54 protein-coding genes, 1 pseudogene and 1 riboswitch (2 of these 56 only partly in view) are annotated in these 56835 nt (G+C 66.9%); of the genes and pseudogenes, 17 read left to right on the top strand and 38 right to left on the bottom strand.

All coding sequences use genetic code 11. The annotated features are described in order from the left end of the window. On the top strand, positions 1-716 hold the 3' portion of the coding sequence (locus tag ACX80N_RS04310; protein WP_459338414.1) for a Gfo/Idh/MocA family protein. The gene continues 343 nt to the left of window position 1, outside the view; the window shows 716 of its 1059 coding nt (coding positions 344-1059); the start codon falls outside the window, past its left edge; its stop codon occupies positions 714-716. On the opposite strand, the gene ald is transcribed toward ACX80N_RS04310, so the two are convergent. Further along, the gene (ald, locus tag ACX80N_RS04305; RefSeq protein ID WP_105031999.1) at positions 713-1825 is read right to left on the bottom strand and encodes an alanine dehydrogenase; all 1113 of its coding nucleotides are present in this window, start codon (positions 1823-1825) and stop codon (positions 713-715) included. The genes ACX80N_RS04310 and ald overlap by 4 nt on opposite strands. Before the next feature lie 266 nt (positions 1826-2091). Here ald and ACX80N_RS04300 point away from each other — a divergent pair, with 266 nt between their 5' ends. Continuing rightward, positions 2092-3318, top strand: coding sequence for a PucR family transcriptional regulator (locus ACX80N_RS04300; protein ID WP_105031998.1), 1227 nt, complete (start codon positions 2092-2094; stop codon positions 3316-3318). On the opposite strand, the gene ACX80N_RS04295 is transcribed toward ACX80N_RS04300, so the two are convergent. Then, on the bottom strand, positions 3315-3752 hold the full coding sequence (locus ACX80N_RS04295) for a helix-turn-helix domain-containing protein (protein WP_459338413.1): 438 nt from the start codon (positions 3750-3752) through the stop codon (positions 3315-3317). The genes ACX80N_RS04300 and ACX80N_RS04295 overlap by 4 nt on opposite strands. 157 nt (positions 3753-3909) lie before the next feature. Between ACX80N_RS04295 and ACX80N_RS04290 the strand changes: the two genes are divergently transcribed. Further along, a complete protein-coding gene (locus ACX80N_RS04290; RefSeq protein ID WP_459338412.1) occupies positions 3910-4173 on the top strand; it encodes a hypothetical protein in 264 nt (87 codons plus the stop codon). 135 nt (positions 4174-4308) lie between these two features. Continuing rightward, complete coding sequence (locus ACX80N_RS04285; protein ID WP_459338411.1) at positions 4309-5073, top strand: MerR family transcriptional regulator; 765 nt, start codon at positions 4309-4311, stop codon at positions 5071-5073. A 76-nt stretch (positions 5074-5149) separates the two neighbouring features. Here ACX80N_RS04285 and ACX80N_RS04280 read toward each other — a convergent pair whose 3' ends face one another. After that, a complete protein-coding gene (locus ACX80N_RS04280; RefSeq protein WP_459338410.1) occupies positions 5150-6709 on the bottom strand; it encodes a GGDEF domain-containing protein in 1560 nt (519 codons plus the stop codon). A 284-nt stretch (positions 6710-6993) separates the two neighbouring features. On the opposite strand from ACX80N_RS04280, the gene ACX80N_RS04275 reads away from it, so the two are divergent. Beyond that, positions 6994-7836: a DUF1206 domain-containing protein gene (locus ACX80N_RS04275; protein ID WP_459338409.1), complete on the top strand. Its 843-nt coding sequence runs from the start codon at positions 6994-6996 to the stop codon at positions 7834-7836. After that, entirely contained in the window at positions 7833-8228 is a 396-nt protein-coding gene (locus ACX80N_RS04270; RefSeq protein WP_459338408.1) for a DUF2256 domain-containing protein, read from the top strand. Before ACX80N_RS04275 ends, ACX80N_RS04270 begins: the two co-directional genes overlap by 4 nt. A gap of 104 nt (positions 8229-8332) precedes the next feature. On the opposite strand, the gene ACX80N_RS04265 is transcribed toward ACX80N_RS04270, so the two are convergent. From ACX80N_RS04265 to ACX80N_RS04210, 12 genes are all read right to left on the bottom strand, one after another. After that, positions 8333-9187 carry a sugar phosphate isomerase/epimerase family protein gene (locus ACX80N_RS04265; RefSeq protein ID WP_459338407.1) on the bottom strand — a complete coding sequence of 285 codons (855 nt, stop codon included), beginning with the start codon at positions 9185-9187 and terminating at the stop codon, positions 8333-8335. Then, a complete protein-coding gene (locus ACX80N_RS04260) occupies positions 9184-10020 on the bottom strand; it encodes a carbohydrate ABC transporter permease (RefSeq protein ID WP_105031991.1) in 837 nt (278 codons plus the stop codon). Before ACX80N_RS04260 ends, ACX80N_RS04265 begins: the two co-directional genes overlap by 4 nt. Next, entirely contained in the window at positions 10014-10988 is a 975-nt protein-coding gene (locus ACX80N_RS04255) for a carbohydrate ABC transporter permease (RefSeq protein ID WP_459338406.1), read from the bottom strand. The genes ACX80N_RS04260 and ACX80N_RS04255 overlap by 7 nt, the downstream gene beginning before the upstream one ends. A gap of 6 nt (positions 10989-10994) precedes the next feature. Beyond that, positions 10995-12311, bottom strand: coding sequence for an ABC transporter substrate-binding protein (locus ACX80N_RS04250; RefSeq protein ID WP_459338405.1), 1317 nt, complete (start codon positions 12309-12311; stop codon positions 10995-10997). Between the two features lie 143 nt (positions 12312-12454). Next, a complete protein-coding gene (locus ACX80N_RS04245; RefSeq protein WP_459338404.1) occupies positions 12455-13564 on the bottom strand; it encodes a LacI family DNA-binding transcriptional regulator in 1110 nt (369 codons plus the stop codon). A 6-nt stretch (positions 13565-13570) separates the two neighbouring features. Beyond that, a complete protein-coding gene (locus ACX80N_RS04240; protein WP_459338403.1) occupies positions 13571-14485 on the bottom strand; it encodes a PfkB family carbohydrate kinase in 915 nt (304 codons plus the stop codon). A gap of 73 nt (positions 14486-14558) precedes the next feature. Next, complete coding sequence (locus ACX80N_RS04235) at positions 14559-15479, bottom strand: SIS domain-containing protein (protein WP_459338402.1); 921 nt, start codon at positions 15477-15479, stop codon at positions 14559-14561. Between the two features lie 350 nt (positions 15480-15829). Further along, a complete protein-coding gene (locus ACX80N_RS04230) occupies positions 15830-16945 on the bottom strand; it encodes an NAD(P)/FAD-dependent oxidoreductase (RefSeq protein ID WP_459338401.1) in 1116 nt (371 codons plus the stop codon). A 33-nt stretch (positions 16946-16978) separates the two neighbouring features. Continuing rightward, positions 16979-18025, bottom strand: coding sequence for a Gfo/Idh/MocA family protein (locus ACX80N_RS04225; protein WP_459338400.1), 1047 nt, complete (start codon positions 18023-18025; stop codon positions 16979-16981). After that, positions 18025-18792: an amino acid ABC transporter ATP-binding protein gene (locus tag ACX80N_RS04220; protein ID WP_459338399.1), complete on the bottom strand. Its 768-nt coding sequence runs from the start codon at positions 18790-18792 to the stop codon at positions 18025-18027. The genes ACX80N_RS04225 and ACX80N_RS04220 overlap by 1 nt, the downstream gene beginning before the upstream one ends. Next, positions 18789-19577 carry an amino acid ABC transporter permease gene (locus ACX80N_RS04215; RefSeq protein WP_105031983.1) on the bottom strand — a complete coding sequence of 263 codons (789 nt, stop codon included), beginning with the start codon at positions 19575-19577 and terminating at the stop codon, positions 18789-18791. Before ACX80N_RS04215 ends, ACX80N_RS04220 begins: the two co-directional genes overlap by 4 nt. A 95-nt stretch (positions 19578-19672) precedes the next feature. After that, positions 19673-20518, bottom strand: a complete 846-nt coding sequence (locus tag ACX80N_RS04210; RefSeq protein ID WP_459338475.1) for an ABC transporter substrate-binding protein — start codon at positions 20516-20518, stop codon at positions 19673-19675. 209 nt (positions 20519-20727) lie between these two features. On the opposite strand from ACX80N_RS04210, the gene ACX80N_RS04205 reads away from it, so the two are divergent. Further along, positions 20728-21816 carry a LacI family DNA-binding transcriptional regulator gene (locus tag ACX80N_RS04205; protein WP_105031982.1) on the top strand — a complete coding sequence of 363 codons (1089 nt, stop codon included), beginning with the start codon at positions 20728-20730 and terminating at the stop codon, positions 21814-21816. A gap of 216 nt (positions 21817-22032) precedes the next feature. Then, positions 22033-23289: a multidrug effflux MFS transporter gene (locus tag ACX80N_RS04200; protein ID WP_459338398.1), complete on the top strand. Its 1257-nt coding sequence runs from the start codon at positions 22033-22035 to the stop codon at positions 23287-23289. 63 nt (positions 23290-23352) lie between these two features. Here ACX80N_RS04200 and ACX80N_RS04195 read toward each other — a convergent pair whose 3' ends face one another. The 4 genes from ACX80N_RS04195 to ACX80N_RS04180 all read right to left on the bottom strand — a co-directional run bounded on the left by ACX80N_RS04195 (position 23353) and on the right by ACX80N_RS04180 (position 25454). Then, positions 23353-23742 (bottom strand): VOC family protein, encoded by a 390-nt coding sequence (locus ACX80N_RS04195; protein ID WP_459338397.1) that lies wholly within the window; start codon positions 23740-23742, stop codon positions 23353-23355. Further along, entirely contained in the window at positions 23732-24019 is a 288-nt protein-coding gene (locus tag ACX80N_RS04190) for an ArsR/SmtB family transcription factor (RefSeq protein WP_105031979.1), read from the bottom strand. The genes ACX80N_RS04195 and ACX80N_RS04190 overlap by 11 nt, the downstream gene beginning before the upstream one ends. A 109-nt stretch (positions 24020-24128) precedes the next feature. Next, positions 24129-24815, bottom strand: a complete 687-nt coding sequence (locus ACX80N_RS04185) for a class I SAM-dependent methyltransferase (RefSeq protein WP_459338396.1) — start codon at positions 24813-24815, stop codon at positions 24129-24131. Between the two features lie 207 nt (positions 24816-25022). Continuing rightward, on the bottom strand, positions 25023-25454 hold the full coding sequence (locus tag ACX80N_RS04180) for a universal stress protein (protein ID WP_105031977.1): 432 nt from the start codon (positions 25452-25454) through the stop codon (positions 25023-25025). A gap of 201 nt (positions 25455-25655) precedes the next feature. Here ACX80N_RS04180 and otsB point away from each other — a divergent pair, with 201 nt between their 5' ends. Continuing rightward, a complete protein-coding gene (otsB, locus tag ACX80N_RS04175) occupies positions 25656-26432 on the top strand; it encodes a trehalose-phosphatase (protein WP_459338395.1) in 777 nt (258 codons plus the stop codon). A gap of 182 nt (positions 26433-26614) precedes the next feature. Here otsB and ACX80N_RS04170 read toward each other — a convergent pair whose 3' ends face one another. The 7 genes and pseudogenes from ACX80N_RS04170 to ACX80N_RS04140 form a co-directional block, all read right to left on the bottom strand. After that, the gene (locus tag ACX80N_RS04170; protein ID WP_105031975.1) at positions 26615-26947 is read right to left on the bottom strand and encodes a DUF6968 family protein; all 333 of its coding nucleotides are present in this window, start codon (positions 26945-26947) and stop codon (positions 26615-26617) included. Positions 26948-27116: 169 nt separating this feature from the next. After that, complete coding sequence (locus ACX80N_RS04165; RefSeq protein WP_459338394.1) at positions 27117-27812, bottom strand: response regulator transcription factor; 696 nt, start codon at positions 27810-27812, stop codon at positions 27117-27119. Further along, complete coding sequence (locus ACX80N_RS04160; RefSeq protein ID WP_459338393.1) at positions 27809-29050, bottom strand: sensor histidine kinase; 1242 nt, start codon at positions 29048-29050, stop codon at positions 27809-27811. Before ACX80N_RS04160 ends, ACX80N_RS04165 begins: the two co-directional genes overlap by 4 nt. Positions 29051-29115: 65 nt before the next feature. Next, positions 29116-30372 carry a serine hydrolase domain-containing protein gene (locus ACX80N_RS04155; RefSeq protein ID WP_459338392.1) on the bottom strand — a complete coding sequence of 419 codons (1257 nt, stop codon included), beginning with the start codon at positions 30370-30372 and terminating at the stop codon, positions 29116-29118. A 51-nt stretch (positions 30373-30423) separates the two neighbouring features. Next, entirely contained in the window at positions 30424-31236 is an 813-nt protein-coding gene (locus ACX80N_RS04150; protein WP_459338391.1) for a hypothetical protein, read from the bottom strand. After that, complete coding sequence (locus ACX80N_RS04145; protein ID WP_459338390.1) at positions 31223-31969, bottom strand: ABC transporter ATP-binding protein; 747 nt, start codon at positions 31967-31969, stop codon at positions 31223-31225. Before ACX80N_RS04145 ends, ACX80N_RS04150 begins: the two co-directional genes overlap by 14 nt. Before the next feature lie 3 nt (positions 31970-31972). Then, positions 31973-32227: pseudogene (locus tag ACX80N_RS04140) on the bottom strand (MmyB family transcriptional regulator); the annotation flags it as partial. 26 nt (positions 32228-32253) lie between these two features. Between ACX80N_RS04140 and ACX80N_RS04135 the strand changes: the two are divergent. Beyond that, positions 32254-32457 (top strand): hypothetical protein, encoded by a 204-nt coding sequence (locus tag ACX80N_RS04135; RefSeq protein ID WP_459338389.1) that lies wholly within the window; start codon positions 32254-32256, stop codon positions 32455-32457. A gap of 202 nt (positions 32458-32659) precedes the next feature. Here ACX80N_RS04135 and ACX80N_RS04130 read toward each other — a convergent pair whose 3' ends face one another. The 9 genes from ACX80N_RS04130 to ACX80N_RS04090 all read right to left on the bottom strand — a co-directional run bounded on the left by ACX80N_RS04130 (position 32660) and on the right by ACX80N_RS04090 (position 44722). Continuing rightward, positions 32660-34048, bottom strand: coding sequence for an NtaA/DmoA family FMN-dependent monooxygenase (locus ACX80N_RS04130; RefSeq protein ID WP_105031968.1), 1389 nt, complete (start codon positions 34046-34048; stop codon positions 32660-32662). Then, entirely contained in the window at positions 34048-35343 is a 1296-nt protein-coding gene (locus ACX80N_RS04125; RefSeq protein ID WP_240615129.1) for an acyl-CoA dehydrogenase family protein, read from the bottom strand. Before ACX80N_RS04125 ends, ACX80N_RS04130 begins: the two co-directional genes overlap by 1 nt. A gap of 11 nt (positions 35344-35354) precedes the next feature. Beyond that, positions 35355-37103: a dipeptide ABC transporter ATP-binding protein gene (locus ACX80N_RS04120; RefSeq protein WP_459338388.1), complete on the bottom strand. Its 1749-nt coding sequence runs from the start codon at positions 37101-37103 to the stop codon at positions 35355-35357. A gap of 12 nt (positions 37104-37115) precedes the next feature. Then, positions 37116-38045: an ABC transporter permease gene (locus tag ACX80N_RS04115; RefSeq protein WP_459338387.1), complete on the bottom strand. Its 930-nt coding sequence runs from the start codon at positions 38043-38045 to the stop codon at positions 37116-37118. 27 nt (positions 38046-38072) lie between these two features. Continuing rightward, positions 38073-39032, bottom strand: coding sequence for an ABC transporter permease (locus ACX80N_RS04110; RefSeq protein ID WP_105031965.1), 960 nt, complete (start codon positions 39030-39032; stop codon positions 38073-38075). A 6-nt stretch (positions 39033-39038) separates the two neighbouring features. After that, on the bottom strand, positions 39039-40658 hold the full coding sequence (locus tag ACX80N_RS04105; RefSeq protein WP_459338386.1) for an ABC transporter substrate-binding protein: 1620 nt from the start codon (positions 40656-40658) through the stop codon (positions 39039-39041). 143 nt (positions 40659-40801) lie between these two features. Next, positions 40802-40891, bottom strand: a riboswitch (SAM riboswitch). A gap of 459 nt (positions 40892-41350) precedes the next feature. After that, entirely contained in the window at positions 41351-41824 is a 474-nt protein-coding gene (locus ACX80N_RS04100; RefSeq protein ID WP_459338385.1) for a cupin domain-containing protein, read from the bottom strand. A 181-nt stretch (positions 41825-42005) separates the two neighbouring features. Further along, positions 42006-43421, bottom strand: a complete 1416-nt coding sequence (locus tag ACX80N_RS04095) for a ferredoxin reductase (RefSeq protein ID WP_105031962.1) — start codon at positions 43419-43421, stop codon at positions 42006-42008. Further along, a complete protein-coding gene (locus ACX80N_RS04090; protein WP_459338384.1) occupies positions 43418-44722 on the bottom strand; it encodes an aromatic ring-hydroxylating oxygenase subunit alpha in 1305 nt (434 codons plus the stop codon). Before ACX80N_RS04090 ends, ACX80N_RS04095 begins: the two co-directional genes overlap by 4 nt. 158 nt (positions 44723-44880) lie before the next feature. Here ACX80N_RS04090 and ACX80N_RS04085 point away from each other — a divergent pair, with 158 nt between their 5' ends. Next, positions 44881-45813: a LysR family transcriptional regulator gene (locus ACX80N_RS04085; protein ID WP_459338383.1), complete on the top strand. Its 933-nt coding sequence runs from the start codon at positions 44881-44883 to the stop codon at positions 45811-45813. Positions 45814-45883: 70 nt separating this feature from the next. On the opposite strand, the gene ACX80N_RS04080 is transcribed toward ACX80N_RS04085, so the two are convergent. After that, positions 45884-47902, bottom strand: coding sequence for a BCCT family transporter (locus ACX80N_RS04080; RefSeq protein ID WP_459338382.1), 2019 nt, complete (start codon positions 47900-47902; stop codon positions 45884-45886). 477 nt (positions 47903-48379) lie between these two features. On the opposite strand from ACX80N_RS04080, the gene ACX80N_RS04075 reads away from it, so the two are divergent. Beyond that, entirely contained in the window at positions 48380-49075 is a 696-nt protein-coding gene (locus tag ACX80N_RS04075; RefSeq protein WP_459338474.1) for a GntR family transcriptional regulator, read from the top strand. A gap of 37 nt (positions 49076-49112) precedes the next feature. Here ACX80N_RS04075 and ACX80N_RS04070 read toward each other — a convergent pair whose 3' ends face one another. Together ACX80N_RS04070 and purU are read right to left on the bottom strand one after the other, a co-directional pair. Beyond that, entirely contained in the window at positions 49113-51605 is a 2493-nt protein-coding gene (locus ACX80N_RS04070; RefSeq protein WP_459338381.1) for a GcvT family protein, read from the bottom strand. Between the two features lie 51 nt (positions 51606-51656). After that, positions 51657-52571, bottom strand: a complete 915-nt coding sequence (gene purU, locus ACX80N_RS04065) for a formyltetrahydrofolate deformylase (RefSeq protein ID WP_459338380.1) — start codon at positions 52569-52571, stop codon at positions 51657-51659. 120 nt (positions 52572-52691) lie between these two features. Between purU and ACX80N_RS04060 the strand changes: the two genes are divergently transcribed. The 5 genes from ACX80N_RS04060 to ACX80N_RS04040 all read left to right on the top strand — a co-directional run. After that, positions 52692-53369, top strand: a complete 678-nt coding sequence (locus ACX80N_RS04060) for a GntR family transcriptional regulator (RefSeq protein ID WP_459338379.1) — start codon at positions 52692-52694, stop codon at positions 53367-53369. A gap of 186 nt (positions 53370-53555) precedes the next feature. Next, positions 53556-54854, top strand: coding sequence for a serine hydroxymethyltransferase (gene glyA / locus ACX80N_RS04055; RefSeq protein ID WP_459338378.1), 1299 nt, complete (start codon positions 53556-53558; stop codon positions 54852-54854). Beyond that, a complete protein-coding gene (locus tag ACX80N_RS04050; RefSeq protein WP_105031955.1) occupies positions 54851-56071 on the top strand; it encodes a sarcosine oxidase subunit beta family protein in 1221 nt (406 codons plus the stop codon). Before glyA ends, ACX80N_RS04050 begins: the two co-directional genes overlap by 4 nt. Positions 56072-56085: 14 nt before the next feature. Then, positions 56086-56493 carry a sarcosine oxidase subunit delta gene (locus ACX80N_RS04045; protein WP_459338377.1) on the top strand — a complete coding sequence of 136 codons (408 nt, stop codon included), beginning with the start codon at positions 56086-56088 and terminating at the stop codon, positions 56491-56493. Beyond that, positions 56490-56835: the beginning of a sarcosine oxidase subunit alpha family protein gene (locus ACX80N_RS04040; RefSeq protein ID WP_459338376.1), read on the top strand. It continues 2597 nt past the right edge of the window; only the first 346 of its 2943 coding nucleotides appear in the window; it begins with the start codon at positions 56490-56492; the stop codon falls past the right edge of the window. Before ACX80N_RS04045 ends, ACX80N_RS04040 begins: the two co-directional genes overlap by 4 nt.

Below are 56835 nucleotides of genomic sequence, written 5' to 3'. Positions count from 1 at the left end.
GGCGGCTGCTCGTCCCGTTCCACAACCGGCGCTGGGACGGTGACTTCCTGACCGTGCAGGCACTGGTGGTCTCGGGTGCGCTCGGGAGGGTGCGCATCGTCGAGTCTGCGATGGAGTCCTGGAAGCCGTCCATCACCAAGCCCTGGAAGCGTGACGCCGGGACGGACGACGGTGGAGGTGTCCTCTACGACCTCGGCTCCCACCTGATCGACCAGGCGCTCGTCCTGTCCGGGCCGGCCGTGCCGGTCGCCGCGGAGCTGCGGCTGGACCGGGACGACGCCGCCGCGGAGGACTCGCTGTTCCTCGTCCTCGAGCACGACGGCGGCGTCACGAGTCACCTCCGCGCGGGCACGCTCGTCCCTTTGGCCCGTCCCCGCTTCCACGTCACGGGAACGATCGGCGGGCTCACCATCACCGGCACGGACCCGCAGGAGGAGCTGCTGGCGGCCGGTGTCCTCCCGGAGGATACGGCCGCCGCGCATGAGGTCGGGAGCGGGGAGGGCGAGCGCGGGCTGCTCGGCCGCGCCGGGACCACGGAGCCCGTGAGGGTCGGTCCGGGCACGTATCCGTCCTTCTACGCCGGCGTCGTCGCGGCAATCCGGGGGATCGGGCCCCCACCGGTCGCGGCGGAGGACGCCGTCGCCGTGGTGCGCATCATCGAGCAGGTCCACGCGTCCTTCCCGGTCCGGCGAGCGACAGGACACCTGCCCGACTAGACGAGCGCTGCCCAGTCCTCCGCGAGGTCGAGGCCGTGCGCCTCCGAGACCGAGTGGTGCGCCACCTGGCCCGCTGCGACGTTCAGTCCGCGCGCGAGCGCCGCGTCCGCTTCGAAGGCGCCGCGGACGCCCTTGTCCGCCAGCGCGACGGCGTAGCGGAGCGTCACGTTGGTCAGGGCGTACGTCGAGGTGTTGGGGACCGCGCCGGGCATGTTGCCCACGCAGTAGAAGAGCGATCCGTGGACGGTGAAGGTGGGGTCCTCGTGGGTGGTGACGCGGGAGTCCTCGAAGCACCCGCCCTGGTCCACGGCGATGTCCACGAGGACGCTGCCGGGCTTCATGCGGGCCACGAGGGCGTTGGTCACGAGCTTCGGTGCGCGTGCACCCGGGATCAGGACGGACCCGATCACCAGGTCGGCCTCCAGTACGGACTTCTCGATCTCCAGGGAGTTCGACGCGACGGTCTTCACGCGGCCCGCATACAGGGCGTCGATCTCGCGGAGGCGCGCGATGTTGATGTCGAGGATGGTCACCTCAGCGCCGGTGCCGACGGCCATGGCCGTCGCGTTGGTGCCCGCGACACCCGCACCGAGGACGGCGACCTTGGCGGGACGGACACCGGCAACACCGCCGAGCAGCAGGCCGGGGCCTCCGGCGGGAGCGGTCATGACCTGTGCGCCCACCTGGACGGAGAGGCGGCCGGCAACCTCGGACATTGGGGCGAGCAGGGGCAGGGCGCGCCCGTCCTGAACCGTCTCGTACGCGATCGCGGTGACGCCGGCGTCGAGGAGTGCGCGGGTCAGCTCGGGTTCCGCAGCGAGGTGGAGGTAGGTGAAGAGGACGAGCCCCTTGCGGAAGCGGTGGTACTCCGCGGCAACGGGTTCCTTGACCTTCAGCACCATGTCGGCGCGCGCCCACACGTCGTCTGCGGCGTCGACGAGCTCGGCGCCCGCGGCCTCGTACTCGACGTCCGAGATGCTCGAGCCCACGCCCGCGCCGCGCTCCACGAGCACGGTGTGGCCGTGCGCGCGGAACTCGTGCACACCGGAGGCGGTGATGGCCACGCGGAACTCGTTGTTCTTCACTTCTTTGGGGACGCCGATGATCATTGGGTTCTCCAGGGTGCGATCGGGCTGATGGGGGTTCTCTCCAGAATAGGAGCGTCCGGGCACGGCACGCCCGGCCCTCAGCCGGAGCGCCGATGTCGGCAGCAGGCGTGCCTCCTGCGCTGCGCTGCAGAAGCCCGTCGCCACGCGCTCCACAGGAGATGTGACGTGGAGCACTAGCAGGCCGCGTCCTCAACCGCCATCGACAGATGTCGAGTTCCGCAGCGGCAATTGTCGCCCATAGCGGTCCACGCACCTATCGTGGAAGGGTGCAGAACCAGGCCATCGATGACGTCGTCGAGTCGATCGCGCAGAAGCTGGGCCGCGGACTGTCCCTCGAGGACCCGGACGGCGTCCTCCTCGCGTACAGCAGTCACCAGAGCACTGCGGACCGCGTCCGGGTCAATTTCCTGCTGAGCAAGCAGGTCCCGGCGGACGTCGACGAGTGGCAGCTCCGGCACGGCATCGCGCAGGCGGTCCGCGCCGTCGCCGTCCCCGCCAACGAGGACCTCGGGATGCTGGCCCGCGTCTGCGTCCCCCTGCTCGTGCGGGGGTTCCGGGTGGGCTATCTGTGGGTGCAGCAGCAGTCGAGCGCGGATCCCGCAGCTGACATCCTGGCCGCCCTGCCGGTCGTCCGACCGCTGACCGATCGCCTCGCCGAGCTCCTCCTCGAGACGGACGCGGCCTCCTCGGAACGCCGGACCCGGAGGGAGGCCACCTTCCTCGCCGCGTGCCGCGGGGTGGCAGCGGCGAGCGAGGAGCTGCGCGGGTGGCACGAGCTCGGCGGGAACGGCCCGTGGCGTCTTGCGGTGGTGCACGAGCTCGCGGCGGCGGCGCCCCCCGACATCGACGACCCGCATGAGGCCGCACTCCTCCAGCGCACGCTCGCGCTCCAGGCGACGGTCGGCGTCGCACCCGTGCTGTTCAGTGCCGGGGCCTCAGGGTTCTCGGTGCTCCTGTGTGCCGCCGGCGTCGGCGCCACCGCGCTGCAGCAGGTCCTCGACAGGTACCGGGCCGGGGTCGCCAAGCGCGCGGGCCGTCCGGCGGGCCGCATCCTCCTGGGGCTGAGCGAGCCCGTGGCCGATCCCCGAGACCTGGCCGAGGCCTTCGAACATGCCCAACATACCGTCCAGGCGGCAGCGGTGGACCCGCACCTCGGTGACGTGGCGTCCTATGCTGACATCGGCGTGTACCAGTTCCTCGGGACCGTCGGGTGGCAGGCGCCCGCGCACGGCAGCATCCGTTTCGGCGAGCTGAGCGAGGCCGACCGGGTGGAGGAACTGCTGCCGGTCCTGGAACTGCTGTACGACAAGAACGGCTCCGTGCAGGACGTCGCGGCCCAGCTCCACCTGCACCGCAGCAGCGTCTACAACCGCCTGGCGCGGATCCGCTCGGTCATCGGCGTCGATCCCCTCGCCGGGACGGTGCGGCTGGAACTGCATCTCGCCCTCAAGGCCCGCCGGTGGAGGTCCCGTCCCCGGTTCGGTCTCTCCTAGGGGCAGCGTGGGGCGGGAGCGCCGTCAGGGCGCCGTCTCACCCGCGACGGCGCCGGCAGGTGATCCCCGCGGTGTAGCTGGCTGCGGAGCCAGTCCTCGACGTCCGACCGCCGGAGGCGCCGGTGCGATCCGCGGTACTCGACCGGGAGGGTGCCGGCGTCCGTGAGCTTGCGGAGGTAGCTGTGCGAGATGCCTGCGAGTTCGGCCGCCTGCGAGGTGGTCAGCAGTTCGGCCACCGAGGTGACCTGGACGGCGTCACCGTCGGACAGGCGGGCGAGGAGGTCGACGACGGCGGCCTGCGCCTCGTCGGGGAGTCGGTGGGCCGTTCCGTCCACGAAGACGGTCACATCGGTGCTGTCGGTCAGTGCACGTCGCAGGGGTGCGGCCTGCTCGGGCGGGAGTGCTGCTGCGGATCGTGGTGCCCTGGCGGTCATGGGGTCATTGTGCCAGCAGCAGTAGCGCTCGAGTGGTGGCGGAGCGAAGTCGCGGGCCCTGCCCTTCCGCTATGAGTACTGCGGGTCTAGTGTGTGCGTATAAATACCCTCACTACTTGCAACCAGCGTCGGTTGCAAGAAGGAAACGGTGAATCCCATGACAATATTTGATCAAGGGCATAGCCTGCGCCTCAGCGGGTCCCCCTCCACACTCGGCGAGAAGGGCGAAGCCCCTTTCTGCCCCACCTGCCAGACCGACGACTACCTGATCTTCGAGGAGTTCGTGCCTGCACGCCAGGCCGAGCACTCCACGGACCTCCTTCCTGCCAGCGCCACCTACACGTGCTCCGAATGCGGCACCTTCAACGCGCATGCGGTTCCGCCGTCCTGGCGTCCGCCGCAGTGGTTCTGGTACAGCTGACGACGGATCCGGCACTCCTCCACGCCCGGCCGTGGTGACGCTCTGACGGGCCTGATCGAGCCTGTTGACCTTGACGCGACGTCAACTCCTACTGTGGGATCTCCCGGCGCAGACTGCCGGGGGGAGGAGAACAAGGTGGACTACCCGATCAGCACGGTCGCGCGCCTCGCCGGCACCACCACCCGGACGCTTCGCCATTACGGCGACGTCGGACTGCTCGCGCCGTCGCGCGTGGGTGCCAACGGGTACCGGTACTACGACGCCGAAGCACTCGTGCGGCTCCAGCGCATCCTGCTGCTGAGGTCCCTGGGACTGCCCCTGCCCGCCATCGGCGAGGTCATCGACGCCGGGCGGACGGACGCGCCCGCATCGACCCTGCGTGTCCACCTCCAGTACCTCCGCGGCGAGCAGGAACGGCTCGGCCGGCAGATTACGGCGGTCCTCACCACGGTGGAGGCCCTCGAACGAGGAGAAGAACCCATGCCAGAAGACATGTTCGACGGATTCGACCACACGCAGTACCGGGAGGAGGTCGAGGAGCGGTGGGGTCGGGACGCCTATGCCGAGGGCGACTCCTGGTGGCGCGGCAAGACCGACGCCGAGAAGGACGCCTTCACGCGGGAGGTGGCGGAGCTCAACGCAGGGTGGACGGACGCAGCGACCAGGGGGATCGCCCCGACGGGCGAGGAGGCGCAGGCGCTCGCAGCACGCCACGTCGCATGGCTCTCCGGGGTCCCCGGTGTGCCGCGCGACGACGACGGGTCCCTGTCTGCCGAGTACATCGGAGGACTGGGGGAGATGTACGTCGGCGATCCACGCTTCGCGGCGAACTACGGCGGGCAGGACGGAGCCGAACTCGTCCGGGCTGCGCTCGACGAGTGGCTGCTGCGCCGGACCTGAGCGGCAGCCGGCCCGGCCTCGCACTGCGGTCCTGGCCGCGCAGCGGCGTCCGGCGGCGGGCCCGGCGCAGCGGGTGCTACCAGGGGCCCGCCGCGCGGTCCCGGCCTGCCCGCTTCGCCCGGTAGAGGTTCCGGTCGGCTTCCCGAAGGAGGGCGGCCGACGTCGTGTCGGACTCGCACCCGGCGAATCCGATGCTCGCCGTGACCCGCAGGGCGTCGTGGATGTGCGGCCACTCGAGCCGGCGGACGGCGGACAGGACATGCTCCGCCACCTGCTCCTGGTCGGCGTCCTGTCGGAGGACGAGCAGGAACTCCTCGCCGCCGATGCGGGCCACGTACCGTACTCCCCGGCATCCCTGGAGGCAGGAGGCTACGGCCACGAGGACGTCGTCGCCCGCCGGGTGCCCGAAGCGGTCGTTGATCTGCTTGAAGTGGTCCAGGTCGAGGATGGCCAGGGAGGCGGTCCACTCGCCACCGGCCTGCCAGGCGTGCACGACGTCGGGCAGGGAGTCCTCCACCCAGCGCCGGTTGCGTACCTTCGTCAGCGGATCGACGGCGACGGCGGCCTCCGCCTGCTCGGCCCTCTCGAGCGCCTCGGTGACGTTCTGCTCGGCGAAGAGGTGGTCCACCTGCGACCGGCGCGCCTCGATCCACCGCGCCCTGACCGCCCGGTGGAACTGCCGGTGGAGTTCGTAGGCCAGGTGGTAGTCGGCGCCGGATGCGGCGACGGCGGCGCGCTCCTCGAGGATCATCGATGCGACCTCTTCCAGGGCATGCCGCGCGGTGATGTGCTCGGCCCTGTCGAGCGCGTTCCGAGCGGCGCCGAGGTCGCCGAGCCCGTGGTGCGCCTGCGCCCGCAGCAGCATCTCGTACGCCCTCGTCTCGGGCTGGGCCGATGCGTCGTCGTTCGCGGACCGGTCCAGTACCTCGAGTGCCTCCTGCAGGCGCCGGGCCACGAGGTGGTCGCGGGCGAGGACATCGCTCAGTTCCGACTCGAGTGCGGGCGACGCCTCGATCACGGTCCTGAGCCGTCGCATCCAGAAACGTGCCTCGTCCGGCATCCCTTCGTCGAGGGCTGCGTGGAAGGCGTTCGAACCCAGCCGGGCCACGAGGTCGTGGTCGCCCAGCTGACTCGCCATGGCGAGCGCCCGCCGGGAGACGTCGAACCCGTGCTGCAGCAGCCCTGCGCCCAGGAGCCCCAGGGCCTGTCGCGTCAGCAGCTGCGCCCGCAGGGCGGGCAGTTCGGTGCCGTCCAGGAGCGTGACGGCGATGGTCGCCTGCTCGGCTCCGGAGCCGGAGTGGCCGGCGATCAGGTCCATCATCGCGATCAGGGCGTGGCAACGGCTGGCCAGCCGGGCATCGCCCTGGTTCCGCGCCCATTCGAGGATCTCCTGTCCGCGCGTCCTCGCTCCGGGCGCACCTTCCGTGCGGGCGAGCGCATCGAGCCCGGTGACCTCCGCCCAGAACGCGACGTCGAGTCGGCCGAGGGCCTCGGCGGCGGCGCGGATCTCGGCTGCCTCGATCACTGCGCGGGGAAGATCGGGGCTGGTCTCCACCGCCTCCAGCAGGGTGGTGAGGTCGCGTTCCTGCGCGAGGCGCACGGAACCGCCTTCGATCACGGCATCTTCATGGATCATGCATGGACTCCTGGTCGTCGAGGCAGCGCTGTCGAACCGACCTGGAGAAGAAATGAGACCCTGGTGTGCGCTGACGTGCCGGGTAGGACTGGCTTGACCAGTGTGCCGTGTCCCGCCCTCGGCCTCAAGGATTATGACTGCCGATTCCGCATCGGAATGGCACCGGTTCTGCAAGGCAAGGACGCCGGGCGCCGTGCGTCGGGAATGCCCGGCGCTCCTATCCTTGAGGGACAACCAGGGAGCCTCGTCCGGAAGGAGGGGCTTTCTCGACGCCGGGAGGTTGAGTGACCACGGACAGCAGCGCGGACCAGCAGGGGCTGGTCGGCCGGGCCGCCGACGCCGTCGAACAGGCGACCGACACGCGCGCGCTCGATGTCACCGCGCGCTTCGGTTTCGCTGCGCTCGCGGTGGTGCACATTCTGATCGGCATGATCGCGCTGCGCCTCGCCGTCGGGGGCAACGGTGAGGCCGAGCCCACCGGGGCGCTCGAGGAAGTGGCGGAAGGAGCGCTCGGGAGACCGATCATGTGGATCTGCGCGGTGGGCTGCGCGGGCCTGGCCCTGTGGCAGCTCAGCGAGGCGACCCTCCGTGCGCGGCACCTGCCGACCGGCCGGCGTATCGGCAAGCACATCTCCTCCGGTGCGCTGGTCCTCATCTACGGGTCCATGGCGGCGACGTTCGCGCGGTTCGCGCTCGGCGACGGCCCCGACTCCTCCGAATCGACGGTGGACTTCACGCGGTCCCTTCTCGACACCACCCCCGGAGTCCTCCTCGTGTTCGTGACGGCGGGAGTCGTTGCGGGTATCGGCGTGCATTTCGTCGTCAAGGGGATTCGCCGGGGGTTTCGACCGGAGCTGCGGAGGTTCGAGGACACCGCCCGCGGGCGCGTGGTCGAGGTGTTCGGCGTCGTCGGGCACGTGGCCAAGGGGCTGGCCCTGATGCTCGTGGGCGGGTTGTTCGTCCTCGCGGGACTGCACCGCGATCCGCAGGAGTCCACCGGACTGGACGGCAGCCTCAAGGTGCTCCAGTACCACCCGGTGGGCGTGTACGTGCTGACGCTGATCGCGCTGGGGCTCGTCTGCTACGGGATCTTCGCCATCATCCGCGCAGTGTACGGCCGCATGTGAGACGGCCTCCGACATCGGCGGGGACGGGGGCACAGGAACCGAAGACCTGTCGCTCCTGCGGTCGGCGCATCGAATGGCGGAAGAAGTGGGAGCGGAACTGGGAGTCGATCGCCTACTGCAGCGACTCCTGCCGTGCGCGGAAGATACGGCCCATCGACACCGCCCTCGAGGAGTGGCTCCTCACGCGGCTGCGTGCTGCACCGCGAGGATCCGTCGTCGATCCCGCCGACGCCGCCACCGCGCTCGCGGACGATGCTGCCCTTCTGCACGAACCGGCGCGCAGCGCTGCCCGCCGCCTCGTCAGCCGTGGCCTCGCGGAGATGGTGCAGCGCGGGGTCGTCGTCGATCCGTCGACGGCGAAGGGGCCGGTGGCACTGCGGCTGCCCCGCTGAGGATCCCGGCAGGGCCCGACAGGTCGATGACCTCACGCCTCGAGCAGCAAGGCGGTGGAGTCGGCCCCTTCGTGCCGCCGTGGATGGAGTGGGTCCGGGCCGTGCTAGGAACGAATCGCCCGTTCGAAGTGTCGCAGCGACTGCTCCAGAGAGGGCCTCGGGTTGAAGGCGTACGTCCCGTCGCCGAAGATCTCGAAGGTGATCCTCCCGCTGTAGCCCGCCCTGCCGAGGTCGCGGACCACTCCCTCGAGGTCGATCTTCCCGTCGCCCCACGCGAGGTGGCCCGCCGGCGCCCCGTCGGTCAGGTGGACGTGATGGATCAGGTCCGGAAGCGCGCGGAAGTAGTCGGCGACTGTCTCGCCGGCCATGTTCATGGCCACCGTGTCGAGGGCGACACCGAGTCCGGGCGTCCCGACGTCCGCGAGCATCGCGGCGGCCTGCGAGGACGTCGTGACGAGATTGGACTCGACGCGCTGCAACGGCTCGAGCACACAGTCCACGCCCAGCTCCGCCGCGCGGGCCGTGATGCTCTGCAGGCTCGTCATGGCGCGTTCCCAGCCCGCCTCGCGCGGTTCGTCCTCGGCACCTCGCCCCGACGTGAGGAACAGCAGTGGCGCTCCGAGGGTGCTGCACACCTCGGCAGCCCGCAAGAACATCGCGACGCTGGCCTCGCGCAACCCGTCGTCGGGGGAGGCGATGTTGACCGGGTACGCGACCTGTTCGGGTGTCACACAGCAGACCGACAGCTCGCGTTGCCGGAGTGAGCGACCCATGTCCCGGAGCTGTTCCTCGGTGACGGTGGGGATGTGAAGGTGCGGCGCGATGCCCCACAGTTCGAGGGTGTGCAGTCCGAGCCCCACCATGTCGTCCAGAAAGCGTCCGAAGGACTGGTGCTGGTACGAGAAGTTCGATCCGTTGATCTGGTCGCGGCACAGTCCGGTGCCGGGGGAGGTCGTCATTTCCCGATCCCGTCCGCCAGCCCACGGATGAAGTACCGTTGGCCGGCGATGAACAGCACGACCATGGGCAGCGCGGCCATGACCATGCCCGCGAACACGACCGGGTAGTCCGTGCCGTGTTTGGCCATCAGGTTGGTGAGTCCCACGGGCAGTGTCTGGAAGTCGCCGCCGCTGGTGAACACCATGGCGAACAGGTACTCGTTCCAGGTGAAGAGGATGTTGAGGATCACGGTCGAGACGATGATCGGCTTGCACATCGGCAGGATGATCTGCCAGAACGCGCGGGCCCGCGACGCGCCGTCGACCGCTGCCGCCTCGTCGATCTGCACGGGGAGATCCATCATGTACGCGCGGATCAGGAAGACGGTGAAGGGGATACGGAACGCGGTGTACAGGATCAGCAGTGCCCAGAACGTGTTGTAGAGGCCCAGGGCCTGGAACATGCGCACCAGCGGGATGAGAGCCACGGTGGGTGCCAGCATCAGGCCGGCGAGGATGACGATGAGGAACGTGCGACTGAAAGGGATCTTGATCCTCGTCAGTCCGTAGGCCGCCCATGCCCCGATGAAGACCGTGGCGATGGTCGAGGTCACGGTGACGAGCACGCTCACCATGAGGTAGTTGCCCACACCCCTGTTCCAGGCGTTCGCATAGTTCTCCCAGCGCAACTCCACAGGCAGCGCGAACGGGTTGCCGAACAGTTCGGCGTTGGTCTTGAAGCCGTTGAGGGTCATCCACAGCAGCGGGTAGATGACGACGACGGCGAGGGCGAGCAAAAAGGCCCAGACGAACGTCGAGCCGATGACTCCTAGTGCGGTGCTGCGTTTCACCATTCCACCCTTCGTTTGCGGGAGATCCAGAGCTGCAGCAGTGCGAGCGACAGGGTGATGAAGAAGATCGCCGTGGCGATCGCGGCGGCGTAGCCGAAATCGTTGCGGACGAACCCGCTGCGGTAGAGCCACGTGCCGAGGACCTGACTCGAGTTGTTGGGTCCGCCGGTGGTCATGACCATGACCTCGTTGAACACCTGGAAGGCGCCCGAGACCGTGACGATCATCATCAGGCCTGTCATCTCCCGGACCAGGGGGAGGGAGACCGAGAAGAAGCGGCGGACGGGACCCACTCCGTCGATGGAGGCGGCCTCGTAGAGCTCGGAGGGGATCCGCTGCAGGGCGACGGCGAACAGCAGCGTGCAGTAGCCGAAGCCCTGCCACTGGCTCATGGCGATGATCGCGAAGATCGCCGTGTTCTCCTGGCCGAGCCATGACTGGGTCAGATCCCCCAGCCCGAGGCGCTCGAGGCCTGCGTTGAGGAGCCCCAGTTCCGGTTCGTAGATGAAGTAGAACAGGAGCCCTGCGACGGTCAGCGAGATGGCCGACGGGATGAAGTAGAGGACCCTGAAGATCTGCTTCCAGCGGTCGTGGCGCAATCCCTCGACGAGAGCTGCGAGAACGAGGGCGCCGCACACCTGGAACAGGATCGAGATCACCGAGTACCAGGCGTTGTTGGCCAGGGCGTGCCAGAAGACGGGGTCGGCGAACATCTTCTGGTAGTTCTCCGCGCCGATGAAACTCTGGCTGCCGGTGTAGATGTCCCATTCGAGGACGCTGAAACCGAAGTTCTGCGCGAGGGGCAGGTAGACGAAGACCGCGAGCATCAGCACGGCGGGCAGTACCCAGACGAGTGCGCGCAGCGAGCTGATCCTGGAGGTGCCGGGTCGACGCTTCTTCGCGGGCCGTGAGCGGGACTCCGACGCGGGGGCCGGCAGCACGGGCCCCCGCGTCAGTTCATTGGTGGTCACGATCGGTCACTTGGAGGCTTCGGATGCGGCCTGGACACTGGAGAGGATCTCCTCGGGGGTGCTGTCACCGCTGATGAGGGCCTCGCCACCGGCCAGCCATGCGTCGGCGACGTCGGGGACGGTCACGGAGTCGAGCCAGATGACGGTGGAGGACGCGTCATTGACCATTTCGATGCCGTTCACGACGCTCGGGCTCGAGCTGTCAGCGGTGACCGCTCCTACCACGGCGCTGGGCTGGCCGTAGGGGGGTGCGGAGAGCGTCGAGGCGTTCGCCGATTCGGTGACGAACCTCATGAAGTCGGCCGCCAGGGCGGCCCGTTCGGAGCGGGCGTTGATGATGTATCCCTCGGGTGAGCCCTCGATGGCGCCAGGATCGCCCTTCGCGCCTGCCGGGACGGGCAGGGGGAAGATCCCGAAGCCGTCCTTGCTGAGGGGTGTGCCTTCTGCGGCCGAGGTGTCGAACTCGAGGATCTCCTGGTAGTACATGGCGGCACGCCCTTCGGCGAGCGCCTGCTGGGCGGTGGTGTAGAGGACGCCGTTCGAATCGGCGCCCGAGCCTGTGCACGCCGTCACGAGGGTGGAGAACTGCTCGAGTGACCTGATGTATCCCTCGTCCTCCCAGGTAGCTGTCTCCGGGTCGAAATCGGCCTGCAGCGTGTCCTGCGGGACGTTGTAGGCGAACAGCTGCTGGAGGTAGTGCAGTGCCGGCCAGCCGTCCTTGTTCCCGAAGGCGATGGGTTCGTACCCGGCGTCCCGGATGGTGCCGCACGCGCTGATGAGCTCGTCGAAACCGGTGGGAGGCTCGATGCCGAGCTCGGTGAAGATCTTCTCGTTGTAGCCCATGAACTTGCCGTTGTTGTAGAGCGGCACGGCGTAGTACTTGCCGTCGTACTGGAATGCGCTCAGGGAGGCTTCGCCGAATGTGTCGCCCCACTCGGTACCCGGCTCGATGACCGGGGTGAGGTCGGCAGCCAGTCCGGCATCGACGAAGTTGGCTGCCCAGTCACCGGCCCAGGTGAAGTAGATGTCGGGGAGCGCCTGGGACGCGGTGAGCGTCTTGGTCTTGTCCTTGATGCTCTGGTCGGTCTCCTGGATGAGCTCGAACTGCACATCGGGGTGCATCTGCGTGTATTCGGAGGCGAGGTCGGAGAAGTAGCTCTCGAGGGGTTCACCACCGAACTTGGTGAGGATGCTCAGCGTGCCCGAGTACTCGGGCACGGCTGCGAGGTCCGCTGTCTCCTGCGGAGCTGACGACCCGCAGCCCGTGAGGGTGACGGCCATGGCAGCAACCGCAGCCAATCCGATCTGCCTGACTTTCAGCATCGTTCTCTCTTTCGCTGGTACGGCCAGCTGCAGCGCAGACCCGCCGTTGGATCAGAAGTGGTGCCGGGTATCAAAGTTGATACCGGTATCAGACGATAGCAAGGAGAGAGGACCCTGCCTAGTCCTTCAGCGAGATTTCTGAGTCAGAGGGGCAGTGCGCGTGCGGCGCGGTGCTGCACGGAGTGGCGCTGGACGAGTCGAGCGTCAAGGACGTCGTGGACGACGTCGGAATCGTCGCCCTTGATGCGTCCGGTGACGATCTCGGCGGCCCTCGCACCGACCTCCTGCATGGGCTGGGCGACCATCGTGAGGGGTGGGTCCATCACTGCCGCCCAGGGCGTGTCGTCGAAACCCAGGAGCGAGACGTCGTCCGGGTAGCGCAGTCCGCGGGTGCGCAGTGCCCGTAGGGTTCCCACCGTCGCGTCGGTCTCGGTGGTGAAGAACGCCGTCGGTGGTTGTGCGAGGGCGAGCATCCCGGAGACGGCCCGCGCCGCCTGGCCCTCGGTCTTCAGCACATGGGTCACGAGCGAGGTGTCGAACTCGATGCCTGCTTCGAGCAGCGCATCGAGGTATCCGCTGAGTCGTTCACCATCGCTCCACAGGGCTCCGGCGATGACCGAGCGCATCGTCCCCAGATCCTCTGCCGGTTGCACCGTGACCGGCCCCCACACGAAACCGATACGGGTGTGTCCTGCGGCGATCATGGTGGTGACGGCCTCCCTCGCCGCCTCCCGGTTGTTGATGACCACCGAGTCCGCGTCGAAGCCGCTCACCAGCCGGTCGATGAGCACGAGCGGGGTGTTCCGCTCCCTGGCGGCCAGGAGGTGACTCAGGTCGTCACCGGCAGTGGCGGCCGACGCGATGACCAGTCCGTCGACCTGCTTGTCGAGGAGGAGGCCGACCGCGGCCTGTTCCTCGGCGAGCTTCTCATCGGTGCTGAGTACCAGGAGGTCGTAGCCCTCCTGCTTGGCGGTGTCGGAGAGGCCCCGCAGGACGCCGGCGAAGAACGGATTCGCGATGTCGGCGAGCACGACGCCGAGGGTCTTCGTGACCCCCGTGGTCATGCTGCGCGCAAGGCTGTTCGCACGGTAGCCGAGGCGCGCGGCCACGGCCAGTACGTGCGCCCTGGTCGGTTCACTCACCGATCCGTAGCCACCGAGGCTGCGGGCCACCGTGGCGCGCCCCACGCCGGCCGCGGCGGCTACTTCGGAGATCGTGGGGGAGGAGGTGGGACGGGGGCGGTCCGACGTCATCGCCGCCTATTTTCCGGCTGAGGACACTCGACGCTGTTCATGATTCGAGTATTCCTCATCGTCGAAGCGTCGTCCGTGCGCGAACGCGCCTTCGACGTAGCACTGGAGCGCCGCGTAGCGGGAGCCGTCGGCGAGAGCGTCCCGGATGTCGGCGGACGACGGAGGAGTAGCGCGCGACCATCCTGAGCGGAGCAGTGAGAGGGTGAACGCGGCGAGGAAGGCGTCGCCACAACCCATCGTGTCCTTGAAGCGCCCGGGATCCGTGCCGGTCGCACCCACGCGGTGGAAGTCCTCGCCGTCGAACAGTACGGCGCCGTGCGGGCCGCGGGTGGCGAGCACGAGCGGTGAGCCATGGGCGGCGATGCGTCGCACCTCGTCCTCGACCTGCGCCTCGACTGCGCCGGCGAAGGACACGAGCGCAAGATCGATGGCTGGTACGACGCGGTGGAGGTAGTCGTCCGTCCGGTGCGCCGGGTCGTCGGAGAAGTCGAAGGAGACGAGCGCACCTGTGGTGCGTAGCGCGGGTAGCTCCGGTACGGAGGCCGAGAAGACGCTGGAGTGGATGAGGTCGAACCCGCTTAGGTACACCAGGTCGTCGGGCGTGAGGTGGAAGGGGGCACTGGCGGTCACGCCGCCTTCGTTCCAGCTGCGGAAGAAACGCTCCCCGTCGACGACCTCGATATCGGTGGCGCCGTTGGGGCCGTCCCGGAACGGGCAGCGGCGCAGGTCGATGCCGAGGCTGTCCAGGATCCCGTGCACGAAACGCCCGTGGTGATCGTCTCCGAACACGCCCAGATAGGCGGAGTCGACGCCGAGTTGTCGGGAGTAGACGGCGAAATTGACGCAGTTGCCACCGGGATACATGATCCGGCGGTCGATGAACCGGTCGACGATGTTGTCGCCGAAACCCGCAACTCTCACATCTGCTCTTTTCATGATCGAACGGTTGTGGGTCTTTCCCCCCCCCCCGCAACCGGATACGTCTCCTGGGGACTCAGTACTCCACGACGCGGTAGTAGCGTCGTAGGTCGAGCGAGTGCCCGCGGACGGCCTCGAGGTGCTTGCTGAAGCGATGCGTGACCGCGTCGATGACCATCGGGCCGATGAAGGGTCGGAAGCGCTCGCTGACGCCCTCGAGCGCGTAGTCCCTCGTGTCGATGGTGGTGACGTCGTCGCTGTACTTCACCGCGAAGTTCTCGACGCGGTCCATGAGGGGCCGGCTCTGGTCCTCACCCTTGAACAGCAGCAGTGCCGTGTCCTTCTCGATGAGCTCGAGCGATCCATGGAAGAACTCGGCGCCATGCACGCGCGTGGTGCGCAGCCATTGCATCTCCTCGAGCACGCACATGGAGTAGAGGTAGGCGTAGCCCCACAGGTTGCCCGCGCCCACGACGAAGTAGTAGTCGGTGTCGGCGTGCTTCCTCGCGAAGGCTTCCGCGATGGGCTCGGCCCGCTCCGCAGTGGCGACGATCGCGTCGGGCAGGTTCGTGAGTTCGTCGGCGAAGGCCTCGTAGTCGTCGAACTCGCCGCGGCGACTGAGGACCCCCGTGGTGAACAGCAGGAGCTGGACATCGAACCAGGTCTTGGGTGCGGAGATGATCGAGCAGTCGACGGCCTGGGCGAAGGGGCTGTCGTCGTACCCGGTGAAACCGATCGTGTAGGCGCCCCTGGACTTGGCGAACTCGATGGCTTCGAGTACGTCCTCGGTGGTGCCGGAGATGGAGGTGAAGACGGCGATGGAGCGCTCACCGAAGGCGGCGTCCTGGGCCAGCATCAGCTCCTTGCCGATGGCCGCACGCACCGGGAGGGTGGAGTGCGCCTGGAAGTAGAGCTCGTAGGGCAGGACAGCTGCGTAGGTGCCGCCGGCGCCGATGAAGTAGATGTTGTCGTAACCACGCTCCTCGATGAATGCCACGGTTTTCTCGATCTCGGGGCGAAGGGCGATCGCGCTTCTGATCTGGGCCTGGGTTTCCTCTTTGTTGAAGCCGAGCAACTCGTTTTCTCCTCCTGCTGGTGGGAACCGCTCTCGTCTACGAGGCGACGACTGATACGAGTTGATACCGGTATCAATCACGCTCAATCTTCGCCGGGTCGGCAGGAGAAGTCAACGGGTCGGCGAGAAAACGGCTCGGATCGACCGACCGGGCGTCCGATCGACCGTGATCACCGCAATGCTCCTGTCCCTACAGACGGGACGGCCTCCGGGTCGAGGGTGCTGCAGGTCCCTCGACCCGGAGGCCGTCGTCGTGCGCGGAGCAGGTTCTGTCAGTGGAACCGCTCGGGCCGGAACGTCGCGAGCATCGGATGCTTCTGTCCGGTCAGGATCTCCTCGGCCAGCAGTTCGCCTGCGATGAGCCCGAGGGTCGCCCCGGAGTGGGTGAAGGCGACGAAGCACCCGGGGACTTCCTGCAGCTCTCCGAAGACGGGTTCACCGTCACCCGGGATCGGCTTGCGACCGAGCTTCCACGAGGCAGCCTTCAGCGGCGGTTCTCCCTGGAGCAGCACGGAGGCTTCGTCCGCCAGTTGCTGCACCACTGATTCCGGGATGGTGTAGGTGCCATCCGCGTTCTCGGTGATGCTTTCCTCGTACCAGTCATGGTCCAGCGCCAGGGTGTTCCCGGGATTCGGCCGGAGCGCGGCGCGCGGGGTGTTCATGACGGGTCGCACCTCCTGGGCTACCGGTTCGGTGAGGACGAGCATCGACACCGGTGAGGCGTCGGGGATCTCCACCCCGAGTTCCTTGACCACGGCGGGTGTCTGCGGGCCACAGGCCACCACGACCGTGTCGGCGTGGTACTGCTCGCCCTGCGCGGTTGTCACCCCGGTGGTTCGTCCGTCCGTGACCTGGACGGAGGTCTTGCCTGCGTGAGTCACCAGTTCGCCCCCGCGGTGCTTGAACTCGTCCATGAGGAATTCGATCAGGTGCGGCAGGCTGACCCATCCCTCGCCCGGGTTGAAGATGGCCGCGCCGGGGACGGACTCCGGATTGATGCCCGTGGTGTAGTCGCCGACCGTTTCGGGGGTGACCAGTCGCGAGTCGTAACCGTGCGCCTTCTCGTAGGCGTGGCGGTCCCTGGTGGTGTCGTCCTCACCGTCGGCTGCCCAGTGGAGGCCGCCGTCGAAGTGGAGCCATTCCCGGGTCGGGTCCGCAGCGAAGAGCGTGCGGTACCGGTCGATGCCGGCCACGCGCAGCTCGTGGTACGGGGTGGTGCGTTCGCCTGCGGAGTTCAGCCAGGACAGCGACCGCCCGGAGGCGCCGCTGGCCAGCTCGGCCTCGGTCACCAGGACGACGGACGCACCACCGCGCAGCAGGTGGACAGCGGCGGAGACGCCGAGGATGCCGCCGCCGATAACGGCCACGCGGGAGGGGGAGGGGGTCATGGATAACTCTCTTTCTGGGGAGGCGTCGGCCGGTCAGCCGGCGCCGTGGATTTTCTCGATGATCCGCAGGACCGCGACCGATCGGGCGGGATCGACCGGGGGTGGTGTCCCGTCGCGCAGCGCTGCGGCAAGCAGGGTGTAGAACGTGGGGTAGCTGCCGCGCTCGGCGGGTACGGGCACCGTCGCGCCGTCGACACCGAGCAGGCCCCACCTGCTGTCGGGCTCCACGCCGTACTTCTCATCGGTGGGGAGCATTCCGGATGCCAGTGCCGCTTCCTGCCCGTCCAGCCCCCACTTGGTGTATCCGGCGGTGGATCCGAGGACGTGGAACCGGGCTCCGACCTGTGCTGCAAGACCGTTCATCCACAGCCGCGACCGGACTCCTGACCGGTGCTGCAGCGACACGAAGCTGTCCTGGTCGGCGCCACTGCCGGGGGTGTGCGCTGCGGTCTCGCCGTAGGTCCCGGAAACGGGGCCGAAAAGTTCGATGGCCTGGTCGATGAGGTGTGCTCCGAGGTCGTGGAGGATCCCCCCGCCTTCGGCGATGGTGGCCTCGTCCCGCCAGTTGCCGAAGCCCTCGGGCATCCACCACTCGAACCGGGACTCGAAGGACCGGACCTGTCCCAGGGCGCCGTCATCGAGCAGTTTCTTCAGTGTCAGGTAGTCCGCGTCCCAGCGACGGTTCTGGAACACGGTGAGCATCACCCCGGCCCCGGCAGCTCGCCCGATGAGGATCTCGCCCTCCGCGCTCGTGGGTACGAAGGGTTTGTCCACGACGACGTTCAGCCCGCGGTCGAAGGCCTTGTTCGCCAGTTCCACATGTGTGCCGGGAGGTGTCCCCAGGACGAGGAGGTCCAGTTCCAGTTCACCGGAATCGAGAGCGGCGAACAGTTCCTCTGCCGTTCCGATGATCCGGGCTCCGGGATAGGAATGTGCGGCGAGGCCGGCCCGGGCGGGGTTCGCGGTGACGATCACGTCCAGTGAGTAGCCCGGGTCCGCCTCGATGAGCGGGGCGTGGAAGACCTTGCCGGATACGCCGAACCCGAGGACGGCGGTGCGGAGGAGGCCGGCATCGCGCATCAGAGGACCTCCGACAGGAACCGCCGGAGGCGCTCGCTCCGGGGGTTGTCGAAGAGGTCGGCGGGTTTGCCGGCTTCGATGACTTCACCCTCGTCCATGAACACCACCTGATCGGCGACCCTGCGGGCGAAACCCATCTCATGGGTGACGACGGCCATCGTCATCCCGCGCTCGCAGAGACCGGCCATGAGGGTCAGGACGCCCTTGACGAGTTCCGGATCCAGTGCGGAGGTGGCTTCGTCGAACAGCATGACTTCCGGTTCCATCGCCAGGGCCCGGGCGATGGCGACGCGTTGCTGCTGGCCTCCGGAGAGGTCCCGGGGGCGGTGGTCGGCGCGTTCGGCGAGGCCGACCTCGGCGAGCCGGCGTCGGGCGCGTTCCCTGGCTTCCGCCTTCGACATGCCCTTGACGCTCCAGAGCGCGAGCGCGACGTTCTCGAGTGCGGTGTGGTCGGGGAAGAGGTTGAAGTGCTGGAAGACCATGCCGATGCGACTGCGCAGGACGTCCGGTTTGACGTTCAGCGCGCTCTCTCCATCGAGGAGCACGTCCCCGCCCGCGGGTTCATGGAGGCGGTTGATGCCGCGGAGCAGGGTGGACTTCCCCGAGCCCGAGGGCCCGATGATGCAGGTCGTGGTTCCCGGGGCTATCGACAGGCTCACACCGCGCAGGACCTTGATGTCGCCGAAGGCCATCGTGAGGTCCCGGACTTCCAGGCTGGACCCCCTGAACCTGAGGAGATCGGCGGAGGTGTTCGTGGAGGTGCTCATGTGTTGCTCCCTGTGATGTGCGGCGTGACCGCATCGAGTTCTTTGACTTCGTTCAGTCCGCTGCTGGGGGCTGTGGGGCGGCGCCGTCCGCTGCGGAAGCGGGCATCGAAGTAGTTGACCAGGTGGGTCAGGGGGACGGTGATGATTAGGTAGAAGACTCCCGCCATCACCAGGGGCGAGAGGTTCCCTGTCAGTACCGCTGCGTCCTGGCCGACGCGGAAGAGTTCACGTTCGGAGACCAGGAGGCCCAGGAAGTAGACCAGGGAGGAGTCCTTCACGATCGCGATGAACTGGTTCACCAGGGCTGGAAGGACCCGTCGCACTCCCTGCGGGATGACGACCAGCGCCATGGCCTTGCCGTACCCCATGCCGAGGGCACGGCAGGCCTCCAGCTGCCCCTTCTCCACGCTTTGAATGCCGGCGCGGAAGATCTCGCCGATGTAGGCGCTGGCGATGAGGCTGAGAGCGATGATGCCCAGCGGATACGGCGAGGGCCCGAAGATCTCCTGACTCATCCTGGCGAAGCCCTGACCGATGAGCAGGATCGTCAGGATGGCGGGTAGCCCCCGGAACAGGTCCGTGTAGATCCGGGCAGGGATCCGGAGCCAGCGCGATGTCGATATGCCCATCACGGCGACCACCATTCCCAGCACCACCCCGATGACCGTTGCTGCAGCGGAGATGATCAGCGTGTTGACCAGGCCGACGCCCAGCAGTTGGGGCAGGACGGCGAGCATCGCGTCGACGTCGAGAAATGTCTTGGTCAGATTGTCCAGGAAGTCCATGTCTAGCTCTCAGTGTCTGTAGCCGGGGTGCGGGCCGCTCTGCGGCCCCCTTGGAGGGTGTTCCCGAGTGGGTTCTCGGGTGGACGAGACCCGAGCTAGTTGCTCGGGGTCGGTTCGGGAGTCGGCTCGGACGTGCGTTCGGCGGACGGCAGGTACTGCTCGGGCATCGGCGAGCCGGGGAACCACTTCTCGTAGAGCTCCTTCCATGTACCGTCCTCCATCGCCTCGGCCAGACCCTCGTCGAGCGCAGTCTTCAACTCGTCGTTGCCCTTGGCGAGAGCGAACCCTGCCGGAGCATCGAACGACGGGATGTCCGCAGCCGAGACCAGGCCGAATTTCTCCGTGTAGTCCTTGGCCGCTTCGTAATCGAGGAAGTGGGCATCGACGGACCCGCCGTTGACGGCGGCAATGGCCGAGTTGTTGTCCGGGAAGCGGACGAGGTCGGTGTCGGTGAAGTTCTTCACCGCGTATGCCTCCTGCAAGGTCCCCTGCACGACGCCCAGCCGGTGACCGTCGAGGCTTTCGGCGTCCTTCACGCCTGAGTCCTTCGTGGTGATGACGGTGAGGTAGCCGGCGAGGTAGCCCTCCGAGAATTCCACGGTCTGCTTGCGCTCCTCCGTGATGCCGATGGCTGCGACACCGACGTCGAACTGCCCGTTCGCGACGGCCGACAGCAGGCCGGAGAAATCCTGCCCGGTGAAGACGACGTCGTCCACGCCGATGCGCCCTGCTACGTCCTGGAACAGTTCGACGTCGAAACCGGTGAAGTTCCCGCTCTCATCCGTGAACGTGTAGGGCTTGGCATCACCCAGGCTCGCCACACGGATGGTGCCTGGTTCGATCAGGCCATAGGGGTTCTCCTCCGGGGATGCCGAAGGGGAGGACCCGCATCCCGTGAGGACCAGCAGTGCGGTCAGGGTGGTGGCCGCGGCGGTGGCCATGGGGCGGAAGCGGAAGACTCTGTTCACTGGTTCGTCCAATCGATGATGGCACTTCGGTGCCGGACAGCCGGGAAGTTGCTGGAAGAAGGAAGGCCAACCCCTCGTTGAGTCCGGTCTCAATCCGTTAGAGTGAGACCGGACTCACATTTGGGTTGCTGAGGAATCTACACACTGATCCGTTGAGGGTCAACCTTTCCGGAAAGGTCACGATGAGTACTTCTTCCTCTCGCCGCAAGGATGCGACGGTCGCAGATGTCGCACGGGAAGCGAAGGTGTCGAAGGCGCAGGCCGCTCGGGCACTGGGTGCCTACGGTGCTGTCAGTGATGAGGTCCGCTCCCGGGTACTGGCGGCCGCTGCGGCGCTGGAGTACCGTCCGAACGAAGTAGCGCGGAGCATGAATACCGGCAGGTCCAAGACGCTCGGCGTCGTGGTGGGAGACATCGAGAATCCCTTCTTCAGCCTCGCCATGCGGGGCATCTCGGATGCCGCCAAAGCAGAGGGTTTCGACGTGATCCTCATCAATACGGGGGAGGATGTCACCGCAGAAGCGGAAGCCGTGCGCGTCCTACTGGACAAGCGCGTCGACGGCATGATCGTGGCGCCTGCTTCGCAACTGTCGGTGGACCACCTGCGGGATGTCGTCGAATCGGGCCGTCCGCTCGTGCTGCTCGACCGCCAGATCCCCGCCCTGGGAGTGAGTGCCGCCATGGCGAAGATGGACGGGACGGCGTTCGAAGCGGTGAGTCACCTGATCGAGGTCGGACATACCCGCATCGGGTACATCTCGTCGCTCGACGTCGGGAGCTGGTCGCCCGGCGAGGAGCTGGACCTGGGCACCAACCCCGTGTCCGAACGTCTGGCCGGCATGCGCAGAGCGTTCCGTGCCGCCGGCATCCCGACATCCGAGGATCTGATCCGCCTGAGCGCGGGCAAGCCGAAACCCATCCGCGAGATCGTCGAGGAACTGCTGCAGTGCGCGTCGCCGGCCACGGCGATCATCGCGTCCGACAGCCTGATCGCCCTGGATGTACTTCGCACCATCCAGGACCTCGATATGAGGATCCCCGATGACGTGTCCTTCATGATGTACGACGACATGCCGTGGGCGCAGCTCATGAAACCGCCCATCACGGTGGTCGCCCAACCCGTCTACGACATCGGGGCAGCGACGGCAACTGCGCTGCTCGATCAGATCCTGGGGCGTCCGCTGCAGCCTGGGAATCTGCTGTTCGAATCGGAGCTACTGCTCCGCGGGTCGGTGGGGGCCCCGGACCGCCGGCCGAGAGTCTCCGTGTAGATGTGGGGGCATGGCGAGCATCGATAGCTTCATGTGCACCGGCACTCGTTCACGCGCCGGTCGATAGTCACGCCCCGGCCGATGATGCCGGATCGAGGACTCCCGCGGGTTCGTCCGATGCGACTCGTGAGGTCCCCGGGTCGACTTCTCCGGCCTATCCAGATACAGCGATCCGTACTTAGATGGAGGGAAAGCGCTATCCAGGAGGCCCGCTGCATGGAGCACACAGCTCACGTGGTTCCCGACCCGTCCCGAACCGATCAGACGGGACCTCGACAGCGGGTCGTTCTTCTCGTCCTCGCCCTTGTGATGCTCCAGGTGATCTGGCCGCTGACCATGGACCTGTACCTGCCGTCCCTTCCTACGATTCGCCGCGATTTCGGCTCCCCCGAGTCCGGCGTCCAGCTCACTCTCACGGCGGCCTTCATCGGTATGGGGATCGGTCAGTTGGCGTCAGGACCGGTGTCCGACGCTGTCGGACGGGCCCGTCCGCTCTCGGTGATGATCGTCGTCTACTGCCTCGCGACAGCCTCGTGCGCCCTCGCCCCTGACCTCGGGTGGTTGATCGTGAGCCGGGCGTTCCAGGGCGTGGGCTCGGCGGCGTGTGCGGTCATCGCCCTTGCGATCGTCCGGGACCTGTATGCCGGCAAGCAGTTGCTGGTGTTCCTGGCACGGTTGGCCATTGCCTCGGGAGTGTTCGTGGTGATCTCACCCGCCCTTGGCGCGCAGCTGTTGCAGGTCGTGGGATGGAGAGGGCTCTTCTGGATCCTGCTCCTCTATGGTCTGGTGCTGCTCTGTATCGCAGGGGTGATCCTGCTGCGCAATGAGACCCACACTGCCGACCGCCGCCTGCTCCGGAAGGGTGTGCGCGTGCGTGACGACTACCGCAGTCTTCTGGGCGACCGTCAGTTCCGCGACCTCGCGCTGGCCGGAGGATTCCTGTTCGCGGCGATGATGTCGTACATGGCGGGCAGTGCTTTCCTGCTGCAGGAAGTGTTCGGGCTGACCCCTACGGGTTACGCACTGCTGTTCGGGGCCCAGGGTGCGCTGATGGTGCTCGGGGCGCAGGTCGGAGGCTTCATTGCCCGGCGCTCCTCGTCCGTGCTCGTGATCCGCATCGGGGCGGTCGCCCTGGTGGCAGCCATGGTGATCCTGCTGCTGAGCGTCGGCGTGGCCCCGGAGTTCGGCCTGTGGGGCCTGACCGCGCCGATCATGGCGTTCACGACCGCCTTCGGACTGGTGTCCCCGGCACTTCAGGCCACGGCCCTGGAGCACCACGGCCTGCGTGCCGGCACTGCAGCGTCCCTCCTCGGAGCATCCAACATGGCCGGATCGGCCGTCATTGCTCCTGTCTCCGGCATGTTCGGGCTGTCTTCCCCTGTGCCGACCGCCGTCGTCATGCTGTGCTGCGCCTCCATCGGCGGCCTCCTCCTCATCTCCGGCGTCAGGAGATCCGGTCGGAAAGGTCTATGAGGACGGCCCGATCGGTCCGGTGAAGCCCCGGGTTCAGCGGTCCGCGGCATTCCGTACCCGAGGTCAGCCGACGAGTTGTGCGAGCTGCAGCAGATTGCCCACGGTGTCATCGAGTACGGCCACGATCACAGGCCCCATGTCGGTAGGAGGGTGTGTGAAGGTGACGCCCAGGGCGGTCAGCCTCTCGTACTCGGCCTGCACGTCGGCGACCCCGAGGACGCAGAAGGGTATGCCATCGGAGGCGAGTGCATCGGTGAAGGGTGCGACGGCAGGGTGCCCCTTCGGCTCGAGGGAGATCTGGGTGCCCCGGGGGCGTTCAGGCTCGATCACGGTGAGCCATCGGTGCTCGCCCATAGGTATGTCCGCGGACACCGCGAAGCCCAGGTGGTGCGTGTAGAAGTCCACGGCTCGCTGCTGGTCGTCGACGAAGATGCTGACTGCTTCAAGTTTCATGACTCTGCCTTTCCGGTGGCCATCGGTCGAGGATCTCGGCCAAAGGCGATGTGTCGATGGTGTGGAACCGGTAGCGTCCGCTCCGCTCCGAGTGCACAAGACCGGCTGACTCCAGGACGTCGAGATGCTGCGCCACTGCCTGGCGTGTCGGAGTCAGGTCGTGATTCGTTGCGAGCTTCGAACACAGCTCGAACAGGGTCTGCTGCTTCCGACCCAGGAGTTCATCCAGCAGCGCCCGCCGCGTTTCGTCGGCCAACGCCCGATAGATGTCCGTCACACCGACAGCATAGGTAAGTGAGCGCTTACCTGTAAAGTGTCGCCGGCGGGTGAGGTGGGGCGGGCGGGGTCGGATCGCCCCGCGGTGCATGAGCCGATGCGGGGATGTCCTACGAGGGGTGTCGCGGGCTGAAGGGCCGACGACGTCGCAGGAGGACGACGCCGTCGTCGAGGGTCGCGGCCTCGCCGTCGGGTCCTGTCGTCGTGCGGCTCCGGGTCTCGGCGATGCGGACCCCCCAGAGATCCCGGTCGAGTCCGAGCTCCGCGATCTCCTCGTCCGGTGTGAGGAAGGTGTGCTTCCTGTGTGTCTCGGGAGGCGCCCATGGAGGTGCTGCTGCGTGGGTCACGATGAGTAGGTGGCCATCGGTGACTGTGCGGGATGCGGCAGCGCGAAGAATGGACGTCCTGGTCAGGGCGACCGGGGAGTGGAAGAAGGATGCGGAGACGAGGTTGTACCCGTCGCCGTCGTCCTCACCGTCCGACCAGGATTCCAGGTCGACAGCGTCGAACCGCACCGTTCCCGGCAGGGGGCCGGCAGTGGCGGCTGCCGTCCTCGCCCGAGTGATGGCGGTGGGCGAGATGTCCACGCCCGTCACGTTCCAGCCCTGCTGCGCCAGCCAGATCGCATCACCGCCTTCACCGCACCCGAGATCCACGGCTCGCCCCGGTTGCAGACCGCGGACGACGTCGGCTGTCGTCGCGTTGACCCGTCCGGACCATACGGTGCCGGTTTCCTGGTACCGGTTCTCCCAGAACACGGAAGGCGCCGCCGGATGCGTTGCGGCATGCTCGCTCATCGGGCGTCCACGCTTTCCTTCTCGCGAGGTCGCGCATCGACAACCACCCCGTCGGCCACATCGGCCGGCTTGCTCTGATTCATGAGGACCTCCTGGACCAAGGTTCTCGGATGATTGCACCGGCGAGCAAACAAATTTGCCGTTCTGGCAATAATCCCGATGGTGACCGGCTGTCGTCCGTCCTGCCCGCTCAGGCGCTCGTTCGCCTTATTCGGCGTCGTAGGTGTTGGCGATATACACGTCACACGAGGCGGTGTGGGCGACGCTGTTGGCGACGCTGCCGAGTACCCGGCCGATGCCACGCATGCGGCGATTCCCGACCACGATCATGCGAGCTTCCACGCGGGCCGCTTCGCTCACCAGCGATTCCGCCGGTTTGCCGCGGACAACGGTGTGGGTGACCTCGAGGTCATGACTCTGGAGGCTCTTGATGACGCCCTCGACCGCCCTCTCAGCGGCGTTGGCCGCCGAGATGATGAATTCCTCCGATCCGCTGCGCCTCACCTCGACATGATCGCTATCGAAAGCCGAGACGACGAGCAGTGGGGCACCGAGCGCGAGAGCGAGATCCCTGGCTACTTCTGCGGCCTTCTGCGCGGTTGCGCTGCCGTCGACTCCGACGACGATGGGGTTCGGCATTCCTGTTCCTTTGTGAGGTTCCTGCTATCCCGACCAACGGGGCACGTCTGATATCTTCCCTGACGCCACGCTGCATCGCCAGCGCCTGCGCGACGGGTACTACCGTAGGGAAACGCCAGAACACTCGACCTGGCCTGATGGATCCGCGGGGTGATCATCGTGCCCGACGCTCGACGGCGCGGTCGGGCTAGGGTTGCTGTCATGGATCAGGCAACCGCGGCACTGCGCGCTTTGACAGCCGGTGGGAGTACCGGGATCGTCATGGATTTCGACGGCGTCCTCGCTCCGATCACTGATGATCCTGCCCTGAGCGCACTACTGCCGGGCACCGATGAGATCCTCGCGAGCCTCGCGCGCAAAGTGTCCGTCGTCGCCCTCCTGTCCGGCCGGCCGGTGGCCTTCCTTGCACGGCAGGCCACCATACCGGCCGTGCAACTCCACGGCTCGTACGGTCTGGAGCGCCTCACACCTGACGGAATCGAGGTCAGCCCGGAGGCGCAGCAGTGGCTACCCGCCATCGAGGAGGTCGCGGTGATGCTGCACCAGGAACTGGATGGCGTGGACGGCATCCATATCGAGGACAAGTCCCTCGCCGTGGCCGTGCACTGGCGACGTGCTCCGGACCGGGACCGCGCCGTGGAGCTGATTGCACCGATCATCCGAACAGCGACGGAGACGCACGGTCTACGGCGTGAGCCGGGCAAGTTCGTCGAGGAACTCCGCATGCCGCTCGATCAGGACAAAGGCACCGCCCTGCGCAGGATCATCGGCGCCAACGGTCTCGAATCGGTGGCTTATGCCGGCGACGATCGCGGAGACGTGCCGGCCTTCGAAGCAGCGATCGCTGCCGGCGGTCATGCGCTGGTCGTCGAGGGCGCGGACATCGCTCCGGAGGTGCGCCGGATCCCCGGTGCGCACTTCGGGGGACCTGAGGAGTTCCGGTCCTGGCTGCAGGAACTCGACGGCGCACTGCCCTAGGCGAACAGCAGCCCCGAGGGCGTCGTGCCGCCAGTCCCCCTGCTGCCGAGCGAAGATACCCGGCAGGGCCACCCCGACCCGGTCGCCGAGCCACCCTGGACGCCATGACAGCGTGAGGAGCGCCGGAATGCTTCGGATCGTCGCTCGTGCAGGCACGTGCCTTCGACGGTCCCCGGGGTGGCTTACCGGGCAGCCCAGGGGTCGGGTACAGGTGTCGTGGGAAGGAACAGGTCGTTCCGTCCGAGGAAGGTCAGGCCGGTCGTGGCTGTCCTCAGCCTGTCCCCGACGTGGACAAGGGCCAGTGTAAGAGCCTGGATGGCGTCGATCCCAAGGGCTCTGCCGTCGATCGCGTCATCGTCGAGGCCAGTGATCCTGTAGGCGCAGAACCAGTCGAAGGGTGGGTCCGGCATTCTTGCAGGTGAACAGAGCTCGACGATGACGTCCTTCCCGGTGGAGCTCTGCATTGTTCTGCTTCCGATGATCGCTGCGGGATCGAACGCGTAGTCGGGTGTCATCGAGGTCCTTTCGGAACGGAGGATCGTCGGGTGATTCGGGGGTTCTCAGAGTCCGCCCACCGCTTCTTGCCAACGGGGTGGGGTTCACGCCGGTTCCAATGCATCAGTGTGAAGACCTGACAGTGCGCACACCCCTGCGGCTGCGGCTGCGTCAGCGGCCGCTCCTCGCTCACGGTCGGTCCTCGGTGTGCGCGTCCACGTCGATCAAGCCGTTCCTGATGCCCCACAGCACGGCCTGCAGGCGGTCACGCGATGCCGTCTTCTGCAGCAGCCCCGCAAGGTGGTACTTGATGGTCGTCTGCTCCACGAAGAGCCGGGTCGCCATCTCCGCATTGGACAGGCCCTGTGCCAGCAGGTGGAGGACCTCGAGCTCACGGGTGGTCAGCGGCGTCGCGAGCTGGACGGACCGGGGCTGCGGTGATGCCGGAGAGGGTGCCGGGCGTCGCCGGCCGAACTCCTTCAGGATCCGGCGCGTCAGGCGCTGGTCGAGCGTCCCACCGCCCCGGGCGACGGATCGCACGGCGTCGAGCAGCGTGTCCTCGTCCGCCCCTTTGAGCAGGAACCCGGCAGCGCCGGCTTCGAGGGCGGCGAAGATGTCGTCGTCGATGTCGAACGTCGTCAGGATCAGCACGTCGCCGTGCAGCGAATCATCGGTCGTAATGGCGGCCGTCGCCGTGATGCCGTCCATGACGGGCATGCGGATATCCATGCACACGACATCCGGCCGGAGCTCCCTGGTCAGACGGACGGCCTCCTCGCCGTTCGCGGCTTCACCGACCACCGTGATGTCCTCCGCCGAGCCGAGCAGGACGGAGAGCCCGGTGCGGACGATGAGCTGGTCGTCCGCGACGATCACGCGGATCATGGTCGCTGTCCGCGGGCAGGGCGAGGGATGCGGAGCCGGTTGCGCCACCCGCCGCCCGCCGTCGGACCCGTCGCGAGATCGGCTCCGATCAGTTCGGCACGCTCGTTCATCCCGACGAGTCCGTACCCCCGACCACCCGGTGTCCCCTCCGCCGCCCGTGCCGGGAATCCGGCGCCCGGCGCGTTCTCCACGGTGACCACCATCTCCTCCGTCCGGTACTCGAGCGAGACGGTGCAACTGGCGTCCGGCGCATGGCGGGCGGCGTTCGTCAGGGACTCCTGCACGGTCCGGTAGACGGACGCTTCCGCCACGGGCCCGAGGCGGAACTCTTCGCCCGTGACGGTGAAGGCGACGTTCTGGCCCCGCCCGGCGGCTGCGTGGATGAGCGCCGGCAGGTCGGCCAGCCCGGGGATACCGATGGTGGTACGTCCGTCGTCGATTCTCGGGCCGTCGTCAGGGCGTAGCAGTCCCACGGTTCCGCGGAGGTCGACCATCGTCGCACGGGCCTCCTGTTCCAGCTCGCGGAGCATCGAGCGGCTCCGTTCCGGGTCCGACGCCATCAGCGCGCCGGCTGCCTGCGCACTGACGATGATGCCGGACAGATGGTGACCTGCGATGTCGTGGAGTTCGCGAGCGAGTGCCGTGCGCTCTGCGCGGCGGTCCTGCTGTAGGAGGTGGATCCGCTCACGTTCGATGAAGTCCTGGCGCTCGCGGGCTGCCTCCCGGAGCTGCGCCCGGCCGCGGCTGAACTCGGCGATCAGGGCGGGAACCAGGTACTCGAAGACGAGCCGCGCACCGATCAGGCCGAAGACCATCGGAAGAGGCAGGAGGCCGGAGTGGAGGGCGGCGACCAACCCCACCAGGCTGCTGAGGACGGCCATCGCGGAGAGCACCCGGAGGGCAGCGGGCCGCTCGGACCGGCGGACGAGGTGGAAGGCGGCGAGCATCACTGCCAGGCTCCCGATACCCAGTTCGGCGGCGCTGGAGGCGAGCAGCCCGCAGTGCAGCAGCACGACGGCGGCGAAGACCCGTACGGGTGCGGTCCAGCGGAAGAGCAGGGCGGCTGCCTGTCCGGCGACGAGCACGGCTTGCAGGGTGGTGAGGAGCAGATCCTGGGCCGGTTCCAGGATCCCGCCGACACCGGCTCCGAGATAGGTGACTGCCGCAAGAAGGACCGCCAACGGAACTGCTGCGGTCCGCCGGGGAGCACCGTGTCCGCCCTCCCTGATAGTTCGCACGGATCGAGTCAACCACGGACGCACCGGCGCGGGATGCGCGCCGGTGCGTCCGTGGTGGTGTCGGGTTATGACCCCGCCTGCAGGGTCACGTCGAGGGCCTCGACGACGATCCTGTACCGGCTCATGAGTTCGACCTCGTCGGAGGGGTCGACGATGGCCCAGGGAAGGGCGGCCACTGCGATCGTGACGGCGGTTCCGTCGGGTCCGACGGCGTTGCGCGTCTGGGTGCCGGGGATGTCTCCGCCGTGTCCCCAGGCCGTGCCGCCACCGCTGAGCGGATAGCTCTGCAGACCGAGTCCGTAGGTTGCTTCGGGCCACAGCTCGTCCCCGGCCGGCACGGTCGTCCGCATCTCCGCAAGGCTCGCGTCGCTCAGGAGGGTGCCATCGAGGAGCGCCTTCATGAAGGTGTTGAGCTCGCTCGGAGTGGAGACCATGGCGCCGGCGGCCCAGGCGAAGGACGGATCCATGGTGGTGATGTCCTTCAGTTCGCCGGCGTCGTCGAGGTGGTAACCGAGGGGATGCACGCCGCGCAGTTCCTGCTCGCCCGGGACCGGCAGGTACGTGTTCACGAGCTGCAGCGGGCCGACGATGCGCCGCTCGATCTCCTCGTACAGCGGTCGCTCGGTGAGGCGCTCGATGACCAGTCCGAGGACCAGATAGTTGGTATTGCTGTATTCCCACGTCGCACCGGGCACGAAGACCGCAGGCTTCTCCAGCGCGATGTCGAGCATGTCCCTCGGTGAGATGAATGTGTGCTGGGCGCCGAAGGCATCCGCGGCGACCCGGTCGGCATACTCGGGTAGGCCGCTGGTGTGCTGCAGCAGCTGCCGGACGGTGATGGTTCCGCCGTCGATCCCCTCGCCCGTGACCAGTCCGGGGAGGTAGGTCCCGACGGGTTCGTCGAGCGTGACGGCGCCTTCCTCGACGAGCTGGAGGACGACGGTGCTGACGAACATCTTCGTGTTGCTGGCGATGCGGACCTGCCCGTCGACGGGAGCGGGCTCGCCGGTAGCGAGGTTCCCGGTACCCGCTGCGAGGGTGATGGTGTTCCCGTCGGGACCGGTGACGGCAGCCGAGGCGGACGGATACCCGGCGTCGACGAGCTTCTGCAACTGCTCCTGGACGACGCCGACGTCAGGACCAGCCTGCCGTTCGGGGGCGGTGGCGCCGGCCGGTGCTGCTGCGGCAGCATGTGTGGGCTCGAGGGTGCCGGGTTGGAGCAGGGCGACACCGGTGCCTGCAGTGAGCGCCGCGGCGAGGGCGACGGCGGTCCAGCGGGACGTGAGGGAGCGCTTGATGGGGTGTGCGGGCGATGCAGGCATGATGGATCCTGACTTTCAGGGTCGATGGAGGGGGCGTAGCCGGGTCCGGTATCAGAGGTCGCGGCGATGCAGCGTGATCGCTGCAGCTGCAAGCACGGTTGCGGTCAGGGCGGCGAGGGCCGCGAGGGCGATGCCGGGCGCCAGGGCACCGCTGGATCCGACGGCTGCCTGGGACAGGGAGACCGGCAGGAACTGCGCCCAGGTGGGCAGGGTCCCGGCGGCGAGGTGCACGATCGACAGCAGCACGGGCTCGAGCACCAGGGCGCCGAGCATGACGAGCACCGCGGCGAGCTGGTTGCGCAGGATCAGGCCGACGGCCAGTCCGATGAGGCTGAGCAGCATGATGGCGAGTACCCCGCGGCCGAGGAGGCCGAGGACCTGCACCGGGGGAGCGTTCAGGGCTGCGCTCCGGGTGAGGAGGGTGGCCAGGAGGGTCAGGAAGGCCGTGGCCGCCAGGAGCACTCCTGCCACTGCGCCGGCTGCAGCCGCCGCGCCGGCCTTCGCCAGGACGATGCGGGACCTCCGGGGCTCGGCGAGGGCAGCGCCGGTGATGCCGCCGTATCGGAAGTCACCGGTGCCGGCTAGGACACCGAGCAGGACGACGGCGACGATCACGATGCCGATCGACCCTGTGCTCATCGACGCCCCGAACGGGTTCAGGGCGGCCAGCTGGTTCCCGGGGAGGGTCAGGTCGATGATCGGTAGTTCGGCACTGACGTCGGCCCCGGCAGCGCCGTCCTCACGAAGTGCGGGCAGCAGGAGGGTGAAGGCGAGTTGCGTCGCGATCAGCCCGAGGGCGGCGATGAGGATGGCGGCCTTGGTCGAGGTGGTCGTGGTCAGTTTGAGGATCTCAGCGCGCAGCACGGGGAGCCCTTTCGCCCGTGCCGGTCAGGGAGAGGTAGTAGTGCTCGAGGTCGCCCCGGGAACTGGCGAGGGCCTCGTCGAGCGAGGTGGCGGTGCGGACGCGGCCATCGGCGATGATCACGATGTCGTCGGCGATCTGGGCGACGTCGGAGAGCATGTGCGAGGACAGCAGCACACTGCCGCCGTCGTCCGCGAAGGACCGCAGGTACTGTTTCAGCCAGTGGATGCCGGTGGGGTCGAGGCCGTTGGCGGGCTCGTCGAGCACGAGGAGCTGCGATCCGCCCAGAAGGGCTGTCGCGACTGCCACCCGCTGACGCATGCCCAGCGAGTAGTCGCGGATCCTGCGTCCGGCGTCGTCCGTCATGCCGACGGTCTCGAGCACCTCCTCGACGCGCGACGTCGGCAGGTAGCCCTGGGCGGCGGCGATGCGCAGGTGTTCGCGGCCGGTGCGCCCGGGGTGCAGGCCGCCGGCGTCCAGCACGGCACCGACGCGCCGGATGGGGTCGGAGAGCTCGCGGAAGGGTTTGCCGAAGACGAGCGCTTCCCCCGAGTCGGCTGCTGTGAGACCCAGGAGCATGCGGATGCTGGTCGTCTTGCCGGCTCCGTTGGGGCCCAGGAGACCCACGATCCGGCCGGGGCCGACGGTGAAGGTGATGTCGTCGACCCGAGGGACCCCATGGAACGCCTTGCGCAGATGCCGGATGGTGACGGGTGCGGGAGTGTCGTTGTCCATGCCTCAAGCCTGCCCGCGGCCCATCCCCCGCGCCCCGGCCTCAGGGACAGTTCCCACTGGCCGTGAGAACAGTCTGCGTATCGGGCCACGGGACCCCGTAGTCCGCGGATCCCGTGGCTGCTGTGCCTGCAGCTGCGGCGCCGTGGTGTCGACGAACAGGTGCTGGTCCGGGTCTCCCGGCATCATGAAGGTCTCGTCGTCGAGCGTGATGTCGCCGATGACGGGATGGCGCAGGTGTTTCGTGCCGTGCGTCCGCGGGTGAACTCGCGGAGTTCGGCATCCGGGTGAACCTCATTGAACCCGGTTACCTGCAGACCGATTTCCTCACCAGCAACTCCCTGGCCCTGCCGGCCCGGACCATTGACGGGTACACGGCCATTCGTGGGATGACCAGCGCGCACCAGTCCATGCCCTGCACTCAACTGGGCGATCCGGTCAAGGCTGCCTCCGCGATCATCACGGTTGCGACCTCGCCCGAGGCGCCCTAGCACCAGCTGCTCGGCTCGGATTCCCTCTCATTCGCGGCCTCCGCCGTCGACGCGCTGGCCGCGGACTTCGAAGCGGGCCGTGACGTCGCCCTCAGCACGGTCATCGTCCGAGTCTGATCGACGTGACCACCACTCGGCCCGGACCGGCTATCACACGCTGTGCCGGTTCCGGCGCAGTCTCTCCATGGATCCATCGGGAGGATCAGGGAACGGAGACATGATCGAAGGATCCGCGGTGCGCGGCAGCGGGGTGGCGATGGGGCAGCTGCGGACCCTCCCCGAACAGTTTCTCCCGCAGCGTCCCGGGCCGGTACTCGCTCTGGGCCAGACCGCGCCGACGCAGTTCCGGGAGGACTCCCTCGATGAAGTCCTGGTAGGAGCCGGGGATGATCTGGTTGATGATGTTGATCCCGTCGATCCCGGCTTCCTGCCAGGTCTCGAGCTGGTCGACGATCTGTTCGGGCGTGCCGGCGATCTGCTGGTTGTAGGCGCGGTACCTGGCCACGTCGGCGATGGTCGGATTACCGCCCGGTACCGAGGCGAACAATGCTTCGAGGACTCCGCGGGCGCCGTCGGTGCGGACGTCGCCGAGGGTGGTGTCCAGGGGGAGCCCTCCGAGGTCGACGCCGATGCCACCGCCGATGTGCGCGACGATCATGTCGAGATCGAGGTACTCGTCGTAGTCGGCCTGCTTGGCCTTCACTTCGGCTTCGGTGGATCCCACGACGAAGGACAGGCCCGCGAAGAACTTGATGTCGTCGTCGCGCCGGCCCACGTGGCGGGCGAGCGCGCGGACCGACGTCGTCGTCTTCCGCGCGTAGTCGACATTGGGCGCGAAGAGGAAGGCCGCTTCGGCGTTCGCGGCGGCGAAGTGCTGCCCGCGGCCCGACGAGCCGGCCTGGAAGAGCAGTGGCGTGCGCTGGGGTGACGGCGCCACGAGGTGCGGTCCCTCGACCGAGTAGCGGGCCCCCTCATGGTTGATCTTGTGGACCTTCGAAGCATCAGCATGACGTCCCGTGGTCTTGTCCTGCAGCAGCGCGCCGTCGTCCCACGATCCTTCCCACAGCTTGTAGCAGACCTCGAGGTATTCATCCGCCCAGTCGTAGCGGCTGTCGTGCTCGACGAGCCCATCGTTGCCGAAGTTCCGGAAGGAGTTCTCGAGCACGCTGGTGACGATGTTCCACGCGACGCGCCCCTGGCTGAGGTGATCGAGGGTGGAGAGTTGACGGGCGAACTGGAACGGGTGGGACTGCACGACGGAACTGGTCAGGGCCAGGCCGAGGTGTTCGGTGGTCGCGGCGAGGGCTGATTGCAGGACCAGGGGGTCGTTGGACGGGACCTGGAGCCCCCGGTCCACATGGGAGGCCCAGCCGCCGCCATGGTTGCCGTACAGCCCGACGACGTCGGCGAGGAACAGTGCGTCGAAGCGGGCGTCCTCGAGGGTCCGGGCAAGGTCGGTCCAGAGCTTCAGGTCGTTGAAGCGGTGTTGCCGGGCCTCGGGGTGGCGCCACTGACCCCCGAGGATGTGGCTGGTGGTGTTCATGGCGAAGGCGCTCAGAAGGAGCCGGGGGCGTTCGGTGAAGACTGACATCAGGGGGTACCTCCGGTGGTGGGTGGCTGCGTGGTGGCTTCACCGATGCTGTTCAAGCCGGTGGGGATGGTTCCGTTGACGTAGTAGTCGCCCACGGAGCGTGCTTTGAACAGGGCAGGATTGTGCGTGGCGACGGTCCGTGCGTTCCGCCAGTGACGATCGAGTGCTCTGCCGGTGCTGACCGACGATGCCCCGGTCACGTCGAACAGTTCACTGGTTGCTGCGAGCACGAGCGGCGGGACCGCGACGTGCGCCTGCTGGACGGCGAGTTCCGCGCGGAGGAAGGCGTGCTCCGGTGAGAGCGCCAGCACGGGATCGACGGCGGCATCGAGGTCACGGGCAGCCGCGGTCACGATCGCCTCGGCGGCGAAGGACTTCGAAGCGAGGAGCCCCACGTGTTCCTGGATCTGCGGGTCGTCCCGGAAGAGACCACCGGATCCGGTGTTGAACGTGCGGGTGCGGGTGCGTACGAGGTCCCGGGCGTCGCGGAGGGCTGCGCGTCCGATACCCGCAAGGACGGCGAGCAGGAAAAGTTGGAAGAACGCCGGCTCGAGCGTGCTCGTGACCTTCCTCTGCAGGATGTCCCCGGCTTCCACCGGAACCCTGGCGAAGCGGGCCGTCCCGGTGCCGGTGAGTGGCTGCCCGAAGCCGTCCCAGTCGTCGACGATGGTGACGCGTGGGTCGTCGGCCTTCACGAGTGCGTACTGGCGTCCTTCGACGCCCTCGGTGCTCGCCATGACCACGACCCAGTCAGCGAAGATGCTGCCGGTGGTGTAGTACTTCTCGCCGGTGAGGAACCACCGCCCGTCCTCGTCGTGCAGTGTCGTCTGCGTCGTGCCGAGTGCGTTCCCTGCCCGCTCGGTGGCCGCGTTGCCGAAGATCTGGGCGTCGGCGACGCGCGGGAACCAGCGGTCCTGGAACTCCGGGGGCTGCAGTGCGGCGGTCTCCACGAACGAGAAGTGGGATCGGAGCAGGTGGGCTGTATTCGAGTCCGCCTCGGCCAGTTCGATCAGCAACCGGAACAGGTGCTCGTGGTTCACGGGGTCGCCACCGTAGCGGGCGGGCACGCGAAGGGTCGTGAAGCCGGCGTCCTTCAGCCATCCCACCTGCTCGAAAGGTAGGATGCGGTTCGCTTCCCGGTCCAGGGACCCCTCGGCGATGCGCTGGAAGACCGGCCGGAAGCGTGCGGCGAGCTCTGCGTACCGTGCCTCCCCCGACACCGGAGGTGCTCCCTGGCCGGGGAGGGTCGGGCTGTCGGGTGCGGTCCGGGGCGACGTGCTGGCAGTGGTGGTCACGGTGGATGTCCTTACGGGGCTGACAGGGCGGAGAGACCGGGACGGGCGGTGTGGGCATGAGCGGCAGCGGTACGGGATCCGGAGCGCGCGCGTAGCCGGTGCCCGGGATTGGACGCGAGGAGAACCCGGGTGTAGTCGGACGAGGGATTGCCGAAGATCTGCGCTGTGGGGCCGGTCTCGACGAGGTGTCCCTGCCGCATGACGCCGACCGTCGTCGAGATCTGTTCGACGACGTGGAGGTCGTGCGAGATGAAGAGGTAGGTCAGCCCGAGGTCCTGTTGCAGGTCCGCCAGGAGGGCGAGGACCTGCGCCTGGGTCAGCACGTCGAGGGCGGAGAGCGCCTCGTCGAGCACCAGTGTCCGGGCGCCCAGGGCCAGGGCCCGCGCGATCGCCACCCGTTGGCGTTGGCCACCTGACAGCTCGAGGGGACGCTTCCCCGCGAGGGCCACCGGGAGATCGACCTGCTCGAGGAGTTCCGCCACCCGCGCCGATCGCTCGGCGCCGGTGCCCACCCGATAGTTGAGGAGGGGCTCGCCGATGATATCGCTGACGGCCAGGCGGGGATCGAGGGCCGAGTCAGGGTTCTGATACACCAGCTGGAGGGTCCGCCACAGCTCCCGCTTCCGGCTCCGGGAGGCGGTGGTGACGTCTTCCCCGTGAAGGAGGATCTGCCCGGCCGTGGGATCGAGCAGGCGCAGGATCATGCGTGCGGTGGTCGACTTACCGGACCCGGACTCACCGACGAGGGAGAAGGTAGTGCCCTGCGCGACGCCGAACGAGACATCGTCGACCGCCCGGTGATGCTCGCCCTTTCCGCGGAAGTCCTTGGTGAGGCCCCGGACCTCGATGGCGGGAACGGTCACGGGTTCCGCCGTCGATGCCGTCCGGGCCTCTGCCGGGCGGCGGTGGGGCGAGGCTTCCTCGAGCAGCCGCGCCGTGTACTCGTCGTCAGGGGCGGCGAGGATGTCGGCCACGGGGCGGTCCTCGACGATGCGACCTCGCTGCATGACGACGATGCGCGCGGCGTGATCCGTCGCGACGGCCAGGTCATGGGTCACGAACAGCACGGCCGTGCCGAACTCCCCCGCCAGACGTTCGAAGACCTCCAGGATCTTCGCCTGGACGGTGACGTCCAGGGCCGATGTCGGCTCGTCCGCGATCAGCAGGTCGGGCTGGAGGCTGAAGGCGATAGCGATGAGCACGCGTTGCTTGAGGCCGCCGGAGAGCTCATGCGGGTACTGCCTGAGCCGTTCCTCGGGACGATCGATGCCCACGAGCTCGAGCAGCCGGAGGACGTCGTCGCGCACGGCCTTGCGTGAGCGCCGCGCACCATCGGGGTGCAGGCGGAAGACCTCGGCCAGTTGCGAACCGATGGTCCTGACCGGGTCGAGGGACGCCCCCGGGTCCTGCGGCACCAGTCCGATCCGTCGGCCGCGGATCCCCTCCAGATCCTTCTCCCGGGCGCTGGTCAGGTCCGTGTCGCCGAGGGTGATCGACCCGGCTGTCCGCTCTGCCGCACGGGGGAGCAGCCCGATGATCGACTTCGCCAGGGTGGACTTGCCTGATCCTGATTCACCCACCAGGGCGACGATCTCACCGCGGCCGACAGCTAGGTCGATGCCGTCCACGGCAGTCGTGGTACTGCCGTGGTGGCGGTACTCGACCCGCAGGCCACGTACCTGCAGCAACGGATCGGCGGGGCGCTGGAAGGTCCGGGTCTGCGAGGCGTCGGGGTGGACGCGTGGCTCTGCGGTGTTCACGGTTCTCCTGGCCTAGATTCGGAAGGTTTTGAGCAGCTGGCGGCCCAGTGCGGCCAGCAGGATGACGGCGACGACGATGACGATGCCGGGCAACGACGTCAGCCACCAGGCACCGCCGAGGTACTGGCGTCCCTCCGCGATCAGCAGCCCCCACTCGGGGGTGGGGGGTGGAGCGCCGAAGCCGAGGAAACCCAGACCGGAGATGGCGAGGATGGCAGCGCCCAGGTCCACCGCGAGCAATGCCAGCACCGGGCCGGCCGCATTGGGCAGGATGTGACGGACGACGACGGACCGGTAGGTTCCGCCGTTGAGGAAGGATGCTTCCACGAAGTCGAGGTTCCGGACCCGCAGCACTTCGGACCGCACGACCCGTGCGAAGGACGCGATGGATGCGATGCCGACGCCGATCCCCAGCGATACGGGTCCGGGGGCGAACGCGGTGACGATGACGAGGGAGATCAGGAACCCGGGGACGGCGAGCAGCACGTCGACCAGACGCATGGCCGTGGCATCCGCCGCCCGTCCCGCTGTTGCGGCTACTAGGCCGATGATCGTTCCCACGACGAGGCCGATGATCACGGCGAAGCCCGCGGTCAGGAGCGTCTGCCGCGTACCGAAGACCACCCTGGAGAACACGTCCCGGCCGAGGTGATCCGTCCCGAAGAGATGGGTGGCGTTCGGCGCCTGGAAGTTCTCGCTGGGCACGCCATCCAGGGGTGAGTACGCGGTGAACCATTCCGGGGCGACAGCCCACGCGACGATCACCGTCAGGGGAAGGGCCGTCAACCACAGGGCGGGGTTGCCGACAGGTCCATGGCGGCGCCGCGAGGGCCGGAGCGCCGGTACGGACGGCCCGGCTGCGCCGGTTGCGGGAGGGCTGCCGGCCGCGGTCGGTCCAGTATCCGGCACGATCAGCGGGAGGGAAGCGTCAGGGGGTGTCAAGGAGATACCTCGATCCAATCGTGGTCATCAGGCGGTCAGGGCCCGCGGGGCCCCTTGCCCGTTGCTCTTGAGGATGCGCGGGTCGAGCAGGGGATACAGCAGGTCGACCACCAGGTTGACGACGACGAAGACCGTCGCGGTCAGGAGCACCAGCCCCTGTACCAGGGGCACGTCCTGGGTCGTGACGGCCTGCAGGACCACCGAGCCCAGCCCTGAGCGCGCGAACACGGTCTCGGTGATGACGGAGCCCGCGAACAGCGTCCCCACCGTGATCCCGGTGATCGTCAGGGCCGGTCCTGCCGCGTTCTTCAGTGCGTGGCGGAAGAAGATCCAGGACCGTGAGGCGCCCTTCGCCCGGAGGACGTCGATGAAGGGCTGGTCATAGACGTGACTCACGCTCTTGAGCAGCACCTGTGCAAGGGGAGCCGAGACGATGATCGCCAGGACCAGGACGGGCACCGCGAGGGACAGGAAGGATCCATCCGGGAACAGTGACATCACGCCCCAGCGGATCGAGAGCAGTTCCAGCAGGACCAGCCCGAGCCAGAACACGGGGATCGCCGAGAACAGGGGAGGCAGGTTCACCAGCACGCGGCGGACGACACCCGAACGGGTGAGGGTCGCGGCAGCGACGAGAAGGACGGCGATCACCACGGCCGTGACGAACGCAGAGCCCGCCAGCGCCACGGTCGATCCGGCGACACCGCTGATCCGGTCCCGCACCGACTGGCCGGAGGCCAGCGAGTACCCGAAGTCTCCGGAGAACAGCCCTGCCAGCTGGTGCAGGTACTGGACCACCAGCGGTTGGTCGTAGCCGTACTGACTCTTCATGGTGTCGATCGCCGCCTGGTCGACCGCCGAGTCGACCGTCAGGAAGATCGTCACGGGGTCACTGGGCAGGAGCTGCACCGCCAGGAAGACGAGGGTGTAGGCGAGCCACACCACGAGGAGCGCCTGGCCGATCCGCTGGACGAGGTAGCGTGCCACAGCCCGCTATCCGCCTGTCTTCCACGCGCCCTGGAAGACAGGAGCCGTACCGGAGGTGAACTCCACATGGGTGTCGCTGTGGGCTCCGTACACCTGCACCTCGTCCCACAGCACCAGGGAGTAGGCCTTGTCCACGACCAGGGCCTGCTGTTCCCGGGCGAGCAGCTCATCGCGTTCGGGGCCCTGGGTGGCAGCACGCTCTGCGGCGAAGATCGCGTTGAGGTCCGCGTCGCTGGTGTGCGTCATGGTGTTGTTGGCGGGCTCGAAGATCGGCCCGAGGCCGCCGTAGATGAACTGCCGGGTACCGAAGAACTCGACATTCGGATCGGGCATGGCCGTCGCCAGGAACGTATTGTCACCGGCACGGTTGTCGAGTTTGACCCCGATCTCCCGCCACTGCTGTTCGATGAGTTCGAAGGCCGGTTTGATGACCACGGAGTTGTTGGAACTCGTGACGGTGACCTCGAGCTTCACCCCGTCCTTCTCCCGGATGCCGTCCGCGCCGACGTCCCACCCTGCTTCGTCGAGGAGCGTCCGGGCTTCGTCGGGCTGGTATTCGAGCTCCTCGGACAGGTCGACGAAGCCCGGGGCCTGATGGTTCAGCACGGACGCTGCGAGTTCGTAGCTATCGGACAGGACGGTGTCCTTGATGCTCTGCCGGTCGATGCCGATCTGCAACGCCTGACGGACGTTCTCGTCGGCGAGTTTGCCGCTGCCGATGCGGACAGCAGCCATGTTCACGGTGAGGTCGATCCCTTTAGCCGGAAGGACCTGGTTTCCGCTCGCAGCGAGGGCGTCCTCGTCGAGGGGCTGTAAGCCCCGTACCAGGTCGACCTGCCCCGACTGCACGGCGCCCGCGCGGTGAGCGACTTCGGGCAGGTACTTGACGACCACCTTGTCGAGGTAGGCATCCCCCTGGTTCCCGGCGGTCTCCGGAGCCCACGCGTAGTCCGCCCGTTTGGCGAGCACCACTTCCTCGTCAGGCTTCTCCGACTCGAAGGTGAACGGGCCGGAGCCGGAGATCCGGGAGATCGCCGACTGTCCTGCCGCATCCAGCTTCAGGGTCGCCGGTGAGACGAGACCGGCGGTGACCGACGACGTCGCCCGCAGGAAGTTCGCGTTGGGGGAGGACAGCGTGACCTTCACCTGGTCCTCGCCGATGACCTCCGCGGAGCTGTAGCCGGCGAAGTCGACGTTCGGCTGGACCTGCGCGGCTTCGATCCCCAGTCCCAGGGCATCGAGGTTCAACTTCACCGCCTCGGCGTTCAGGGGCGAACCGTCGCTGAAGGTCACCCCGGAGCGGATGGTGAAGGTGAACTCGGTCGCGTCGGCATTGGAGGAGAAGTCGGATGCGATCCAGGGGACGAGCTCACCCTGCTCGGGATCGAAGTAGGTCAAGCGGTCCAGGACGCTGTTGAGGACATTGGACTTTTCGTAGAAGCGAGCCGCCTGGGTCTGCCAGTTGTTGATCGGCGTGACTTCGGCGTAGACGAGCGTCCCTCCTTCGACGGGTCCGCCGGTACCGGCATCCTGCGCCGCCGGAGTGCTCGAGGCGGAACTGCACGCAGTGAGGGCCAGCGCGGCGAGGCTCAGCATCGCCGTCACGCGCACAGACCGGCGAGCCATGGCAGGGAATGTCCGTGCTGAATCAGTGTTGGAAACGGGGCGGGAAGTCATGCCGGTCCTCTCAGTCATGATGAGGGTTCCCTATCCGCGCACGCAGCAGGCTCAACCTCTCAGGGAGGCCGACACCAACGGGGGACAGGCTATCTCCATCGGTCCTGGCAGTAGCACCGGCCCCGACGGGGTGGTTGCTGCGGCTTCAACGAGCCAGGTCTCTCAACCGCTCTGGATGGTGGTTCTGTCCAGGGGAGCGAACCCAGCGGACAAGTAGATGAAACCCCAGAAGGGCCGACCGATCAAGACGGGCAGGTCTCGGGACGACATATTCACGTCAGGAACCCGTGGCTCCCGAAGGGGCTGGTACCGGAACGCCGCCCTCGGACTGCCGGGCGCCGGTGATGGCCGACGGCACGTGGATCGCCTCGCACAAACCTGTGGTCCGTCACCGATCCGGGTCGAGCAGCCGTCCTGTCGTGACAGGACACTCTGGTGCCCTGGCACGACAGGACGGCTTCGAGCGCTGTTCCTCGGGTTCCACCCGACCGCGTGCGGACGACCGATGGAGTCGACGGCGCGAAGCGCCCGGTCAGGCTCGATGCCCGCCTGACCGAAGCGGCTCGCCTCGACCCCGACGCGGGCGTGTCATCGGGATCTCGGCCGCCGCGCGCTCAGTGGGTGTCGTCACACTTGATGGCTCAGGCGCTCTCTTCTCCCTTGTCGTCCACTTCTTCGACCCACGACGGCGGTTCGTCGCGGCCCTCCTCCTCGTCCTTCTCGGCAGCCTCCGGGGTCTCCTGCACGATGCCCTGCGCGTGGTGGGTAGGGGCGTAGATCGTGTAGAGGCGCAGCGGCTCGTCCCCGGTGTTCTCGACGTCGTGCCAGGTACCGGCGGGCACTTGGATGCTCCAGCCGTCCTCGATGTCCTGCTGGAACGAGAGGTTGTCCTTCGAGGGCCCCATCTTCACCCGGCCCTTCCCGGCGTCGATGCGCAGGAACTGGTCGGTGCCGTGATGCACCTCGAGGCCGATCGCTCCGCCGGGCTCGATCGACATGAGCGTCACCTGCAGGTGCTTGCCCGTCCAGGCGACGCGGCGGTAGGCGGTGTTGTCCGTCGCAGCACGCTCGATGTCGAAGGCGTTCGGGTTCGGTCCGTTGTCGTTGATGTCCATGACCGCATTCTGTCCCATGTCCCGCCCGGGTCGCCAGAAAGGGGAAGAAACGTCGCGCGAGGACATCTCGTCAGGTGGTTCGCTGTGCCGTCGAAGGGCTGACGGCACACCATTCACCCGCAGGAGACAGCCCTATCATGACAGCCCCTCATGCTGTCCGGCCGGGAGCAGTTGGGAGCGGCTAGGCATCGATCACCAGATCGGTCCGCGCGGTGGAACAGCAGGGCAGGAATTTGCCTGCATCGATCTCCCGTGCCCGGATCCCGCCCTGGTGGTTCATCTGAACCTCCCCCGAGAACTTGACGACCTTGCAGGAGCCGCACATGCCTTCCTTGCAGTTCGCGCCGATCCTGATGCCCGCGCGTTGGGCCACCCCGAGGATATGTTCGTCGGGGCCGATGCGCACATTGAGGCCGGTACGCATGAAGGACAGGGTGAGGCTCCCCGTTCCGACGGTGTCGAAGCTCGAGGCGTCGGGGGACCGGGCCTCTGATCCCACGCTCGGACTGCCGTTGAGGACCCCGGACGCGGACACGTCCGGAGCGACCGTCTCCAGCGACAGTCCCGTGGCCTCCAGGGTTCCCGCGACGTCGTAGCCGGGTTCGTAGAGACCGAACGCGGTGGGCTGGCTTTCGTAGTAGTCCTCGGCGGAATCAGCGATCTCCTCGGCGATCTCACCCGCTATATCCACGGCATGAGCAAGCTCCACCTGGTACTCAAGGAGCGTCTGGCGGTCGCCCGAGAAGAATTCCATGTGGATGGAGGTGTCATCGACGCCGACCTCCTGGAGGAGTTCGGCGGCGGTGTTCAGGTAGGCTTCGGGGCCGCAGGCATAAACCTGGCGGCCGTTGGCATCGGGGGCCACCTCGTCGAGCATGGCTGCCGTCAGCCGTCCGGTGAGCCACTCCCATCCTTCGGGCTCTCGGCGGTCGCCCAGCGAGTAGAAGACCTTGATGCGAGAGTCCACGGAGGCGATGTAGGCCAGCTCCTGGTGGAACGCGAAGCCTCCGGCCGCCGCTCCGTGATAGAGCACCACGACGTCGGCCTGTCCGGGCAGGGAGTGGATGGTCCGCACCATCGACATGATGGGGGTGATGCCCGCGCCGGCGGCGAGCAGGAGGTACCGAGCCCGCCGGTCGGCGTCGGGCAGGTGGAATGCCCCGACCGGTCCGAGCATCTCGAGGACGGTGCCGGGTTTGACGTTCTCGTGCACCCACGGGGACACCAGTCCCATGGGGTCGCGCTTGACCGTGATGTCGAACGTCCATGGCTGTGTAGGTGAACTGGACAGCGAATAGCTGCGGTCCACCGCGTCCTGGTCCTCGCCGTTGACCGGAAAGGCGACATTCACGTACTGGCCCGGACGGAACGCCAGGGGCGCGCCGTCGGAGCGGCGGAACACGAAGGTCATCATGCCGCCCACCTCGGGGACGATCTCGACACATTCGGCCATGAACTCCTGCGGGTGCCATGGCCCCAACGCGCGGGCGGCACCGGCCGGCCCCTCGGTGCTGCTCATCACCCTGTTCCACGGCATCTCAAGACCGCGGATGCGCCGCGGTTCCTGGGTTGCCGTGACGGTGCCGAGTTCGATCATGCCATGTACTCCTGCACGCGTTGCACGTACCAGTTGATGAACGCCTCGACCTGGTACTCGCTCTTCATGTACGGGCCGGGCTCATAGGCGGGGGTGCCGGCGCCCTTCTGGCACAGCTCCACGAACGCCTTGTCCTGCAGATTGGTCTGCTTCCAGGTGTAGGTGAGTTTCTCCAGGTCGTAGTCGACGCCTTCCTCGGCATCATCGGCAACGAGCCAGGTGGTGCGCACAAGGGTCTGGTGTTCATTGATGGGGAAGACGGCGAAGGTGATGACATGGTCCCCGAGGAAATGGAACCAGCTGTTGGGCTGCAGGTGCATCGAGCAGCGACCAAGGCGGAAATCCCGCAAGTCGCCGAGCAGCTTCTTGGAGAGCCGGCGCCCATCGGGCGAGAACGATTCACCATCACCGTCCAGTGACTCCCGGGAGATGCGGATTCCCGCTACGCGGGTGTCGAGCTCCTCGATGACGTCGAAGGGAAGGCCATAGCGGCGGCAACGATCCTCGAGCGAGGACTGCGCTTCCTTGTTGCGGTCCCATACCTCCTCGAGATGCCGCGGGATCAGGCCCTCCGTCAGGCCCCAGGTGGGGAAGAGGGAACAGGCGAGTTCCGGGTGTCCGTCGCAGTGGTAGCACTCACGGTTGTTCTCCATGACGAGCTTCCAGTTGCCCTCCTCGACGATGTTCTGCTGGTAGGCGATCTTCGTGTTCGCCAGATCATGCGGCGCGAGGTACGGTTCGAAGATCTTTCCGGTCTCGTCGAAATCCGTCGGCGGTTCGTCCGCGATGCAGACGAAGATGAGTCCGGCGACCACGCGGCTGTGGGCACGCTTGAGGCCGAAGCAACCTTTGTCGAACGTCGCCTCTCCCGGCGCAGAGGCATGAATCAGGTTGCCGTCAGGGGAGTAGGTCCAGGAGTGATAGCCGCAGACCAGGTTTCCCGTGGTCCCCGCGGCTTCGGTCAGGACGCGGGCACCACGGTGGCGGCACACGTTGTGCAGGACGTTCACGCCGCCGTCGTCGTTGCGCAGCACGATCAGCGAGTAGGGTCCGTAGTCGACCGTGACGTAATCGCCCGGCTCAGGGAGTTCGGCGATACTGGCAGCGAAGATCCAGTGCTCACCGAAGATGGCCTGCATATCGAGGGTGAAGATCGCCGGAGCGGTATAGAACGGAGCATCGAGGGAGTATCCCACGCGCCGGAAATCGAACAACTCGGTGATTTCCGCGAGCTGCTCGGCCGGCAATGAGGAGACGAGTCGTCCGCGTGGGTTGAGCGGCACGTTCACTGGAGCAGACATGGGTTCCTCCCAAGGGGACTGGGTAAGGGTGCGATTCGTCGGGACTTCACGTCGCCGGGTGCTGCGGGCGTTGCGATAATGTCGTTGCCACGAGGGTAGGGACAATCGGCCTGTAACAAAAGCACAACATCTGGGACAGAACCGTGCACAGTAGGTGCATGATCGATCCACGACTCGTTACGCTTCGGGTCTTTGCCCGCTGCGGCACGGTGGGCGCGACCGCGGAACTCACGGGCTACTCCCCCTCCGCCGTTTCCGCGCAGTTACGCGAGCTCCAGCGCGTGCTCGGGATGCAGCTACTCGTGAAGGACGGCCGGGGTGTGCGGCTGACCGCCACGGGTCGCTTTCTCGTGGCGGGCTCGGACACCCTGATTGCGGAATGGGAGAGACTGCGTGCCGCGGCCATGGAAGCCGGTGACCAGGTGCAGTCCAGTTTCGGCCTCGGCGGATTCTCCACGGCGGCCGCTCAGTTGCTCGCGCCGCTGGCCGCCACCTTGCGTTCGACACGCCCCCTGCTGAAGGTGCAGGTACTCGAGGCCAACCCGGCCCGCTGCTTCGACCTGCTGGTCGCCGAGCGGATCGACCTCGCGGTCATCGTCGCCATGCAGTCCGACACCTTCGGCGAGGACGATCCGCGTTTCGAACAGACCGTTCTGCTCGATGATCCCTTGGACGTGATCATTCCCTGCGACCATCCGTTCGCATCGCGGGAAACAGTGACGCTCGAAGAGCTGGCATCCGAACCCTGGATCACCGATGCCGCCGGATCTACCTACCATTCCCTGTTCACTGCGGCGTTCACGGCGGTCGGGGTGACACCGCGGATTGCCCACGAGGCCGTCGAATGGGAAACGCAGATCGCCTTCGTCGGTGCGGGGCTGGGCGTGGGCCTGCTGCCGCGCCTGGCGCCCCTGCGCAGTGCCGAGAACGTGGTTCGCCTGCGCATTACCGGCAGGGGGAAGCCCACGCGCCGCATCGTCGCCGCGGCGCGCAGGGGCAGCATCGGATCACCCCTGATTCAGGAGTCGCTCGAGATCCTGCAGGTCAGCGCCAACCGGATCCTTCGCGCCCGACCCGAAGACGATCTCTGACATCCCATGACCGCGATGAATTGCCGAGGGGCGAGCAGATCCGATGGGCGACCAGCGGGCGCCGGCGCAGTCATCTGCTGTCCGGGTCCCTCTGCGGGAACTTCACTGCTGGGATGCTTGCCGTGGGGGTGCCTCCCGGACAACCCGGGTCAGCGCACTGTCCGGCGCAGTCGTGCTTCGTCACGAGGTCGAACTGCACGCCGCCGTGTTGTTCCACCCCGGTGCGTATGGCCCGCTCCACTACGGATGTGGCCAGGCGACGCCGCAGGGAGAGGGGATCACGACGGAGGTCCTTGGTGAGGGCGAAGCAGAGCACCATCATGACGATGACGAACGGTAGTGCCGCCACGATGGTGATCCGTTGGAGCCCGGCCAGGGCTTCCGATGGCTGGTCGCCGCCGGCCAGCAGCATGACCGCCGCCACGGCGCCGGTGAGGCAGCCCCAGAAGACGACCACTCCGCGGCGCGGGTGCTCGGCACCATTGGAGCTCAGCGACCCCATCACGATAGAGGCGGCGTCGGCGCCAGTGATGAAGAAGATGGCCACCAGGACCATCGCCAGCACGATGACGGCGGTGGTGGCCGCATCAGGCATGCTCAGGTTCTTGACCAGGTCGAAGAGCGCTCCGTCGAAGTTCACGGACGGTGTCCCGTCGACCATGGTGACCAGGCCGGGTGTGTTGGCCTCGTCGGCTTCCTGCTGGATGTGGAAGGCGGCGCCTCCGAAGACGGCGAACCAGAGCACGCTGACGACGCTGGGCACCAGCAACACGCCGGTGACGAACTGACGGATGGTGCGACCGCGGCTGATACGGGCGATGAAGAGGCCCACGAAAGGCGTCCAGGACACCCACCAGGCCCAGTAGAAGATGGTCCAGCTGGTCATCCAGCTGCGCAGTGACTCATCGCCGACTGCTTCAGTCCGGGACGACATCTCGGCCAGGTCGCGGGCGTAGTCGCCGACCGCGGCGGGGACCAGGTTGAGGATGAACAGGGTGGGGCCGGCGATGAAGACGATCAGTGCGAGGACGACGGCCAGGACCATATTGATGTTGGAGAGCCACTGGATGCCGCGGCTGATGCCGGAGACCGCCGAGGCGACGAAGCACAGGGTGAGGACGGCGACGATCGCCACGAGCACGGGGGTCCCGATCTCACCGAACCAGCCGTTGGAGGTCATGCCGCTACCGATCTGCAGGGCGCCCAGGCCCAAGGACGCAGCGGTACCGAACAGGGTCGCGAAGATGGCAAGGATGTTGATGAACTTCCCGATCGGCCCTTCGACCGTCCTGACGCCGAAAAGCGACGTGAAGGCCACAGAGATCAGTTGCCTGCGACCCAGGCGGTAGGTCCCGTACGCCATGGCGATACCCACGACGGCGTACATGGCCCACGGATGCAGTGTCCAGTGGAAGATCGAGGTAGCCATTGCCGTCTGGATTGCTTCTGACGTCCTTCCATCGACGGTTCCGGGCGGTGGGGAGATGTAGTGGTAGAGCGGTTCGGCCACGCCATAGAACATCAGGCCGATTCCCATGCCGGCGGCGAACATCATCGCGACCCAGGAGACAGTACGGAATTCGGGCTTCTCGCCGTCCTTGCCCAGCGGTATATTGCCGAATTTGCCCAGGGCCAGCCACAGGACGAAGATCACGAAGAGCGATGCCATGAGCATGAACAGCCACCCGGTGTACTCCATGACCCAGTTGAGTGCACCCGTGGACGTGCCGGACAGGCTGTCGCGTCCTACGAACCCCCAGATGACGAAGGCGATGGCGATGGCGCCGGTGATCCCGAAGATGGTCTTGTCGAGGGTGAGCTTGTGGTTCCGGCGATCCGCAACTGCCTGCTCCGTCTTGGCATGGCGCAACTCCTCGAGGATCTGCTCATACTCGACATCCGGAAAGGGTGGGACGCCTTCTCCCGGATCGTGGGCGGCGGGATTCCTGTTCACGTCACCGGTGACACCAGTGCCTGCTGCATTCTTGTCCCTGCTACCAAGCGGCCCTGCGGGCGAGCCCTGTGCCGCCCCGTTCTCAGCAGGCAGTTCCTCGGGAGTCTGGGGTTTCAGGTCACTTTCAAAAGCCATGAGCGGGTCCTTTGCTCGGTGAGGCATGGGCCTGCGGTTGCGCATGGCCCTCGGGAGTCAGACCGGGAAGGTTGGAGCCTCTTCCGATTCGACGATCATGACGTTTCCGTCGACGAGATGAACTTCGTGAGTGCGCCCCTTGTCCATTCAGGGATCGAGCGTCATGAGCTCATCCCTTCCACCGTCCGGGGGCTGAGCGTCGTGCGCACTTCCCGGTCACCCGCGGCGCTACTGATATGTTCCGACCATCGGTGATGATATATCAGGAGACAGTATTGCATGGTGGAATGGATGTCCATAGGTGCCTGGCGCCCGGTACCAGGCCCTCCGGTCCCGGCCAGGAACCGGATACATCCGGGTGGGCGCCCCGCCGTCTGCGTCACGCGCGGGACCACTTCCTGGTATCGGTTGCGGCAATAGTATGAACAGGCAGCCGGAGAGTCGGGGCTTGGATGCCCCTCGGGAGGAGACATGGATATGGCACGCGGTGGCCGATTGCCGGTGGAGGCGGGGGACCCGTTGGCGCCGTCGAGGCAGGACGACGAATCCTTTGCCGACTTCGCCTACAGGATGCTGTGCGACGAATTGATCGTCCTGGATATCAAGCCGGGCGAGCCCCTCAATGACGAAGCGATCTCCCGGAGACTCGGCGTCGGCCGGACACCGATTCGCGAGGCCATGAAGCGGCTCGAGAGTGACCATCTGGTGGTGGCCTACCCCCGCCGCGGAACGTTCGCCTCCGGCGTGGACATCAAGGACCTGGCTGAGATCTCCGAGATCCGACAGCTTCTGGAGCCGGCGGCGGCTGCACGGGCCGCACGGCATGCGTCGCCGCAACTCCGGAACGAGCTCCGGGACTTCGCGCACGAAGTCGGGCAGATGCTGCCGCGGCTGCAGTCACAGCAGGATCTCATGCGCCTGGACATGCGGGTCCACCGGATGATCTACCGGGCTTCCGGGAGCAGGCACCTTGAGGACATCCTGGTCCGATACGACAATCTGGCGACGCGGATCTGGAGTCTGGTGCTCGAAAAGCTCCCGCCCGTGTCCGAGCACATCGCCCAGCACATCGAGCTGCTCGAGTGCATCGCGGCTGGGGACTCCGAAGCTGCTGCGCGGTTGACCACGCAGCACGTGAGCGACTTCGAGAACCTCATCAGGGCTGTGCTCTAGCCCGGGCCGCATGCCATCGGACGGTCGAGGGGGCGGGTCAGCCGCGGAGCCTGGACATCGTGGGGTCATAGAGCGGATCCGTGGTCACGGTGGCCTGGATGCGCCGTCCGAAGTACTCGATCTCGACCGAATCCCCGATGCTCACAACGGCAGGAAGATACGCGTAGGCGATCGGCTTGGCGACGGTGTAGCCATAGGCGGCACTGGTCACGTAGCCGACTGCCTGGTCCTTGTAGAAGACCGGTTCCTTGCCCAGTACCACGCTCCGGCCATCATCGACCGTCAGGCAGCGCAGGTGTCGGGCGGAGTTCTCCTCGGTGCGGCCCTCCAGGGCGGCCTTTCCGACGAAATCCTCCTTGCTCATCTTCACGGCGAAGCCGAGGCCCGCTTCGAGGGGGTCGTGCTCGGTGGTCATGTCGGTGCCCCATGAGCGATACCCCTTCTCCAGGCGCAGCGAGCCGAAGGCGGCCCGGCCCGCGGCGATCACGCCGTGGGGCTGCCCGGCCTTCCACAGGGCATCCCAGAGGCGCTGCCCGTTGTCTGCACTCGTGTACAGTTCCCAGCCCAGCTCGCCGACGTAGGACAGGCGCATCGCGGTCACGGTGACGCCGCCGATGACAACCTGCTTGGCCCGGAAGTACCGAAGGCCGTCGTTGGAGAAGTCGTCGCTGCTGACGGTGCCGATGAGGTCCCGGGCGAGGGGGCCCCACAGGCCGATGCAGCAGGTGCCGCCTGTCGTGTCGCGCACCTGTACCCAGTCGCCGGCGGTGCCGCTTTCGGTCTGGTGACGCGCGGCCCGTTCGAAGTAGGCGGTGTCGATGTTCCCGTTGGCTCCGAGCTGGAAGGTGTCCTCACTCAGCCGGGCCACGGTGATGTCGCTCCGGATACCACCGGCGTGGTCCAGCAGGAGTGTGTAGGTGACGGCCCCGGGTTTCTTCGCCATATCCGCTGTTGTGAGTCCCTGCAGCAGCTTCAGTGCTCCCGGGCCGGAGACCTCGAGGCGCTTGAGCGGGGTCATGTCGTACATGGCCACCGCGGTACGGGTCTTCCAGGCTTCGGCTGCTGCGATGGGCGAGCTGAACATCGCGGACCAGGCATCACGGGCCGGGGGCTGCCACTCGGCCGGCATCTCCTTCAACAGTTCCGCATTGGCTTCGAACCAGTAGGGGCGCTCCCATCCGCCGGACTCCAGGAAGAATCCCCCCAGTGCCTTGTGGCGGGCGTGGAACGGGCTGACCCGGAGGTTGCGGGGGGACAGCTTCGGCTGCAGCGGGTGCAGCACGTCGTAGATCTCCACGAAGTTCTGCTGGGATGTCTCGCTGACGTACTCAGGGGTCAGCTGGACCGCTTCGAAACGGTGGATGTCGCATTCACCGAGGTCGACCTGGGACTTGCCGGTGGTCAGGAGTTCGGCGACAGCCCGGGCGATGCCGGCCGAATGGGTCACCCAGACGGCTTCGGCCACGAAGAAGCCGTCGAGCTCCTTCGATTCGCCCACCAGTGCTCCGCCGTCGGGGGTGAAGGAGAAGATGCCGTTGAAGCCATCTTCGATGTCGCTTTCCCGCAGCGCCGGGAGCAGCTGCTTGGTGTCCTCCCATGCCGGGAGGAAGTCCTCCAGGGTGAAGTCGAGGCGGGAAGGCATGTTGTGGTCACTGATGGTGTCGGCGTCGTAGGAGCCGAGGTCCGCAAGGTCCACAGGGATGGGGCGGTGCGCGTACGAGCCGATGCCATAACGGTCGCCGTGTTCGCGGTAATAGAGGTCCCGGTCCTGGTGACGCAGGATCGGCAGCGAAGCCCCGTTGGGCAGTTCATTGCAGCCCTTCCGTGCCGGTACCGGAGTGGTCGTGACGTACTGGTGGGCCAGGGGGAGAAGGGGGACGACCATGCCGATCATCTCGCCGATCTCGGCGCCCCAGAAACCTGCGCAGGACACCACGATTTCGGCGGGGATGACACCTTCGGAGGTTTCGACGCCGGTCACACGACGGCCGGACTGCTCGATGCCCGTGACCGTGGTGCTGCCCAGGTACCTGACGCCTGCGGCCTCCGTGCGCTTGATCAGCAACTGAACGGCCCGCGCGGCACGGGCCAAGCCGTCAGTGGGTACATGGAGCCCGCCCAGGACGTCCTCCTCGTTCAGGAGCGGATAGAGCTCCTTGCACTCGGCGCGGGAGAGGATCCTTCCACTGATCCCCCACGATGCGGCGTACCCGAGCTTCCGCTTGAGGTCCGCCAGGCGGGACTCGGTGGTGGCGACTTCGAGGCCACCGACCTGATCGAAGCAACTGACGCCGTCCTCGGTCAGGGAGAGGAACTTCTCGACCGTGTACTTGGCGAAGGCAGTCATCGTCTTCGAGGGGTTCGTCTGGAAGACGAGACCCGGGGCGTGGGACGTGGAGCCTCCGGGCATGTTCAGCGGTCCCTGATCCAGGACGGTGATGTTGCTCCACCCCCGGGTGACCAGTTCATCGGCCAGGTTCGTGCCGACGATTCCAGCTCCGATGATGACAATGCTTGGCGTGGATGCCATGGGGCTTCTCCTGCTGATGTTCGTGGGGTGGCTCTGCTGATGGGGTGGCTCTTACCGGAAAACGACGGTGCTGGTCCGGTCCAGCAGCACGCGGTGCTCGCAGTGCCAGCGCACGGCGCGGGACAGTGCCAGTGCTTCGGCGTCCTGACCGACCGTCGAAAGGGCGGTCGGTCCATAGCTGTGGTCGACCCTGATGACTTCCTGCTCGATGATCGGGCCCTCGTCCAGCTCCGCAGTCACGTAGTGGGCCGTGGCGCCTACCAGCTTGACGCCACGATCGTAGGCCTGGTGGTAAGGGCGTGCACCCTTGAATCCCGGGAGGAATGAATGATGGATGTTGATCGCCCGGCCTTCGAGAGCGCGGCAGAGGTCGTCGGACAGTACCTGCATGTACCGAGCGAGCACGACGAGGTCGATGTCATGCTCGTCCACTAGTTCCAGCAGGCGCCGTTCCGCATCCGACTTCGTCTCAGGGGTCACCGGAAGGTAGATGAAAGGAAGGCCGGCGGCCTCGGCCATGGCCCGGTGGGTCTCGTGGTTGGAGACTATGAGGGCGATGTCGCCCCCGAGGCTCCCGCCCCGCCAGCGGAAGAGCAGGTCGTTCAGGCAGTGGCCGAACTTGGACACCATCACGAGGATGCGTTGCTTCGTCTGGCCATGGAAGCTGAACTTCATGTCGAAGCGGTCCGCGATGGGACGGAATTCCTCGTGGAGTCGCTCCGGGTTGTAGGCCGCCGGACCGGAGAAGGCGGAGCGCAGGTGGAGTGTCTGGCGGAGGCCGTCATCGAACTGCTGGTGCTCGTCGATGTTGAAGCCACGTTCGAAGAGGAAGGTGGTCACCGCCTGAACGATGCCCGCGCGTTCGACGCACGACAATGTGAGCACGAACTTCTGCGTCCGGTCCTCCACGTGGGCCTCCGACCGAGGCAGCGTGCTGGTCGATGAGTCCGTTGCCATTAGGGTCATGTCCCCTCCTTGGATATATTATGCAATATAAGACTGATATATTAGAACTGGCCATGAGCGTATACTGGTCAGGAGTGAAGGTCAACGGCCTGTTGGCTCGAGTATGGAGGGGTCCACACCATGGCTTACGAGGTTCTGGCAATCGCTGATGCGGCGAAAAGGTCACTGGCCGAAGTGGCGTACGAGCGCATCCGGGACCGGCTGCTGATGCTCGACATCAAGCCTGGTGACCTGATCAATGACGATGAACTCGCCAAGGACCTCGGCGTAGGTCGGACTCCGGTGCGTGAAGCCCTGAAGCGGTTGGAGCTGGATCGCCTGGTGGTTTCCTATCCTCGGAGGGGAACTTTCGCGACGTGGGTGGAGGTCACCGATCTTGCCTTCATATCCGAGATCCGCACCCAGCTCGAGCCTCTTGCGGCTTCCCGGGCTGCGCGGGTGGCGACGGAGCCGGTGAGGGAGCGGCTGCGGGCCGTCATGCGTGATGTCGAGTCGTTCGATGCGAGTGCCGCCTCCGTCATCGAGACCCTGCGCCTGGATGCCCGTGTGCACCAGGGCATCTACGCGGCCGCAGCCAATCCCCACCTCGAAGACGTCCTGATCCGGTACGACAATCTCGCGACACGGATCTGGTGCATGGTCCTGGATCGCCTTCCGGACCTGGCACACCACGTGCATGAGCATGTGGACCTGCTCCGTGCCGTGATCGACGGAGACGAGGCCAAGGCCGGGGAGCTCGCGCGTAACCACGTCAGTGGTTTCGAGCACGCAGTGCGCGAAACCCTCTTCGCCGCCTGAAGCCCTTCTGCGTGTCAGGGACGAAGTCGGTGAGGTTCCGTTCTGGGCTTGTCTCCGCTGCGCCGCCACTCAGACTCCGCCGGCGAATCCGCGAAGACCTGTTGACAGCTTGCGCAAGCAACAGGATACTAGAATCACTCAACTAATATATCAGTAGGATATTAGGCAGCTGACCGAGGAGAAACGATGGTCGACATGTTGACCCGCTCGCTTGCGCAGACGGATCCTCTGGTCCATGCCGCTGTACAGCAGGAATTGCTGCGCCAGCAGGGCACCCTGGAGATGATCGCCTCCGAGAACTTCGCGCCGACCGCGGTCATGGAGGCCCAGGGTTCCGTGCTCACCAACAAGTACGCCGAGGGCTACCCGGGCAGGCGTTACTACGGCGGTTGCGAACACGTGGACGTGGTCGAGCAGCTCGCCATCGACCGTCTGACGTCGTTGTTCGGCTCCCGGTTCGCCAACGTGCAGCCCCACTCGGGCGCCCAGGCCAATGCAGCGGCGATGTTCGCCCTCATCCAGCCCGGCGACACCCTCCTCGGACTGAATCTCGCGCACGGCGGCCATCTCACCCATGGCATGCGCATCAACTTCTCCGGCAAGCTCTACACGATCGTCCCGTACGGGGTGCGTGAAGATGACTTCACGATCGACATGGCCGAGGTCGAGCGCCTGGCGGTGGAAACACGACCGAAGCTGATCGTCGCCGGCTGGTCCGCCTACTCGCGGCAGTTGGACTTCGCAGAGTTCCGGCGGATCGCGGACCTGGTGGGCGCCTACCTGATGGTGGACATGGCGCATTTCGCAGGTCTGGTGGCCGCAGGACTCCATCCCAACCCCGTGCCTCACGCCCACATCGTCACGAGCACCACCCATAAGACCCTCGGTGGCCCGCGCGGTGGTGTCATCCTGACCAATGACGCGGATATCGCCAAGAAGGTCAACTCCGCGGTGTTCCCCGGACAGCAGGGTGGCCCGCTGGAGCATGTCATCGCCGCGAAGGCTGTTGCGTTCAAGCTCGCTGCCGAGCCGGAGTTCCGCGACCGCCAGGAACGCACCCTCGAGGGCGCCCGCATCATTGCAGAACGCATGCTGGCCGCCGACGTCGCAGAGTGCGGTGTGACGGTCGTCAGCGGTGGCACTGACGTGCACCTGGTCCTGGTGGACCTGCGCCATTCGGAGCTGGACGGCCAGCAGGGCGAGGACCGCCTGCACCGGATCGGGATCACGGTCAACCGCAACGCCGTGCCCTTCGATCCGCGTCCCCCGATGGTCTCTTCCGGTCTTCGTATCGGCACGCCGGCGCTGGCCACGCGTGGCTTCGGGAGGACGGAATTCACCGAGGTGGCGGACATCATCGCCGCAGCACTCAGACGCGAGTTCAGCGACGAGACCGTGGCGGAACTCCGGCAGCGGGTCGAGATCCTGGCGGGGAAGTTCCCCCTGTACCCGAACCTCTCCTCCGACACGACCGAGGTGGCATGATGGCCGACCTGCTTCCCGAGCACCCGGAATTCCTGTGGCACAACCCGACCCCCAAGAAGAGCTACGACGCCGTGATCGTCGGCGGCGGTGGGCACGGACTTGCCACCGCCTACTTCCTGGCCAAGAACCACGGCATGACCAACATCGCGGTCCTGGAGAAGGGCTGGCTGGCGGGTGGGAACATGGCCAGGAACACCACCATCATCCGCTCCAATTACCTGTGGGACGAGAGCGCGGCCATCTATGAGCACGCCCTCAAGCTCTGGGAGATCCTGCCCGAAGAGCTTGATTACGACTTCCTGTTCAGTCAGCGCGGCGTGATGAACCTGGCTCACACCCTGGGGGATGTCCGCGAGAGCATGCGCCGGGTCGGAGCGAACAAACTCAACGGCGTGGACGCCGAGTGGCTCGACCCTCAGCAGGTCAAGGAACTGTGCCCCATCCTGAACATCAGCGACACCATCCGCTACCCAGTCATGGGCGCCACCTACCAGCCGCGGGCCGGCATCGCGAAGCACGACCACGTGGCCTGGGCCTTCGCCCGCAAATGCGACGAGCTCGGCGTGGACATCATCCAGAACTGCGAAGTCACCGGTTTCCTGAAGGACGGAAACCGCGTGGTGGGGGTCAAGACCAGCCAGGGGACCATCCATACCGAGAAGGTGGGGCTGTGCGCTGCCGGCCACAGCTCGGTTCTGGCCGAGATGGCCGGTTTCCGCCTCCCCATCCAGTCCCATCCCCTCCAGGCGCTGGTCTCCGAACTCCACGAACCGGTCCACCCCACGGTCGTCATGTCCAACCACGTCCACGTCTACGTCTCCCAGGCCCACAAGGGTGAACTGGTCATGGGCGCCGGCGTCGACGCCTACAACGGGTACGGTCAGCGGGGCTCCTTCCACGTGATCGAACACCAGATGGCCGCCGCCGTCGAGCTGTTCCCCATCTTTGCGCGGGCACACGTGCTGCGGACCTGGGGCGGGATCGTCGACACCACACTGGACGCCTCACCCATCGTCGGTACCACCCCCGTGGACAACATGTTCGTCAACTGCGGATGGGGTACCGGCGGGTTCAAGGGGACCCCCGCGGCAGGGCTCACCTTCGCCCACACCATCGCCACAGGATCCCCCCACGCATTGAACAGGCCGTTCGCGCTGGAGCGGTTCGAGACCGGTGCCCTCATTGACGAACACGGCGCAGCCGCCGTGGCCCACTGAAGGAGAGTCCGCACTTGCTCCTCATCTCATGCCCCAACTGCGGCTCCCGCGACGAGACCGAATTCCACTACGGGGGCCAGGCCCACGTGCCCTACCCCGAGAACCCGGCGGCGCTGGACGACCGCCAATGGGCGGAGTTCCTGTTCTACCGGGACAACACCAAGGGTGCCTTCGCCGAACGCTGGCTCCACAGCACCGGCTGCCGCCAGTGGTTCAACATGCTCCGCGACACGGTCACCTACGAGATCCAAGCGGTCTACCCCATGGGCGGGGGCCGTCCCGACAGGGCCGCTCCGGCACCTGAGTCCGGCACCGCCAGCACCGCTCCGGACAGCACCACCACCGGGACCGCGGCTCCGGACATCTCCGGTACAGGCACCGGCTCCGCCAGCACCACCGCCCCGGAAGGAGCGACCGAGTGACTTCCCAGAACTTCCGCCTCGAAGCCGGCGGACGTATCGACCGCACCATCTCCTGGCGTTTCAGCGTGGACGGCGAGGAATTCACCGGCCACCCCGGCGACACCCTCGCCTCGGCCCTGCTCGCCAATGGCCGCATCGCCGCCGGCAACTCACTGTACGAGGACCGCCCCCGGGGCATCATGTCCGCCGGAGTCGAGGAGTCGAATGCCCTGGTCAAGGTGCAGCCACGCTTCCCCGGCCACGTCGCCGAGTCCATGCTCCCGGCCACCACGGTCACCCTGGTGGACGGCCTGAAGGCAGAGCTGCTCAACGGACTGGGCAAGCTGGACCCGGAGGATGACC

The organism is Arthrobacter sp. MDT2-16, from assembly GCF_054510925.1.
This window is presented reverse-complemented; position numbering and strand designations above follow the sequence as displayed.

Coding starts and splice junctions, on each gene's coding strand:
- ald (WP_105031999.1), bottom strand. CDS start 1,825: ATGATCATCGGCGTCCCCAAAGAAGTGAAGAACAACGAGTTCCGCGTG.
- ACX80N_RS04295 (WP_459338413.1), bottom strand. CDS start 3,752: ATGACCGCCAGGGCACCACGATCCGCAGCAGCACTCCCGCCCGAGCAG.
- ACX80N_RS04290 (WP_459338412.1), top strand. CDS start 3,910: ATGACAATATTTGATCAAGGGCATAGCCTGCGCCTCAGCGGGTCCCCC.
- ACX80N_RS04280 (WP_459338410.1), bottom strand. CDS start 6,709: ATGATCCATGAAGATGCCGTGATCGAAGGCGGTTCCGTGCGCCTCGCG.
- ACX80N_RS04265 (WP_459338407.1), bottom strand. CDS start 9,187: ATGACGACCTCCCCCGGCACCGGACTGTGCCGCGACCAGATCAACGGA.
- ACX80N_RS04260 (WP_105031991.1), bottom strand. CDS start 10,020: ATGGTGAAACGCAGCACCGCACTAGGAGTCATCGGCTCGACGTTCGTC.
- ACX80N_RS04250 (WP_459338405.1), bottom strand. CDS start 12,311: ATGCTGAAAGTCAGGCAGATCGGATTGGCTGCGGTTGCTGCCATGGCC.
- ACX80N_RS04245 (WP_459338404.1), bottom strand. CDS start 13,564: ATGACGTCGGACCGCCCCCGTCCCACCTCCTCCCCCACGATCTCCGAA.
- ACX80N_RS04230 (WP_459338401.1), bottom strand. CDS start 16,945: ATGACCCCCTCCCCCTCCCGCGTGGCCGTTATCGGCGGCGGCATCCTC.
- ACX80N_RS04225 (WP_459338400.1), bottom strand. CDS start 18,025: ATGCGCGATGCCGGCCTCCTCCGCACCGCCGTCCTCGGGTTCGGCGTA.
- ACX80N_RS04220 (WP_459338399.1), bottom strand. CDS start 18,792: ATGAGCACCTCCACGAACACCTCCGCCGATCTCCTCAGGTTCAGGGGG.
- ACX80N_RS04215 (WP_105031983.1), bottom strand. CDS start 19,577: ATGGACTTCCTGGACAATCTGACCAAGACATTTCTCGACGTCGACGCG.
- ACX80N_RS04210 (WP_459338475.1), bottom strand. CDS start 20,518: ATGGCCACCGCCGCGGCCACCACCCTGACCGCACTGCTGGTCCTCACG.
- ACX80N_RS04205 (WP_105031982.1), top strand. CDS start 20,728: ATGAGTACTTCTTCCTCTCGCCGCAAGGATGCGACGGTCGCAGATGTC.
- ACX80N_RS04200 (WP_459338398.1), top strand. CDS start 22,033: ATGGAGCACACAGCTCACGTGGTTCCCGACCCGTCCCGAACCGATCAG.
- ACX80N_RS04195 (WP_459338397.1), bottom strand. CDS start 23,742: ATGAAACTTGAAGCAGTCAGCATCTTCGTCGACGACCAGCAGCGAGCC.
- ACX80N_RS04185 (WP_459338396.1), bottom strand. CDS start 24,815: ATGAGCGAGCATGCCGCAACGCATCCGGCGGCGCCTTCCGTGTTCTGG.
- ACX80N_RS04180 (WP_105031977.1), bottom strand. CDS start 25,454: ATGCCGAACCCCATCGTCGTCGGAGTCGACGGCAGCGCAACCGCGCAG.
- otsB (WP_459338395.1), top strand. CDS start 25,656: ATGGATCAGGCAACCGCGGCACTGCGCGCTTTGACAGCCGGTGGGAGT.
- ACX80N_RS04170 (WP_105031975.1), bottom strand. CDS start 26,947: ATGACACCCGACTACGCGTTCGATCCCGCAGCGATCATCGGAAGCAGA.
- ACX80N_RS04165 (WP_459338394.1), bottom strand. CDS start 27,812: ATGATCCGCGTGATCGTCGCGGACGACCAGCTCATCGTCCGCACCGGG.
- ACX80N_RS04155 (WP_459338392.1), bottom strand. CDS start 30,372: ATGCCTGCATCGCCCGCACACCCCATCAAGCGCTCCCTCACGTCCCGC.
- ACX80N_RS04145 (WP_459338390.1), bottom strand. CDS start 31,969: ATGGACAACGACACTCCCGCACCCGTCACCATCCGGCATCTGCGCAAG.
- ACX80N_RS04130 (WP_105031968.1), bottom strand. CDS start 34,048: ATGTCAGTCTTCACCGAACGCCCCCGGCTCCTTCTGAGCGCCTTCGCC.
- ACX80N_RS04105 (WP_459338386.1), bottom strand. CDS start 40,658: ATGGCTCGCCGGTCTGTGCGCGTGACGGCGATGCTGAGCCTCGCCGCG.
- ACX80N_RS04100 (WP_459338385.1), bottom strand. CDS start 41,824: ATGGACATCAACGACAACGGACCGAACCCGAACGCCTTCGACATCGAG.
- ACX80N_RS04095 (WP_105031962.1), bottom strand. CDS start 43,421: ATGATCGAACTCGGCACCGTCACGGCAACCCAGGAACCGCGGCGCATC.
- ACX80N_RS04090 (WP_459338384.1), bottom strand. CDS start 44,722: ATGTCTGCTCCAGTGAACGTGCCGCTCAACCCACGCGGACGACTCGTC.
- ACX80N_RS04085 (WP_459338383.1), top strand. CDS start 44,881: ATGATCGATCCACGACTCGTTACGCTTCGGGTCTTTGCCCGCTGCGGC.
- ACX80N_RS04080 (WP_459338382.1), bottom strand. CDS start 47,902: ATGGCTTTTGAAAGTGACCTGAAACCCCAGACTCCCGAGGAACTGCCT.
- ACX80N_RS04075 (WP_459338474.1), top strand. CDS start 48,380: ATGGCACGCGGTGGCCGATTGCCGGTGGAGGCGGGGGACCCGTTGGCG.
- ACX80N_RS04070 (WP_459338381.1), bottom strand. CDS start 51,605: ATGGCATCCACGCCAAGCATTGTCATCATCGGAGCTGGAATCGTCGGC.
- purU (WP_459338380.1), bottom strand. CDS start 52,571: ATGACCCTAATGGCAACGGACTCATCGACCAGCACGCTGCCTCGGTCG.
- ACX80N_RS04060 (WP_459338379.1), top strand. CDS start 52,692: ATGGCTTACGAGGTTCTGGCAATCGCTGATGCGGCGAAAAGGTCACTG.
- glyA (WP_459338378.1), top strand. CDS start 53,556: ATGGTCGACATGTTGACCCGCTCGCTTGCGCAGACGGATCCTCTGGTC.
- ACX80N_RS04050 (WP_105031955.1), top strand. CDS start 54,851: ATGATGGCCGACCTGCTTCCCGAGCACCCGGAATTCCTGTGGCACAAC.